The organism is Ruania suaedae, assembly GCF_021049265.1.
Classification (GTDB): domain Bacteria; phylum Actinomycetota; class Actinomycetes; order Actinomycetales; family Beutenbergiaceae; genus Ruania; species Ruania suaedae.
On the sequence record NZ_CP088018.1, the window covers coordinates 1876289 to 1932701 of the forward strand.

The window sequence follows — 56413 nt, forward strand, 5'->3', positions numbered from 1 at the left end:
CAGACCGGTCAGCAGGGGGTCGTGGGAGTCGTACCCGCCGATGCGCTGCAACGCGTCCTGCAGCACCGCCCGCTTCCAGGCGAGCTGGCCCGCTGGGCTCACGTGGGCCAGTTCCCCGCCACCGACGCCACCCGGGCCGGCCTCGGGCCAGACCGAGGGCACCCGGTCGTCGGCGGCCTCGAGGACCTCCACCGCATCGGCCCGCCAGTGGCCGCGCCTGCTGCTGTCGGTGACCAGGGCGCGTACGCGCTCGCCGGGGATCGCGTGCCGCACGAAGACGACTCGTCCCTCGGACCTCGCGAGGCAGTGCCCGCCGTGCACGGCCGGGCCCACGGTCAGCTCGATCAGCTCGCCGTCGTCGGTCATGGTCACTGCTCCCGTCCTGGTTCGTCGTGCACAGCGCTGCCGGCGCCGGGGCCGATCAGCTCGGCCGACCTCAGCTGCCAGGGCACCGACGCCATCACCACACCCGGCATGTGCAGCAGCCGGGCCTTGAGGCGCGCCGAGCTGCGATTGTGCAGGATGCGCTCCCACCACGATCCCACGACGTACTCGGGCACGTAGACCACCACGAGGTCGCGCGGGGACTCGCGCCGGATCGACTTCACGAACTCCAGCACCGGGCGGGTGACCTCCCGGTAGGGCGAGTCCAGCACCGTCAGGGGCAGCGGCACGCCCAGCGCGTCCCACTCCCGGCGCACCCGCGCGGTGTCCTCCCGGTCGACGGCCACCGAGATGGCCTGCAACGTCGAGGGCCGGGTGGCGCGCGCGTAGGCGAGGGCGCGCATCGCCGGCTTGTGCACCTGGGAGACCAGCACGACGGCGTGCACGCGTGAGGGCAGCGCCTTCGCCCTGCCCTCGTCGCCGAGCGTCAACTCGGCGGCCACGGCGTCGTAGTGGCGCCGGATCAAACCCATGAGCCCGAACAGTACGGCCATCAGGCCCACCGCGATCCAGGCACCGTGGGTCGCCTTGGTCACGACCACGACGGTCAGCACGACGGCGGTCAGCACGAACCCGGTGGCGTTCACGGCCCGCGCGCGCAGCATCTGCGCTCGCTCCTGCGCGGCGATGACGGTGCGCAGCCGGCGGTTCCAGTGCTTGACCATGCCCAGCTGGGCGATGGTGAAGGAGACGAAGACGCCGACGATGTACAGCTGGATGAGCTGGGTCACCTGGGCGTCGAAGAGCCAGATCAGGGCGATCGCCGCGACCGCGAGGCTGACGATGCCGTTGGTCAGCGCCAGCCGGTCGCCGCGGGTGTGCAGCTGGCGCGGCAGGAACCCGTCCTTGCCGAGCACCGAGGCGAGCTGCGGGAACCCGGTGAAGGCCGTGTTGGCGGCGATCACCAGGATCACCGCCGTGGCCGCCACGACGATCACGATCAGCCAGGGCACGGAGGCGAAGACCACCTCGGCGATCTGTCCGATGACCGGGGTCTGGACGAAGCCCTCGGGCACGGGTGCGCCGTCGATGCGCAGATCCCGGGCCGGGTCCTCGACCACCCGGACGCCTGTGGCGCGGGCCAGTCCCAGCACGCCCAGCAGCATCGTGGCTCCGATGAGGCCGAGCAACGCGAGCGTGACCGCCGCGTTGCGGGCCTTCGGACGCCGGAACAGGGGCACTCCGGTGCTGATGGCCTCCACGCCGGTCAGGGCGACGGCACCCGAGGAGAAGGCACGCAGGACCAGGAAGGCCCCGGCGATACCCAGCAGCCCCTGGTCGAGATTGTCCATGGGCACGACGTCGTAGTCGGCGCTGGCTGCGCGGCCGATCGACCCGGCCGCCCACTGGAGGCCGCCGACGACGGCCATCACGCCCATGGCGGCGAGGAACAGGTAGACGGGCACGGCGAAGCTGCGGCGTGAACCCTGGCCGCCCCGCACGTTCGCGAGCGCGACCAGCACCACCATCCCGGTCGCCACCCACTCCTCGTGGCCGCGCAGCTGGGGCCAGATCGTCGTCAGGTACTGCGCACTGGAGGACAGCGAGACGGCCACCGTCAGGACGTAGTCGACCAGCACGGCGGCCGCGACCGAGAGCCCGGCCTTCTTGCCGAGGTTGTCGGTCGCCACCTGGTAGTCGCCGCGGCCCGCCGGATAGGCCTTCACGAGGTGGCGGTAGGACGCGACGACCATGAGCATCACGCCGACGACGGCCAGGCCCACCCACGGCGAGATCACCGCCGCGGCCACACCCGCCAGCGAGAGGGTGAGGATGATCTCGTCCGGCGCGTAGGCCACGGAGGAGAGCGCATCCGCGGCGAACACCGGAAGGGCCTCGCGCTTGCGGAGTTGCACGTGGCCGATCCGGTCGCTGCGGACGGGTCGGCCGACCACCAGCCGTTTAGCGGCTTCGACGAAGTCTGGCACGCGGCCATGCTACGCGCGGACGGCCCCGGTGGGGCCCGGGCGACGGTGTAGCGTCTGCACCGTGCACTTCGTCATCATGGGCGCCGGTCGCGTCGGCACCACTCTGGCCGAGACGCTGGAGTCGCGCGGGCACTCGGTCTCGATCATCGATCAGAACCCGGACGCGTTCCGGCGTCTGCCCGAGTCCTTCGAGGGCCGGCGCGTGACCGGGATGGGGTTCGATCGCGAAGCACTCGCCCAGGCAGGGATCGAGGACGCCTACGCGTTCGCGGCCGTCTCCAGCGGTGACAACTCCAACATCATCGCCGCCCGGGTGGTCCGGGAGACGTTCGGGGTCGAGAACGTCGTCGCCCGGATCTACGACCCGGCGCGTGCGGAGATCTATCAGCGGCTCGGGATCACCACGGTGGCCACGGTCCGGTGGACCGCCGACCAGGTGCTGCGCCGGATGATGCCGGTGGGTGCCGCCCATGAGTTCCGTGACGCCTCCGGTGCGGTGACCATGTGCGAGCTCGACCTCAACCCCGGCTGGCTCGGGCAGCAGGTGCGCCAGGTGCAGGCCGCCACCGGCGCCCGGGTGGCGTTCCTGTCCCGCCTCGGCGAGGGCTACATCCCCTCCCCCGACGACGTCCTGCAGGAGCACGACGTCCTGCATGCCCTCGTCTACACCGAGAACCTGGATGAGGCCCAGCGCACCCTGAACCGCCCACCGCGGCCCGAGGAGGACTGATGCGCGTCATCATCGCCGGCGCCGGCAGCGTCGGGCGATCCATCGCCCGTGAGCTCATCGGTCACGAGCACGAGGTCACCCTGATCGACAAGAACCCGGCCGCGATGAAGATCTCCTCGGTCAGCGCCGCCGACTGGCTACTCGGTGACGCATGCGAGATCGCCAGCTTCGCCGGCGCCCACCCTGAGGCCAGCGACGTGGTCGTGGCGGCCACCGGGGACGACAAGGTGAACCTGGTGGTCTCGTTGCTGGCCAAGACCGAGTTCGGCGTGCCGCGGGTGGTGGCCCGGGTCAACAACCCGAAGAACGAGTGGATGTTCGACGAGGCGTGGGGCGTGGACGTCCTGGTCTCGACCCCGCGGATCATGACGGCCCTGGTGGAGGAGGCCGTCTCGGTCGGCGACCTCATCCGGATCTTCACCTTCCATCAGTCCGGCGCCAGCATGTACGAGATCACGCTCGCCCCCGGTGCGACCGTGGTCGGTGAGCGGGTGGCCGACATCACCTGGCCGGCCGGCTCCGTGCTCGCCGCGATCATCCGCGGTGACGAGCCCCTCCCGCCGAGTCCGGACGACACGCTCGAAGCCGGTGACGAGTTGCTGATCATCGCCAGCTCCGCCGAGAACGGTGAGCTCAGCGCGCTGCAGCAGCTGCTCGGGGACGGACCCACAGCCACGTGATCCACAGCACCAGCGCCCACATCGGCAGCCCCATCACCAGGCGCGCCGTTCCCAGCCACCCCGCCTCGGCCTGCAGGTAGAGCGGGACCTGGACCGCCAGCCGCGCCACGAAGGCCCCGAACCACAGCCAGGACGCCCGCGTGTACCGGCGACGCTGGGCGCGATCGGCGCGCCACGCCATGTCCTTGCCGGTCAGCAGCGCCACCAGCACCCCGACCACCGGCCAGCGCGCGAGGATCGAGACGAGCACGCCGACGGCGAAGACCGCGTTGACCAGCAGACCCCAGGCGAAGAAGTCGGACGCCTCACCCGAACGCCAGGCCCAGACGGCGCCGATCCCCACGCCCGCGAGTCCGCCGATCGCCTGGGTGACCGGCGTCCGGCCGATGAGCCGGGCCACCGTGGCCACGACCGCGACGGCGACCGAGGAGATCAGCGCCGGCGTCAGGTCGCGGGTGAGGACGAACACCACGACGAACACCAGACCCGGGGCGACGGACTCGACCAGGCCGCGCACGCCTCCGATGGACTCGGCGATGCTGAAGGTGTCGGACGTCAGCTGCCGCACGCCGCGTGCCGAGGCGTCCTCGGTGCTGTCGGTGTGGTCTGTGCTGTCTGTGCTGTCTGTGCTGTGCGTGCTGTCGGTGCTCTCCGGGCCGGCGGTCACGAGACTGCTCGCTGCGGCAGGATCCGGTAGCTCGGGTTGTAGATGGCCGGCCGGGGCTGGCCCGGGGCCGTCCGGCACAGCATCCCCTCCACCTTCAGGCGGCGACCGGGGTCGATCCCGGTGATGTCCCGCCGGCCGAGCCAGACCAGGTCCACACTGCCGGACCCGTCGTAGAGCTCGGCCACCAGTTCGGGAGCCTGACCGGACGGTGAGTACGTCACCGACCGCACCACGCCGGAAAGGGCGACACGCTGCCGGGCGCTGCAGCGCGCCACCGGTACGGTCCCCTGCCGCTCGGCCTCGTGTTGCTCCGCCCCGGCGTCCAGTTCCGACTGGGAGGCGAGAACGCTGCGGAGCCGGTCGCGCCAGGTCACCGGGTCTCCGTGATCTCGGGCCCGCGCGCCGGTACCTCGATACCGGCCGGCTGGTCCTGTGCCGCGGGGGTGCGCTGACCGGGCAGATGCAGCGGGAGCAGGTCGCGCGGAGGGCGCGGGTCCTCCCCGCGCACGACGACGACGTCCCCGAAGATCTCCTCCATCGTGCCCGCGGCCGTCGCGTCGATCGCCGCGCGGCCGGTGAGCACGCCGCGCAGGAACCAGCGAGGTCCGTCGACGCCCAGGAACCGCGCCGGGCGGTGGCCGCTCCGTCCGTCGGGCAGGCGGACGGGCAGGCGGGCGAGCAGCTCCGCACCGAACGGGCCCGGCCGCTCGTCCACCGAGCCGCCCTGCTTGCCGACCTGGGTCTCGAGCTCGGCCCGCAACGTGTCCCACAGGCCCGCGGTGCGGGGAGCGGCGAAGGGCTGGATCTGCAACGACGAGCCCTCCAGCGCGAGGTTGACCCCGACCACCCGCCGGGTCTTGCGGTCCAGCTCCATGCGGACCTGCATCCCGGCACGCTTGGGTACCCACAGCGAGCCCAGGTCGAGCCGCTGCCCACGGGAGCGAACCTCGGTGGAGTCCCAGGGACCGATCAGGCCCTCGGCCACCGCCTCGTCGGCCTGCTCGGTCTCGGGCGTCGCCGGCTCCTCGATCGGGGAGGCGTCCTCGGTCCCGGCGGCGCGTCGTCGACGCAACCATGCCATCAGTTCTGTCCTTCCATCGCGACGACGCCGCCGGTCGACCCCAGTCCCCCGGAGCCACGCTCGCTCGCAGGCAGCACCTCGACCTCGATCAGGTCGGCCACCGCCACCCGCTGGATCACCAGCTGCGCGATCCGATCGCCCCGATCGATCTCGACGGCCAGCGTCGGATCGGTGTTGTGCAGGATCACGGTGATCTCGCCGCGGTAGCCCGCATCGATCGTCCCCGGCGCGTTCAGGACCGTCAACCCGTGGCGCGCGGCCAGACCCGAGCGCGGGTGCACGAATGCGGCGTAGCCCGCCGGCAGCGCGAGCGCGATCCCGGTGGGCATCGCGTGGCGGCCCCCCGGGGGGATCTGCGCCGACTCGCGGGCCTGCAGATCCAGGCCCGCGTCGCCCGGCCGGGCGTAGCCCGGCGGCGTCAGCTCGGCGTCGAGCCGCTGCAGCAGCACCTCGACCGGCATGTCCTCGCTCGTCGTCACGGATCCCAGGCTACTGGCCGACGGCAGTGGTCGTGGTCGTGGCACCCTGGTCTGCATGGCTCCCTCTTTCACCGAGCGCGTCCTGCCCAATGCGGTGGGCTGGCTCCTCGCACCTGCGGCGGGTCTGCTCCTCGGGCTCGCCCTCGTCCCGCTGGACGCGGTGGTCGCGCTCGCCGCCGGCCTGGCCGCGACCGCCCTGACGGCGCTGGTGCTCGTCCTCGTCTCGCCCGTGGTGAGCGTTCACGACGGTGTCCTGGAGGTGGACCGGGCACGTCTCCCGGTGTCGCTGGTCGGGCAGGTCACGCCACTACGCGGCAGCGAACTCACCCGGGCCATGGGTCCGGACCTGGACGCTCGGGCGCACGTGCGCTACCGGGCCTGGGCGGGCTCCGCCGTCCGGATCGTCCTCGACGACCCTGCCGACCCGACGCCGTACTGGCTGGTCTCGACCCGGCGCCCGGCCGAACTCGCCAGGACGCTGGGCCACGCCCCGGCCGAGTAGGGCCGGCAGGGCGCTGCCATGCCCGGTCGCGGCGCGGCTGCGCCGTCTCAGGCGGCGCACTCCGAGCAGACCGGCTGACCGCTCTTCTCGTAGGCCAGCTGGCTGCGGTGATGCACGAGGAAGCACTCGGAGCAGGTGAACTCGTCGGCCTGACGGGGCAGGACGCGGACGGAGAGTTCCTCGCCGCTCAGGTCCGCGCCCGGGAGCTCGAACCCTTCCGCCGCTTCGGTCTCGTCCTCGTCGACCGCAGGTGAGTTCTTCTCCGAGCGCCGTGCCTTGAGCTCCTCGAGGGAGTCCTCGCTCATGTCCTCGTCGGTCTTGCGCGGTGCGTCGTAGTCGGTCGCCATGATGGGCAATCGCTCCGGTTTCTCTCGATCGGACTTCTGGCACGTACAACGTTCGGCGCGCCGACTTGTTCCCGTGGCGGGTGAATTGTGCACCATCGGCCGCCCGATTGCTACTCGCGGACCGCCTGCAGCCTCACCCCGGCTGCGCCGGTGCGCATCTCGAGCTCGGGCGCGAAACGATCCACCGCCACTCCGACCTCAATGCGGCGCATCCGCGCCACCACCTGGCACCCTCGAGGATGAGCTGGGTATCGGCTCGCAGCAGCCGCGCACGGAGGCGACATGATCGAGTTGGAACTGGTAGGGATCCATCAGGACGGCGAGCACCTCGTCCTCATGGGCCCGGACGGGGAGCGCTACCGCCTCGAGATCGACGACGCGCTCCGGGCGGCGGTCCGTCGGGACCGGCCGCAGCTGGAGCAGGTGCGCACCGAGGGTGTCGTACGCCCTCGCGAGATCCAGGTGATGATCCGCTCGGGATCGAGCGCCGAGGAGGTCGCCGCCGAGTATGCGATCCCGCTCGAGACGGTTCGGCGGTACGAGGGCCCGGTGCTCGCCGAGCGTCAGCACCTCAGCCAGCAGGCCCGCGGACTGACGATCACCCGCCAGCCCGGGGCGCCCGTGCTCGAGGACGTGGTGATCGACCGCCTCGCTGCCCGGGGGGTGAGCACGGACTCGGTGCAGTGGGACGCGCGCCGGATCGCCCACGAGCCCTGGGAGCTGGTGCTGCGCTTCGTGACCGGGGACCGGGAACGGGTCGCCACCTGGCAGGTCGAGCTGTCCGCGCGCACCCTGCTCGCGCTGGACGACGAGGCCCGGTGGTTGTCCGAGACCGAGTGGTCCGCCGGCCAGGGGTCACGACGGCACCTCTCGGCAGTGCGGGGCGCCCCCGTGTACGACCTCGAGAGCGACGAACCGCTGGACCTGACCGGGTCCCTGGCCGCTGTCGACGCCGGCCTGCCCACCGGGACCTCGGACGAGGACACCCCCGCCGCCGAGGCGGCCGACGGGTCGGAGGCCGACCTGACCGAGGCACTGCTGGAGCGGCTGGCCGCCGACCGCGGCGTGCGGCAGTCCCTCGAGGAGGACAACGATCCCGAGGGCGCCGAGCACGAGGTGCAGGAGCCGATGCTCTGGGAGGATCCACCACCCGCTCATCCGCCGGCGTCGCGGCCGCACGAGCGCCCGGATGCGACGATCCTGCCCGGCCCCCGCGGCAGTGAGCGGGAGGACCGGGACCCGGACGACGGCGACGACGAGGCCAGCGGCGAGTCGCGCCCCACCCAGGACGGGCCGCAGGAGCAGGTGTCCCAGGCACGCAGGTCCCGCCGCCGACGCACCAGCGTGCCCTCGTGGGACGAGATCGTGTTCGGCGCCAGGAACGAGTGAGACCGCTGCCGTCCGGGCGCTAGCCCTGGACCACGACCAGCGGCACCAGCGTCTCGGCATCGGTGACGCCGCCGTGCATGCCGACCAGTGCCAGCGATGCCGCGCTCTGGCTGCGTGAGTCCATGACGGCCTGGTTGCCCCGGGCCGCCACGACCACGTCACCGACGACCGGGGCGGCCGCCGGTGTGGTGGGCCCGATCATGCCCGAGTCGATCACCTCGGCACGGGTCAGGACCTGAGCCTGCTCGCCCAGCGCCGCACGGTAGCGCCCGGCGACGGCGTTGGCGCTGCCCGGTGCGCAGTAGAGGTGGACCGCCCGGGGCTCACCCGCCACCAGGTCGACATCGCGCGTCAGGTCCTCGCGCCCGGCGAGGTCGATCCGCTCGTGCGCAGCGACGTCGACCATGCCGTGATCCGCGGTCACCAGCAGCAGCGTCCCCGGCGGCAGCAGCCGCGCCAGCCGGTCCAGCTCGGCGTCGGTGACCGCGAGCAGCTCCTCCCAGCCCGGGGACTGCCATCCGTGCCGGTGCCCGTGCGAGTCGAGTTCTCCCCAGTACAGGTAGACGACGTCCACATCGGGGTCGCGGAGCTCGGCCACGGCGGTGTCCACCCGCTCGCGCAGGGACTCCGCGGCGGCGTACTCGCCGCCACGCCAGGCCGCGCGGGTCAGTCCGGAGTCGGCGAAGCGCCACGGGCCGACGCTGACCGCGGTGCGACCGGCCTGCTCGAGGTGCTCGAAGACGGTGGTCTCGGCCTGCCACTGCTCCGGTACGGCCGGCCCGTTCCAGGAGACGAGATTGACGACGGCGCGTGGCGCGGCGCGGACCGAGTAGCCGAGCATCCGGGTGCGTCCGCCCTCCCACCCGGTGCCCAGGTAGGTGACATTGGTCGCGGTCGTCGAGGGGAAGGTCGTGCGCACCGAGCCCACGCGGTCGGCGCCGGTCAGGAACGGCGCCGAGCCCGAGCGCTGGTCCAGGTTGTGCCCTCCGAGCCCGTCCACCAGGACCACGCACGCCTTGGTGGCGGCGGGAAGACCGAGCCGGGCGCGGGCCGACGACATCCGGGCCGCCGGCTCCGGCGGGAGGTCGAGCCCGAGGCTGCCCACGGCCCCGAGCAGGACGTCACCGAGACGCCCGCGCTCGCCCGCACTCACCCGCCGGCGGCGACCGTGGCGCCGGAGAGCGCGGTGGCGAAGGCGATCGCTGCCTCCATCGCATGCGGTCCCTCCGCCTGGGCGCTGATCCGCACCACCAGATCATCCGGCACCGACGTCCCCGTCAGCCCGTGGTCGGCCTCGCACTCGGGGTCGGGGCAGGTGGCCGGTTCCAGGTCGAGGCGTGAGACGGCGCCCCAGCTCAGGGCGATGGTCAGCTCCGATCCCCCGGCGCCCTGGCGGTACGCCGCCGGATCGTTCACCCCGTGGGTGAGGCCGACCGAGCGCACCTGCCGGAGCGGGATCGCCTCCGTGGTCGCGGCGGCGTTGACACTGCCGTCCGGCTGCTCGCCCGGGATGTCGTCGACGTGGGCGACCACGAGCCGCGTCGGCGTCAGGACGAGTGTGGTGATGTGTCGCCGCACCTCCGTGCGGTCGAACATGGTCTCCGGGTGCACGAGGAAGGAACGGACCTCCTCCCCCGCCAGGGCGACCTCCAGCACATCCGTGACCAGGGAGGGGTAGTAGCCCGCGCGCTGGATCTCACGGCGCAGGTCTCGCAGTCGGTCGGTACGCACGCTCACTCCCGTAGTCTCCCACTATCGCCCGTCACGGCAGCACCCGGCGGGCGACGTCCCCCCGGCGGGGCTGAGCCACGTCGACCTCCATCCCGAGCACGGCGGCGCCGGCGCCGGAGACCAGCACCGGGTACAGCTCGATGGCCGAGACCTCCGCCAGCTCGTCCTTGAGCACGGCGACCCGGGCGATGATGTCCTCGAGCGCCGCCACATCGACGGCCGGCAGACCCCGGTGGCCGAGGAGGCGAGGGGCAGCCCGGAGGGTCCGGACCATCTCGGTGATGTCACCATCGGTCAGCGGTGGCACGCGGAAGCTGACGTCGTCGAGCAGTTCGCTCGCATCGCCGGCCAACCCCAGGCTGATGATCGGGCCGTACAGCGGATCCTCCGCCGCCCGCACCACGCACGCCACCCCCGGGGGTGCCATCGCCTGCACCTCGAAGGCAGCCGATCGTCCCAGCAGGACCCGGACCTGTTCCTCGATCTGCCGGTACGCCTCGGTCAGATCCGCCGGCGTCAGCAGATCGAGACGGACCGTCCCCAGGTCCGAACGATGACGCAGCACCTCTTCGGTGGCCTTCAGCGCCACCGGCCAGCCGATCTCATCGGCCGCGCGCTGCGCCTGCTCGAGACTGTCCACCCGCACCTGGGGCCAGCTGGTGATGCCGTGGGTGTCCAGCAGCGTGCGCGCTGCCCCGGCGGGCAACCGCCTGGTCGTCCCCGCCGGCACCCCGCTCAGCTCGGACTGCACCAGCTGCTTCGCACCGCGACGATCGATTCCGCCGGGGTCGACGCGCGATCCACGGCCCTGCTCGTTCCACCGCTGGTAGCCGCGCGCCGCCGCCAGCGCGGCGACGGCCTGCTCGGTCGAGGGGAAGGTCGGCACCCGGACCGGCGCCGCCACCCCGTCCGGGCCGGCGGCCGGGTCCGGCGCTGCCTGGCCCGGCGGGCCGAGCAGGCCCCCGGTGCGGTACACCGTGGCGGCAACCGTCCGTCCGGACCGGGCTGCCAGCCGCCGGATCTGCTGGGTGATGGCCGCCCGGTCGTCCTCCAGCAGCGCCACGTACCCGATGACGGCGATGTCCCAGTCGGTGCGCGTCAGCGCATCGTCGATGCAGGACCGGTAGGCCGTGGCATCGGCGCCGGAGCTCAGCGCCACCGAGCCTGCTGCCTCGGTCAGTCCGTGGTGGCCGATCAGCTCGGACAGCGCAGCCGCCTGCGCGCCGCTGTTGGTGATCACCAGCACCCTGTCCCCCGCCGGTAGCGGCTGTTCGCTCAGCAGGGCCGCCAGGTCCAGCATCTCCGCGTCGGAGGAGGTCAGCAGCACCCCCGCCTGCCGGACGAGCTCGTCCAGCGCACGCCGCGGCGTCGTCGTGGTCGGCACGGCGTGACCGGGTGGTCGCAACTGGCCGGTCGCTCCCGCGATCATCGCCACCACGGGCCCCTGCTCGGAGAGGTGACGTGCCACCCGGGAGAACTTGCGCGGGTTGCCGATCGACTCCAGCCGCAGACACACCACGCCGGTGGTCGGTGAGGTGGTCCAGTACTGCATGGCGTCGTTGCCCGAGATGTCTACCCGGTGCCCGGCCGAGAGGAAGGAGGAGAGTCCGAGATCCCGGTCCGCCGCACCATCGAGGAGCTGCAGGCCCGCCGCCGCCGACTGGCAGAACACGCCCACACCACCGGCGCGGAGATCGCCCCGGCGCAGCGTCGCGTTGACGGCGCCGGACCCGGCGACGGTACGCACACCGAACGAGCGCGGGCCGACCAGGCGCATGCCGTGCTCGCGCAACCGCCGCACCAGGGTGCGCTGCGGAACCTTCCCACTGGCATGCCCCGCCTCGTAGCCACCGGTGTAGAGCACCACCGCGCGCACGCCGCGGGCGGCGAGTGCCGGGACGAGCTCGAGCACCTGCGGTGCGGGCGCGGCCACCAGCGCGAGGTCGGCGCGGACGCCGTCGGGAAGGTCCTCGACGCGTGGCGGGTGGCCCGGCAGACCGGCGATGCTGACGCGCCCCTCCCCGGCCCCCGCCAGGCCCTCCGCCAGCCGCGTGGCCATCGCGGTGCCCTCGGTCCCGGATCCGACCAGCAGGATGCCGTCGGGTCCGAGCACGGCGGCCATGCTCAGCGCCTCCGCGCGCCGTTCACGTTCGGCCAGCACTGCCAGGGAGCGGTCGGTGGGTCGGATGGTGAAGGAGACGCTGACCAGCCCGTCGTCGAGGTGCTGGTCGACGTCGTACCCGGCATCGGTGAAGACCCGCAGCATCCGGGTGTTCTGCGGCAGGACGTCCGCGACGAACCGGCGGATCCCGAGCTCGCGGCCGGCCGCGGCCAGGTGCTCCAGCAGCACCGATCCCAGACCCTTGCCCTGCACGGCGTCGGAGACGTTGAAGGCCACCTCGGCCGTGTCGTCCTCGATCCGGTCGAAGCGTCCGATCGCGACGAGCTCACCACCCGCGACGAGCACGAGCGCGACGCGCTCGTGATGGTCGACGTGGGTGAAGCGGTGCAGGTCCCGCGCCGGGATCCGCTCCAGCGGTGCGAAGAAGCGCAGGTAGACCGACTCCGGCGACTGCCGCGCGTGAAAGCGCTCGACGGCGTCGGCATCGCCCGGGGCGATCGGCCGGATCCGCATCGTGGTGCCGTCACGCAGCACCACGTCGGCCTCCCAGTGCTCCGGGTAGGGCGCCCCCTGCGCCATGTCGTCGCCGTCCGCCATACCCACGATCCTATTGCCCCGCCCGCCGGTGTGTGCGGGGCTCTGCTCGGCCCCGTTCGGGGGATGATGGAGGCATGGCACGTCACTCCGCACCCGGCTCGCAGCAGCATCCGGTGGATTCCACGATCATCGACACCGACGTCTCCGCCGAGATGCGTGGGTCGTTCCTGGAGTACGCGTACTCCGTCATCTACTCGCGGGCGTTGCCGGACGCCCGGGACGGTCTCAAGCCCGTCCAGCGCCGCATCCTGTTCCAGATGGCGCAGATGGGCCTGCGCCCGGACCGCGGCCACGTGAAGTCGGCCCGCGTCGTCGGCGACGTCATGGGCAAGCTGCACCCGCACGGGGACGGCGCCATCTACGACGCCCTCGTCCGGATGGCGCAGTCGTTCTCGCTGCGTCTGCCGATGGTCGACGGGCATGGCAACTTCGGTTCCCTCGACGACGGTCCGGCCGCGCCGCGCTACACCGAGGCCCGGCTGGCTCCCGCCGCGATAGCCATGACGGCGGATCTGGGCGAGGACGTCGTCGACTTCGTGCCCAACTACGACAACCAGCTCACCCAGCCGGAGGTCCTCCCGGCGGCGATCCCCAACCTGCTGGTCAATGGCGCCTCCGGCATCGCGGTGGGAATGGCGACGAACATGCCACCGCACAACCTGGTCGAGGTGGTCGCGGCGGCCCGGCATCTCATCGCCCACCCGGATGCGGACCTGGAGGCGCTGATGCGCTTCGTGCCCGGGCCCGACCTTCCCGGGGGCGGCAAGATCGTCGGTCTGGACGGGATCCGGGAGGCCTACGCCGGCGGGCGTGGTTCGTTCCGCACGCGGGCCACCGTCCGGGTCGAGAACGTCACCGCCCGCAAGAAGGGCATCGTGGTCACCGAGCTGCCCTACCAGGTCGGACCGGAGCGGGTGATCGAGAAGATCAAGGATGCGGTGCAGGCGAAGAAGCTGCAGGGCATCGCCGCGGTCAACGACCTCACCGACCGCACGAACGGCATGCGCCTGCTGATCGAGATCAAGAACGCCTTCAACCCCGAGGCCGTCCTGGCCCAGCTCTACCGGCTGACACCGCTGGAGGAGTCCTTCGGTATCAACAACGTCGCCCTGGTCGAGGGCCAACCACGCACGCTGGGCCTGCGCGAACTGCTGCAGGTCTACGTCGCCCACCGGCTCGAGGTCGTGCGCCGGCGCACCGAGCACCGCCTGGGCAAGCGCACCGAGCGGGCGCATCTGGTCGAGGGTCTCCTGGTGGCCATCGCCGACATCGACGAGGTGATCGCGGTCATCCGCAGCAGCGATGACGCCGAGTCCGCGCGGACCCGGCTGATGGGTGTCTTCGACCTGTCCGAAGCCCAGGCGGAGTACATCCTGGAGTTGCGGTTGCGCCGGCTCACGAAGTTCTCCCGGATCGAGCTGGAGGCCGAGCGGGACGAGCTCGCCCGGGAGATCGCCGAGCTGCGCGCCATCCTCGCCGACGAGGCGCTCCTGCGCGGGCTCGTCTCGGACGAGCTCGCCGAGGTGGCCGCTGCCCACGGCACGCCGCGCCGGACCGTTCTGCTCGAGTCCTCGGGAGCCACCGCGACGGCCGAGGCCGCACCGGCGCGGCGCGGCCGGGCGGCCGGCGACGTGCCGCTCGAGGTCGCCGACACCCCCTGCCGCGTGCTCCTCTCGGCGACCGGTCTGCTCGCCCGCACCGCCGACGACACCGACCCCGCCCGCACCGGCTCGCGTAGCGCGCACGACGCGCTGCACGCGTCCGTGAGCGGCACCGCGCGAGGAGAGGTCGGGGCGATCACCAACCGCGGCCGGATGCTCAGACTCCCGGTCATCGAGGTACCCGCACTGCCCCCGACCGACGCCGCACCGAGCCTGTCCGGTGGCGTGCCGGTGAGCGAGGTGCTCATGCTCGAACCCGGGGAGCGGGTGCTCGGCCTCGCGAGCCTGGCCGAGGGCGCACCGCCGATCGCCCTGGGCACGCGCTCCGGTCTGGTCAAGCGGGTCGCCGGGGACCACCCCCGTCGCGACAGCTGGGAGGTCATCGGCCTCAAGGACGGGGACGAGGTGGTGGGTGCGGCGTGCGCCGCCGAGGAGGACGAGCTGGTCTTCATCTCCTCCCACGCACAGCTGTTGCACTTTCCCGCCGCCCTCGTGCGCCCGCAGGGGCGGCCCGCCGGTGGGATGGCGGGTATCAGGCTGGCCGAGACGGACTCGGTGCTGGCCTTCACCGTGGTGCCGGCCGCGCGGGCGGAGAGCGCGGTGCTCGTGACCCTGGCCGGTAGCTCCGGCGCCCTGCCGGGCACGGTGCCCGGTTCGGCCAAGGTGACGCCCTTCACGCTCTACCCCGGCAAGGGGCGCGCGACGGGCGGGGTCCGTGCACACCGGTTCGTCCGCGGGGAGGACTCACTGCTGCTGGCCGCGGTCGGCCCCGATCCGGTCCGGGCGGTCGGGTCGGCCGGTCAGCCCGTCGAGCTCCCTGAGCTCGACGAGCGACGGGACGGCTCCGGGAGCGCGCTCGAGGCACCGGTGGCGGGACTGGGCTGAGGGGGCTGAGGGCCCGCTGCGGCCCCCCACCGGCGCAGCAGACCGGCGGCGAACAGCACCTGCGCAGCGATGTAGGTCGTCATCACGAGCAGATCGTGCGCGGGAGCCTCGTACCAGGAGGAGAACACCTCGAGCGCGATGAGCGTGTCGGAGACGAAGAACAGCACACCTCCGAGCCCCACGACCAGGTTCACCGTCGTGGCGAAGGTGGCCGCGGCCACGAGGACCACGCCGTACAACGCCACCAGCGGAAGCAGATCCGCAGCCCCCGTGACCGATGCCGCGAACAGGGCGACGAACCCGGCGAGGTAGCCCAGCACCACCCACCAGGACAGCCTCGCCCGCCGCAGCACCGAGAAGGTGACCAGGAAGCACGCCTGGGCCACGAGAAAAGCCGAGACCATCGCGACGAACCCCGCGTCACCGGCCAGCACGCGGGGAGCGGCATCCCCGATCCACGAGAACAGCAGTGCGCACGCGTACCCACGCAACGCCGGGCTGTGGTGCGGCAGGCCCGCACGGCTCCACACCGCTCCGGCGAGAGCCGGCACCAGCAGCACCTGTGACCCGTCGGCGAGCACCTCGGCACCGACGGCCTGTGCGAGCAGATGGACCGCGGCGACGAGCACGAAGGCCACATCCCAGGCCCGATGTCCCGACACTCCCTCACACCTCGATCGTGTAGGTCGTGGAGCCGCGGGTCGGCTCGAACCCGAGCCGGTCGAAGAGGCCGTGGGCGTGCTCCCGGGTGGCGTGGTCGACCCCGAGCGCCGCGTACTGCATCCCGGAGCCGGCGAACGCTTCCATCGCCCGGCACAGCAGCGAGGTCGCCACGCGCTGCCCGCGCCAGGGCGCACGCACGCCGAGCATGTCGATGTACCCCTCGCTCCACCCCAGGGTCGGCCAGTCCTGCTCGTACCGGCTGGCCAGCAGGTAGCCCGCGATCTGGGCGCGGTCGCTGGTGCGGTCCAGCACCAGGAAGCTCCAGCCGGGCACGAAGTAGGTGCGACCCTCCGCCCAGAGGGTGGGGCTCTGGGTGGCGGCGAGGTCACCGAACGCGTCGTTGTGGGCGATGCGCACCTGGTCGTCGAGCTCGGGCGACCACGGCTCGATCGCCAGCGGTCGTGCCAGCTCGATCCGCGGCACGCCGATGCTCAGGTCGCGCCTCATCTCGGTGTGGTAGCCGGCTTCGGTGAAGCCGTGCCGGCGGACGAGGTCCTCGGCGTGCCCCATGCCGTCCTCGACATGGACGACGATGCTGCCGGAGACGTGCCCGGAGTCGGCGAGCACGGCCCGCCCGCGGTCGATCTGCCAGGTCAGGATCGATGACCCGACCCCGCGATGGCGGTGAGCCGGATCGACACCCCCGTCCAGGAACACACGGGCCGGGCCGTCGGCGCCCGGCGGGATCCCGACCAGTCCGTAGCCGCACAGGTGACCGGCCTCGTCGAAGCCGGCCACCGAGTGACGTTCCACGTCCGACCACTGGGTGGCGAAGGTATCGGCGACCTCCTCGCGCGTGCTGCGATACGGCGGGTCGTCGTGCTCCTCGATGCGTTGCCACAATGCAAAGAGCTCGTCGGCGTCCGTCGAGGACATCGCTCGCCAGCTGAGGCCGTGCGCCACGCCGCCCGGTTCGACCCTCACGCGCCGGCCTCCGGTTCGCAGCGGTAGCGCACCGCGTGGCCGACCACGCTCATGCCGGCCACCTGCAACCCCTCCACGGTGGGGCGCAGGTCCGCGTCGACGTCTGTCCGGATGACCATCTCCCGGGAAGCGTAGGCGCCCGGCAGCAGCCGGAGCAACGCACCGAGTGTCGCCGGGTCGGCCTCGCCACCCGGAGCGGGCTCCACCGTCAGGACGTCCCCACCCTCCCCGGGAGGGGTCCGGGCGGCCCCCGGCGCCGAGGGCACCGCTCGCGCACGCAGCGTCGAGGCCTCCCACCACTCGAGGATCCCGGTGGCACGCGCGTGCAGCGTCAGGGCGGGCTCGCCTCCCGCCGGGGCCGGCGTGCCGCGAGTGAGCTGCGCGAGCGTGCCCTCCAGGATGTGCAGACGAGCCACCGGGGCGTAACCGGCCGCGGCACACAGACGCCGCCGGCCGATCAGCTGCTCGTCGACGACGATCTCGGTACGGGCCGCGCCCAGCCCGCGTGCGCGGGCGTCCTGCCAGCGCAGCAGGGCGCGGCCGATCCCCCGGCCCCGCCACGAGGGCTCGAGCTCGGCGGCCAGGTGCGCCACAGCGCCGGTGCGCCGGACCGTGGCCACGGCGCGCAGGACGCCACCGGGGTCGAACCCGGCGAGCGAGTCGGTCTCGAGGTCACACCCGCCGTCCGCGAGCAGGCGCGGACTCAGCTCAGCCGGCGCCGGGTGACAGCCGCGGTCGACCGCCAGTACCCGGGTGAGCAGCATCCGGACGCCGTCCTCGTCGGCTGTCTCCAGTGGCCGCCACCGCAGCCCCAGGTGCCGTCCGGGCACCGGGAGGTGCCCGGAACTCACGCGTCGATCCGATCCCTGTCCAACTCCCCCGCGCCGGCGATGATGAAGTCCTTGCGCGGCGCCACGTCGTTGCCCATCAGCAGGTCGAAGACGAGCTCGGCGTCCTCCACGTCCGCCATGGTGATCTTGCGCAGGGTGCGATGGGCGGGGTCCATCGTGGTCTCCGCCAGCTGATCCGCGTCCATCTCGCCCAGCCCCTTGTATCGCTGGATGGGCTCCTTGTACCGCCGACCGGAGCGCTCCAGGCGCGCGAGCAGCCGGCTCAGCTCCGCCTCGGCGTAGGTGTAGGAGACCTCACCCTTGCGCTTGCCCTGGGCGACCACCTCGACCCGGTGCAGCGGTGGCACCGCCGCGAAGACCCGCCCGGCCTCCACCAGCGGGCGCATGTACCGGAAGAACAGCGTCAGCAGCAGCGTCCGGATGTGTGCGCCGTCGACATCGGCGTCGGTCATCAGGACGACCTTGCCGTAACGCACCGCGTCCAGGTCGAACGAGCGACCCGACCCGGCACCGATCACCTGGATGATCGAGGCGCACTCGGCATTTTTGAGCATGTCCGCCAGTGAGGCCTTCTGGACGTTGAGAATCTTCCCCCGGATGGGCAGGAGGGCCTGGAAGTCCGACTGACGGGCGAGCTTGGCCGTGCCCAGGGCGCTGTCACCCTCGACGATGAAGAGCTCGGACCGCTCGACGTCGTCACTGCGGCAGTCGGCGAGCTTGGCCGGCAGGGTCGAGGTCTCGAGGGCGTTCTTGCGGCGCGAGATCTCCTTGTGGGTGCGGGCGGCGATCCGCGCCCGCATCTCCCCCACGACCTTCTCCAGCACCATCGCACTCTGCGCCTTCTCGGAGCGCTTGGCAGAGGTCAGCAGCGACGTGAGCTCGGTGTCGACGACCCGGGTGACGATGCTGCGCACCGGTGCGGTGCCGAGGACCTCCTTGGTCTGACCCTCGAACTGTGGTTCGGGCAGGCGCACCGTCACGACGGCGGTCAGTCCCGCCATCACGTCGTCCTTCTCGATACGTTCCTTCCCGCTCTTGCCGGTCATCTTCAGCCGGCGGGCATTGGCCTCGATCTGCTTGCGCACGCACTTGACCAGGCCCGCCTCGAATCCGGCCAGGTGGCTGCCACCCTTGGGGGTGGCGATGATGTTGACGAAGCTGCGGACCTCGGTCTCGTACCCGATCCCCCATCGCAGCGCCACCTCCACCTCGCAGGTGCGCTCCACGTCGACCGGGCGCAGGTGGCCCTGACCGTCGAGCTGTTGGACGGTCTCGGTGAAGGTGCCGGTGCCGGTGAGCCGCCAGGTGTCGGTGACGGCGCTGTCGGCCGCGAGGAAGTCGACGAAGTCGCTCACGCCACCGTCATGCCGGAAGACCTCCTCGACGGGCCCCTCCTCCCCGGGCGTCCCCGCGAGGCGGCGCTCGTCCCGGATCGTCAGCGTGAGGCCCGGAACCAGGAAGGAGGTCTGCCGGGCACGGGTGATCAGCTCGTCGTAGGAGAAGACGGCGGAGGTCGGGAAGATCTGCCGGTCCGCCCAGTAGCGCACCCGCGTGCCGGTCACCCCGCGCCGGACCTTGCCGACCCTGCGCAGCTCGGAATGGTCGGTGAAGGGCGCGAACGGTGACTCGGGGTCGGGTCCGGCCGCGTCGTCGAAGGTGCCCGGCTCCCCCCGGTGGAAGGACATCGCGTGGGTGAGACCGCCGCGGTCCACCTCGACGTCGAGCCGGGCCGAGAGCGCGTTCACCACGGACGCACCGACTCCGTGCAGCCCGCCGGAGGAAGCATAGGAGCCACCGCCGAACTTGCCACCGGCATGCAGCTTCGTGAAGACGACCTCGACACCGCTCAGACCCAGCGTGCTCACCTCGTCGACCGGGATACCGCGGCCGTTGTCACGCACCTCCACGGACCCGTCGGGATGGAGCACGATCGCGATGGCGTCGCCGTGCCCTTCGAGTGACTCGTCGACCGCGTTGTCGATGATCTCCCAGAGGCAGTGCATCAGTCCGCGCGAGTCGGTGGACCCGATGTACATGCCCGGGCGCTTGCGTACCGCCTCGAGCCCCTCGAGCACCGACAGGTGACGCGCGGTGTAGCTGGATTCCGTCGATGTCTTGGCCACGACTCCATGCTAGGTCCCGCTCGCACGTCCGTGCGGCACCGCCACCCCGGGCTGTGGATGCGCCCCGCCCTCGCCGGGGTGTTCCGCAGTGAGCGAACTGGCCGCCCGCACGGGACGAACGGGGGCGGTGAGATGGTTACATAGCGATGTGAGCACACTGACAGCCGACAACGCCCAAGACGCCCTGACCGCGGCCGACCGCTGCGACGCATGCGGTGCGCAGGCCTACGTGCGCGTGCTCCTGCCCGCTGGAGAGCTACTCTTCTGCGCCCACCACGCGCGCAAGCACTCCGAGAAGCTGGCCTCGGTCGCCACGCACATCCAGGACGAGTCCGACCGCCTCCACGAGTCCGACGAGAACCCGCAGGACTGAGGCGACGGGCTCGCCCACCGGGCCTCGTGCCGGGTGAGGCGAGCCCACCCTCACTGAGGCCAGGCTCGGCTTGGATGCGCCCGGACCCGGGCTCGTCCTAGAGTCCTCGCATGGCCACCACCGCACCTGCCGAGTCCCGTTACCACCAGCTGCTGCGCGAGCAGATCGGGCACGAGCTCGACGCGCACCTGCAGTACGTCGCGATCGCCGTCTGGTTCGACGGCCACGACCTCCCGCGCCTGGCCGCACACTACTACCGGCAGGCGATCGAGGAACGCAATCACGCGATGATGATCGTGCAGCACATGCTGGACCGCGATCTGCCGGTCGAGCTACCCGCGGGCTCGGCGGTGACGAACAGCTTCTCCGACGTCCGTGAGCCGATCGCGCTCGCTCTCGCGCAGGAGCGCCAGGTCACCGAGCAGATCGAGGCGATCTTCCAGGCCGCGCGCGCCGGGAACGACGTCATCGGCGAGCAGTTCATGCTCTGGTTCCTCAAGGAGCAGGTGGAGGAGGTCGCCTCCGCCAGCACCCTGCTGACCGTGGCCGAGCGCGCCGGCGAGAACCTCTTCGACCTGGAGAACTTCGTCGCCCGGGAGGCCATCGGGGACAGCGGCCAGTCCACGGACGCCCCGGAGGCCGCCGGCGGAGCCCTCTGACCCGCTGCCGGCGGTCCCGCCACCAGCACGCAGACGAGCCCAGCACCCCGCGCGGGGTGCTGGGCTCGTTCGTTGCGTGCCTGCGCTGAGCCTGGACCGGCCCAGCCGACCAGCTCAGTCGAGGTAGTCGCGCAGCACCTGGGAGCGGCTCGGGTGGCGCAGCTTCGACATCGTCTTGGACTCGATCTGACGGATCCGCTCACGGGTCACGCCGTAGACCTTGCCGATCTCGTCCAGCGTCTTGGGCTGGCCGTCCGTCAGGCCGAACCGCATCGAGACCACCCCCGCCTCGCGCTCGGACAGCGTGTCCAGCACCGAGTGCAACTGCTCCTGCAGCAGGGTGAAGCTCACGGCATCGGCGGGGACGACAGCCTCGGAGTCCTCGATGAGGTCGCCGAACTCGGAGTCACCGTCCTCGCCCAGCGGTGTGTGCAGCGAGATCGGCTCACGGCCGTACTTCTGCACCTCGACGACCTTCTCCGGAGTCATGTCGAGCTCCTTCGCGAGCTCCTCCGGGGTGGGTTCGCGACCGAGGTCCTGCAGCATCTGCCGCTGCACCCGCGCCAGCTTGTTGATGACCTCGACCATGTGCACCGGGATACGGATCGTGCGCGCCTGGTCGGCCATCGCGCGGGTGATCGCCTGGCGGATCCACCACGTCGCGTAGGTGGAGAACTTGTAGCCCTTGGTGTAGTCGAACTTCTCCACGGCGCGGATCAGCCCCAGGTTGCCCTCCTGGATCAGGTCCAGGAACAACATCCCGCGGCCGGTGTAGCGCTTGGCGAGGGAGACCACCAGGCGCAGGTTCGCCTCCAGCAGGTGGTTCTTGGCCCGCCGGCCGTCGCCGGCGATCCACTGCATCTCCCGGCGCAACTTCGGCGCCATCGCCTGAGCCTCGGTGCCGAGCTTCTCCTCGGCGAACAGACCGGCCTCGATGCGCTTGGCCAGCTCGACCTCCTGCTCGGCATTGAGGAGCGCGACCTTGCCGATCTGCTTGAGGTAGTCCTTGACGGGGTCGGCGGTCGCTCCGGCCGTGACGACCTGCTGAGCGGGTGCGTCGTCGTCGTCGGAGTCGGAGTAGACGAAGCCGCCTGCCTCTTCGGTCTCGGCGTTCGCGACGGCGGTCTCGGCCGCAGTGGCCGGGGCCTCCTCCGTGGCGGGCGCCTCGGTCTGGATACCGTCGGTGTCCGCCTCGACGGGCTGCGGGCCGGGCGCACTCTTCGCCCCGGCCGTGCCGCGCTTGGCAGCGGGCTTCTTGGCGGCGGGCTTCTTGGCGGCAGCCTTCTTCGCTGCCGGCTTCGCGGCGGCCTTCTTCGGGGCGGCGGTGCGGGTGCTGGTCTTCGGCGTGCTCGTGGCGGCCTCCTCGGTCGCTTCGGGGACGTCCTGCACCGTGGCGGTGGTCCGACGGCGGGAGGTGGCGTTGGCCACGGCACGAGCGGGTACGTCGGTGACGACGATCTTGGCGTTCTGCATGGCGCCCAGGACCTCCTTGAGACGGCGGGGCTTGACGTCGGCCTGCTCGCACGCCTCCCGGAACTCCGTCGCGCTCACCGAACCTCGCTCGAGCCCCGTTCTGAACGCCTCCCGCAGAGCAGAATGCTCGAATTCACGGGGCAGCACGACAGCGGAACGAGGCGACGGCACAGAGGACCTTTCGGCGGGGGGACGGGCGCGGGACGGCGAACTGAACGTCGCGGCGTCCTACAATTATAACTGCCCGAGATGGATGCGCCCGCTGTGCAGGTCTGCTACGGGCGTGGCGACTCCCACCTCAACGCCGAGGAGGGGCCGCTTGTTCCGCCCGGTCGGACCGGACAGGCGACGTCAGCCCCGGTCAACCGTGCAGGCGCCGAACCGGCTCCGATCGCGGCGCCCCCGATGTGGCCGGCGTCAGCGGGACTCCTCGCCCCGCGCGGGCTTGACGGCCAGGACCGGGCACGAGGCATCGAGGAGGATGCGTTGCGCGTTGGAACCCAGAATGAGCTTGCCCAGCGGCGAACGGCGCCGCAGCCCGATCACGATGGCGCTGGCACCACGGTCGTCGGCGGCCGACATGAGGGCCTCGGCGACGTCCTCACCGAGCGGGACGGTGCTGACCTCGGCGGTGTGGCCCGCCACGGTCGCCTGCGCCTCACCCGCGGCTGCGTCCAGATCGTTCTGCTCGGAGCCGCGAGGGGCGTGCACGAGCACGAGCAGGCCCTCCTGCCGGCGCGCTGCTTCCTCGAGCCCTGCGGCGAGCGCTGCGCGCCCCTCCGCTGTTGCGATGAATCCGACCACGATCACGACGCGCTCCTCCCGTTGGTCACGGGGCCGACCCTAGCGCGTCGGAGCACGTGCAGCAGAAGTTCGGGTCCTAGTCCAGCAGCTCCTGGTCCCGTCCGTACGGGTGCTGCGGCGGCGCCGCCGCCCGTACCCAGCCCGGCGCGACCCCAGCGGCCAGAATCGTGCGCAGGAGGTGGGCGAGCGAGTAGTCGGCGTCCAGCGCACACGCGCGGTCGAGCAGCTGCCCGGCACTGGCGCCGTCCCCGGACCACCAGGCCAGCCACGAGGCCGTGGCCAGCGGAGCGACGCGCCAGCGGCGGGTGGCGTGCGAGGCCAGGCACATCAGCGCCTGGCGAGCGGGACGCTGGTGCTCCTCCACCGGCTGCACATCGCCGACGAACAGCTCGGCCAGGACACCGTCGCGTTCGCCGGGGTCGAGGACGCGCCCGGCCGCCGCGGCGAGCATCACGCCGTCGCGCACCCACGTGTCGCTCAGGCCGGCGAGCACCTCGCCCAGCAGCGCCGGCTCCGGCGGCGGCTCCGCCGCGGATCCGCTCGCTGCCCGCTGGACGAGCACCGTCCACCGCTCCAGGCACCCGGTGCGCCAGGCCTGGAGGCCCTCCCGGTCACGCGTCTGCTCCCGGCGGCGCCAGTGCCGCACCGCAGCAGCGCTGGCGGCGCGGCGCCCGTCGGCGACGAGGTCGGCCTGCGCGGTGAGGTCGCGACGGTCTTCGACATAGCTGCGGCCCTGGTAGACCAGCGAGGCCGTCGTCGCGGAATGCGCCAGCGCCGACGCCGCGCGGCCGTGCTCCGGGCAGCACCCGGGCCGCGCGCACTCGAGACAGCGAAAGGCCTTCCGCGACATGAGCCAGGTGGCGCACGGGTCGCTCCAGGGGCGGGTCAGCCACCACTCGAGCACCCGCCCGGCGGGCCGCATCAGCGCCAGGGTCTGCTCCCACGGTTCCTCGCTGACGATGACGCACAGGACCTGTGTCGCCCTCTCCGCGCACAGGTGGGCCTCGACGTTGCGGCGCACCTCCGCCAGGCCCAGGTCACGCAGATCGAAGCGGGCGAGGAGGCCGAGGCGGATCTGGTCGTCATCGTGGTGGACGGCGATCAGGACCACCGACTCCTCGGGCCGGAAGCCGAGACCGTAGGGCAGCCAGGAGAGCACGTCCACCGGATCTGCGAGGTCGAGCGGTATCGCCGGGCCCGGGGGCTGCGGCATCGCGGCGGTGGTCTGGTCGTCGTCGTGTGCAGGCATGGCCCCATCAGATCGGGCGGGCACGCCGCACCGATCGCCGGCGGCCGGGGGCTGTGGACGGGAGGTCGTCGGCCGGCTCGTGTGGAGACCGTCGTGGCCGGCGGATGCTGCGGCGTGAGCCGCGCACGTAGGCTGGGGCGGTGACGACCGAACAGCCGAACGAGGGCTCAGTGCAGGGCCGCCTGGAGTCGATGCGCACCGCCGTCTCCGCACGGGTGCTGGCCAGTTTCGACGAGGTGATGCGCCAGCACGCGTCGATCGGCGCCGAGATCGAGCCGTTCGGGACGGTGGCCGGATCGTTGCTTCCCGGCGGCAAACGCCTGCGTGCAGGTTTCGCCCTCGCCGGCTGGACCGCGTTCGGCGGCGATGAGGGCGACCCTGCCGGTATCGCGGCGGGCGCCGGCGTGGAGCTCTTCCAGATGGCGGCCCTCGTGCATGACGACGTCATCGACGACTCGCTCACCCGGCGCGGCGTGGCTGCCGCACATCAGCAGCTCGCCGAGCTCCATCGGGCCTCCGGCTTCACCGGGAACGCCACCCGGTTCGGAGCCTCGGGGGCGATCCTGCTGGGCGACCTGCTGCTCGTGGCGGCCGTCCGGGAACTGAACCGCGCCGTCGCCGGCTTGGACACCGGGGCACGCGCACGCGCCGACCACCTCGTGACGGACATGATGGCGGGGGTCACCCTCGGTCAGTACCTCGACATCCATGCCCAGGCCGCACCGTGGACCGATGAACCGGCGGTCATGCTCGACCGGGCCGAGCGGGTGCTGCGGGCCAAGGCGGCCCGGTACAGCGTCGAGCAGCCCCTGTGCCTGGGTGCGGCGATGGCCGGTGCGGACGCCTCCGGGCTGGAGCGGTGCGCCGCGATCGGGCTTCCGATCGGTGAGGCGTTCCAGCTACGTGACGACCTGCTCGGGGTCTTCGGGGACGAGGCCGTGACCGGCAAGCCCGCCGCGGATGATCTGCGTGAGGGCAAGCGGACCGTGCTCGTGGCCATCGCGCTCGAGCGGGCACCGGCCGCGCACGCCCAACGGCTGCGCTCCTGGCTCGGCGATCCCGCGCTCACCGCCGATCAGGTGGAGCAGCTGCGCGAGCTCATCCGGGCCACTGGCGCGGTGGAGGCGGTCGAGGCGATGATCGGCCGGCGCACCGAGGCGGGCCTGGCCGCCCTCGAGGACGCGGCGATCGAGCCCGAAGCGGCAGCGTTGCTGCACGCGCTTGCCGCCGCTGCGGTGAGCCGCTCGGCCTGAGCCTGCAACGTCACCCTCGCCCGGGACCACGCCGGGCAGCCGCGCCGGGCCTCAGAACGCCAGCGGCTGGGCTGCTCGCCGCACGGCGTGGATGCGTCCCGCGCGCAACGCCTCGATCGGGGGTTCGCCGAGCTCGTCGTTCGGCGAGTACAGCCACGTCATGCACTCCTCGTCGCTCATCCCCGCGTCACCGAGCTGGACGAGTGTGCCCCGCAGCGACGCCAGCGGCTGAGCGCCGCCGTCGTCGACGCGGGTGAGCAGACCGGCCGGGATCGCCCAGGCCTCGTTGTCCCCGCGGCGCACTGCCAGCAGCCGGCGCTCGGCCAGCATCGTGCGGACGTCCCGCAGCCGCACGCCGAGCGCCTCAGCCACCTCCGGGATGCTCAGCCAGTCCGACGCGTGCGCAGTCTCATCGATCACGCCCTGCAGCCTACGCGTCCACCAGGGTTGTCGACTCGCTCACCAACCACTACTGTCACATCAGCCACACCATTCCCATACACCTCAGTACACGCATGCGTCACGTCAGACACGCCGGCACCATGCCGGAGACCGCTCGGGGGAGCCATCCATGACACGCACCACCACCCGCCGCTCCACACGCCGCCCGTCGGCGTTCGCGACTCTCGGCGCACTGGGCGCGGCCACGGCCGTGGGGCTCGGCGCGACCGCAGTGCCCGCCGCTGCGGCGCCGCAGCCCGCGCCGTCACCGGTGCGCGGCGAGATCCTGCGCTCCGTCGCACCGCAGCTCGCTCCAGTCACGGCGCACACGCCGGCCCGGCGCGCCGAGACGCTCTACACGGTGCGCGCGGGTGACACCGTCAGCCATCTCGCGCTGCGGTACGGCACCTCGGTGCGGGCGATCGTCGACGCCAACGACCTCGGGCGCCGCGCCATCATCCGGATCGGCCAGACGCTGCGCATCCCCGGATCCAGCAGCTCCGGCTCGAGCAGTTCGGGGTCGAACAGTTCCGGCTCCGGCAGCTCCAGCTCGGGCAGTTCGAGCTCGAGCAGCGCCAAGACCCACCGCGTGGTCGCCGGTGACACCGTCTCGGCCCTCGCCGCCCGCCACGGCACCACCGTGCGCGCCATCATCAGCGCCAACGGCCTCAACTCCAACGCCCTGATCCGCATCGGCCAGACCCTGCGCATCCCCGGATCCAGCAGCTCCGGCTCGAGCTCGGGCTCCGGCTCCAGCAGCTCCGGCTCGAGCTCGAGCTCGAACAACTCCGGATCCAGCAGCTCCAGCTCCGGCAACTCGAGCTCCAGCAGCGCCAAGACCCACCGCGTGGTCGCCGGTGACACCGTCTCGGCCCTCGCCGCCCGCCACGGCACCACCGTGCGCGCCATCATCAGCGCCAACGGCCTCAACTCCAACGCCCTGATCCGCATCGGCCAGACCCTGCGCATCCCCGGATCCAGCAGCTCGGGCTCGAGCAGTTCGGGGTCGAGCAACTCCGGCTCGAGCTCGAACAACTCCGGCTCGAACAACTCCGGCTCCTCGAGCGGTTCCCAGTCGAGCGTCGTCCACCGCGTCATCAGCGGCGACACGGTCTCGAGCATCGCCACCCAGTACGGCTCCTCCGTCAGCGCGATCATGGAGGCGAACAACCTGGCGTCCGCGGGTGTGATCCGGGTCGGTCAGCGCCTGCAGGTGCCCTCGGGTCTGGTCTCGAACACGTTCCTGCACTACACCTACGGTTCCGATGTCACGGCCGCCGCCAACGCGAACAAGCGCACGCTGCTGGCGACCTCGGTGCCCAGCCGCGAGCAGATGCAGCAGATGATCCGCTCCACCGCCACCCGGATGGGTGTCGACCCGGCACTCGCGCTCGCCGTCGCCTACCAGGAGTCGGGCTTCAACATGCGCGCGGTCTCGCCCGCGAATGCGATCGGCGTCATGCAGGTCATCCCCACCTCGGGCGAGTGGGCCTCCACCCTCGTCGGCCGGCAGCTCAACCTGCTCGACCCGCAGGACAACGTCACCGCGGGCGTGGCCATCCTGCGCACCCTGCACCGCATGACCGACGACGAGCGCGAAGCCATCGGTGGCTACTACCAGGGCCTCGGCTCGGTCCAGCGCAACGGCCTCTACGACGACACCCGGCGGTACGTGGCCAACATCCAGACGCTGATGACACGCTACTCCTGAGCCCGAGGTTCGGCGCCGGCCGACCATAGACTCAGGTCATGGCCACCACCGTCGCCGACCCGCTGATCGGCCGCCTGGTCGACAGCCGGTACGAGATCACCGCGCGCGTCGCGCGCGGTGGCATGGCCACGGTTTATCGTGCCCTCGACCGCCGGCTCGACCGGGTGGTGGCGCTGAAGGTGATGCACGCTCACCTGGCGGAGGGGACGGACGTCGCCGCCCGTTTCCGCCGCGAGGCGCGCGCGGCGGCACGGCTGGCCCACCCAGGCGTGGTCGGGGTCTACGACCAGGGCAGTGCAGACGAGCTGAACTACCTGACCATGGAGTTCGTGGACGGGACGAACCTGCGCAGCGTGCTGCGCCGCAGCGGCGCACTGCCCGTCGGTGAGGCCCTGCGCTACGCCGAGCACGTGCTCAGCGCTCTCGCCGCCGCCCACCACGCGGGTCTGGTGCACCGGGACGTCAAACCCGAGAACATCCTCGTCGCGCGCACCGGCGAGGTGAAGGTCGCCGACTTCGGGCTGGCCCGTGCGGTCACCGAGGCCACCGCCGCCTCGACGGGCAGTCTGCTGGGCACGGTCGCCTACCTCTCCCCCGAGATCGTCACCTCGGGCAAGGCGGACGCCCGGGCCGATGTCTACGCCGTCGGCGCGATGCTGTACGAGATGCTCTCCGGCAGGCAGCCCTTCCTCGGGGAGACCCCGATCCAGGTCGCCTACCAGCACGTGCACGACGACGTCCCCGACCCGTCCGACTCGGTGCCCTGGTTGCCGGTGGCCGTGGACGACCTGGTGCACGCCCTGACGGCGCGGGACCCGGACCGGCGGCCGGACGACGCCGGAGCGGCGCTGGGTCTCCTGCGCCGCACGCGTGCCGAGCTCGACCCCCATCAGCTCCGGCTCCGGGCCGATGTCCACGGCGTCGACACCGAGGACCAGACGCCGTCGGTGACCGCGACGGTCCCCGCCACCGACGCGGTGGCCGGCGAGGACGGGAGCGGCGACGACGGGCACGAGGCTGACGAGCACACGGCCGCGATGGGACGGACAGGAACCGTCTCGCTCCCGATCGGTGCGGTCTCTCCCGCCCGCGAACCCGGTCCGGCCCGCCGGCGGGTGCGCCGCCGCCGTGGCCTGGTGCTCACCCTCGTGCTGCTGCTCCTCCTCGGAGCCGGGGGGGCCGGCGCGTGGTGGTTCGTGACCATCGGGCCCGGCGCCTACTCCCCCGTGCCGCCCGTCGAGGGTCTGACCGAGGCGGACGCGCTCGGGCAGCTGGAGACGGCGGGCTTCGCTCCCCGCACGACGGTGGCGTTCTCGGACGAGGTGCCCGAGGGGCGGGTGATCGAGACCGACCCGGCCGCGGGCGCCGAGCTCATCCGCGACGGTGAGATCTCCGTGGTGGTCTCCCGTGGAGTGGAGATGCTCGCCGTGCCTGAGCTGGTCGGTGCGCAGGAGGAGGACGCCGTCAGCGCCCTCGAGGACGCCGGCCTGCCCGTGGCCGACCCTGTCGAGCGCACCTACTCCCAGGAGGTGGAGGAGGGCGTCGTCATCTCCTCCGATCCAGAGCGCGGTGAGGTGGTGCCGCACGACACGCCGATCCGGATCACCGTCTCCCAGGGTCCGGAGCCGATCACGCTGCCGAACGTGGTGGGGGCGACCGAGGAGACGGCGATCACGGAGCTGGAGGAGGCGGGCGCCGCCGCCCAGATCGACGCCCGGGTCCACGACGACGAGGTCCCGGAGGGGCACGTCCTCGCACAGGACCCCGGTGCGGGCGACGGCCTGCGCGGCGACCTGGTCATGCTCACGCTCTCACTCGGCCCCGAGCTCGTCGAGGTCCCCGATGTCTTCGCCCAGCAGTACTCCGAGGCCGCAGCGGCACTGGAGGAGCTCGGGTTCGTGGTGGAGCGGGAGAACTTCGTCGGCGGTGTCTTCGGCACGGTGCGTTCGCAGTCGGTCGAGGCGGGCTCCATGGAGCCTCGGGGCACCGTGATCGTCCTGACGGTGGTGTGAGGCGGAGCCGGGAGTTCACGCTCAGTTGTTGGGCTCGCCCGGTCGGGCGCCCTCCTCCTGATAGGCGTAGCGCTCCTGCCGCCAGGCATCACCGTGGCGGTGGTAGCCCCGCTGCTCCCAGAAGCCCAGCTCGGGCGACCCGTCCGCGAGGTAGTTCCAGCCGCGCAGCCACTTCGGCCCCTTCCAGGTGTACAGGTGCGGCACGATGAGCCTCATCGGCGCCCCGCGCTCGTGCGCCAGCGGCTCCCCGTCGAGATGGGTGGCGAGCAACGTCCGCGGCGAGAGCAGGTCATCCACCTCCAGGTTCGCTGCGTATCCGAACTCGGCGAACACCAGCACCTGGTGCACATCCGGGGCCGGCGGCGCGAGCTCGAGGACGTCGGACGCCCGGGGCCCGGACCACCGCTGGTCGAGGGCCGACCAGCGGGTGGCACAGTGCATGTCCGCGACGACCTCGTGCACCTCGAGGCCGGCCAGGTCCGTCCACTGGAAGGCATGCTCCACGCCGTCGGCCGTGGCCCCTCCCACGGTGAACGCCCAGCGCTCGGGTCGCACCCGCGGGACCGGGCCGTAGTGCATCAGTTCGGGCTCGGACCGCCAGTGCTGCCCGGGAGGCAGCACGCGGTCGAGCGGCGCATCCGATCCGTCCGTGCGCCCCACCGCCTCAGGCCCCCCGGAGCATCTCCGCGACCAGGAACGCCATCTCCAGGGACTGCTGGTGGTTCAGGCGCGGGTCCACGAGGGTCTCGTAGCGGCGGGTCAGGGCGTGATCGTCGATCTCCTCGCTGCCGCCGAGCACCTCGGTCACGTCGGAGCCGGTGAGCTCGACGTGCAGGCCTCCCGGAACGGTGCCGAGCCCGCGATGGACCTCGAAGAACCCCCGGACCTCGTCGATGACGTCGGAGAAGCGGCGGGTCTTGTACCCGCTGGCGCTGGTGATCCCGTTGCCGTGCATGGGGTCACACACCCAGGTCACCGGGCGCCCGTCCCGTTGCACACCCTCGACCAGTTCCGGCAGCGCGTCGCGGATCCTGGACGCACCCATCCGGGTGATGAAGGTCAGCCGACCGGCCTCACCGTCGGGGTTGAGCCGGTCCATCAGGGCGAGGGCGTCCTCGACCGTGCTGGTCGGGCCGAGCTTGACACCCACGGGATTGCGCACCCGGGCGAAGAAGTCCACGTGCGCGCCGTCGAGCTGGCGGGTGCGTTCACCGATCCACAGGAAGTGCGCGGAGCAGTCGTAGGGCGCTCCGGTGCGGGAGTCGATCCGCGTCAGCGGTCGCTCGTAGTCCAGCAGCAACCCCTCGTGACTGGAGAAGAACTCCACCGTGCGCAGCGCGTCGAAGTCGGCCCCGGCGGCACCCATGAACCGGATGGCCCGGTCGATCTCGGCGGCGAACGCGTCGTACTGGGCATAGGCCGGGTTCTCCATGAACCCGCGGTTCCACTCGTGCACACGCCGTAGGTCGGCGAATCCGCCCTGGGTGAAGGCGCGGATGAGGTTCAGCGTGGTGGCGGAGTTGTGGTACGCGTCCAGCAAGCGCTGCGGGTCCGGTTCACGGGAGTCGGCCGAGAAGTCGTACCCGTTGATGATGTCGCCGCGATAGGCGGGCAGAGTGATCCCGTCCCGGGTCTCGGTGTCGGAGCTGCGCGGCTTGGCGTACTGGCCCGCCATCCGCCCCATCTTGATGATGGGCATGCTCGCGCCGTAGGTCAGCACGACGGCCATCTGCAGGATCGTCTTGATCTTGTCGCGGATGTTGTCCGCGGTCAGCTCGCTGAACGTCTCGGCACAGTCGCCACCCTGCAGGAGGAAGGCCTCCCCGCGGGAGGCCTCCGCCAGCAGCTCCCGCAGCCGGTCCGCCTCGCCCGCGAACACCAGCGGCGGGGAGGACTCGAGTCTGCCGGTGGCGCGACGCAGTGCGTCCCGGTCGGGCCAGCGGGGCTGCTGACGAGCCGGGAGCTCGCGCCACTGCTCGAGACCGGACAGGACCGCGGGATCATGAAGGACGCTCACGCGCCCAGGATACGTGCGTGAGCGTCCACCCCGAACCGCGCGGGTCAGTGCTCCTGCGGCGTGGCCGGGACGAGCGGCTGGCCGATCCCCGCGAGCAGCTCGGCGAACCAGCCGGCCGAGACGTCGAACGCCTTCCCGCCCGCGATGCGCGGGAAGGCGATGGCGGTCAGCTCGTCGCCGTTCTCCTCGTCGTGGCCGATCACACCCGACCGGCCCGCCAGCGCCGTGTCGACCGCGAGATCGGTCATGGAACGGATCAGTGCCAGATCGTCCTCGTTGGCCGGGGCCGACCTCGAGAAGTACCCGGACTTCTGGACCATCACCTTCTCGGCTCCGATGAGGTCGGCGAACTGCTTCGCGAACCACGCGCCGGGGTTGATCGTGTCGAGCATGACGTGCCCGAAGGGGTCGCGCTTGACCTCCTCGCCGGCTGCCTCCAGCTCGGCGACGATCTCGGGCACGCCGGCCCCCTCGGAGAGGAAGATGTTGACGTTGCCGACCTCGTCCATGATCGTGCGCAGCCGGGCGGCCTCGGACTGCAGGTCGACCGCCAGCTCCGGCAGCAGGACCGCGTGGATGTCCCACCGCTCCTTGGTCAGACCGAGCGCGGGGTTCCAGGTCTGCTCGCTCCACCACTCGCGGTAGTCGCGGGCGGCCGCCGCGGTGAGCCAACCGCAGTGGCGACCCATGACCTCGTGCACGATCAGCATGCGGGGGTTCGAGCGGTGCTCACCGATGATGTTCTGCGCGAACCGCGAAGCCTGCTGCGCGGCCGTGGTGGCACCCAGCGACTGGCGGATGGGGACGATGTCGTTGTCGATCGTCTTGGGCAGACCCACCACGGTGAGGTGGTGGCCGTTCTCCTCCAGGTAGGCCGCGAGGTCGGCCGCCGTGGTGTTGGTGTCGTCACCGCCGATCGTGTGCAGGACGTCGACGCCGTCGGTGCGCAGACGCTCCGCGGCCACCTTCAGCGGGTCCTCACCCTCGGCCACCAGCCCACGCTTGACCAGGTCCGCGGCATTGGTGAGCTTGACGCGGCTGTTGCCGATGGGCGAGCCACCGAACCGGTCGAGGACGTCGATCGCCTCCCGGGCCGCACCGTCGACGACGAGGTAGTTCCCCGTCAGCAGTCCGTGGTAGCCGTACTGATAGGCGATGATCTCGACGTCGGGGAGAACATCGCCGTAGCGACGCACCAGGCCGGCCACCGCTGCGGACAGGCAGGGCGCGAATCCGCCTGCGGTGAGCAGCGCGATCCGGCGGATCGGGGCGTTCTGGGACATTCTCGGCCTTTCGACTGGGGTGCAGGTGCGGGCCGCCTGCGGCGCGGGCCCGTGCCTTCATGCTACTGACCACCGGCCCTGCGGAGGCGCACCACCCGGCGCCGTAGAGTGGAGGGCATGCCCGATCCCGAGGACCGCGACCCCGCAGGCCCGCGGCCGGAGCCCTCCGACCGCGAGGTCGAGGAGCGCTGGGCGGAGCTGACCTCCCGGCTCCAGGGTCTGGGAGCCGGCAGCAGTGCCGGGCAGGACGAGGACGACGCCGATACCGATGCCGCTGCCTCGACGGGGCCCCGGGACTACGCGATCGCCGAGGAGCCCGAGGAAGCCGGCTTCGTTCCCCCGGACCCGCCGGCGCTCAGCGGGTCCGATCCGCTGCCCACCCTGGCCTGGCTCGCCGCGCTCGGCGGCCCGGTCGCGACGGTGATCTTCCTGATCGTGTGGCCGGGCGCGCCCTCCTGGATCTACCTGGCAGCTATCCTGACCTCGGTCGTGGGCTGGCTGGTGCTGCTGTGGCGCATGCCGCGCTCGCGCGACGACGACGCCGACGACGGAGCCGTTGTCTGACCCACCCCCACCACCCGCACCGGTAAGGTGTGGGCACTCGTCACGTCCCTGTCGAAGGAGCCAGCCATGAATGAGGTCGACGTCCCCCTGAAGGTCACCACCCCGGACGAGCTGTCGATCCCGGATCTGCTGGTGGACTGGGCGTCGCAGGACCCCGATCGGGTGCTGCTCGAGCTTCCCGACGGCGACGGCTGGTCGCCGGTGACCGCGCGCCGCCTGCACGAGCAGGTGACCGGGGTGGCCCGCGGGCTCATCGCCGGAGGCGTCCAGGCCGGGGACCGGGTGGCGATCATGTCCAAGACCCGGGCCGAGTGGACCATCGCCGACCTGGCCATCTGGTACGCCGGCGGTGTCACGGTGCCGATCTACGAGACCTCCTCCGCGGAGCAGGCCGCCTGGATCCTCTCCGACTCCAAGGCTCGCCGGGTGTTCGCCGAGACCGCCGAGCTCGCCACTCTCGCCCGCGAGGCCGCGGCGGACGCGGGTCTGGAGGAGGTCTGGGTCTTCGACGACGGCGCCCTCGACCGGCTCACCGAGGCGGGTGCGCAGGTGCCGGAGGAGGCTGTCCGCGAACGCTACGACGCGCTGCGCCTCACCGACCTGGCCACGATCATCTACACCTCGGGCACGACCGGCCCACCCAAGGGCGTCGAGCTCACCCACGGCAACTTCGTCGAGCTCACCCGCAACGCGGTCGCCGCCCTGGGCAAGGACATCCTGCACGACGACGCCCGCACGCTGCTGTTCATGCCGCTCGCGCACGTGTTCGCTCGCTTCGTCTCCATCCTCACCATCTGCGCGGGCGTCCCGATCGGGCACGTGGGCGACCCCACGACGCTGCTCACCCACATCGCGACCTTCCGCCCCACCTTCATCCTCTCGGTGCCGCGCGTGTTCGAGAAGGTCTACAACTCCTCGGAGCAGAAGGCCGCGGCCGGTGGCAAGGTGAAGATCTTCCAGTGGGCGGCGGAGGTCTCGACCGCCTACTCCCGCTCCCTCGATGACGGCGGCCCCGGGCTGGTGCTGCGCGCGAAGTACGCCCTCGCCGACAAGCTGGTGCTGCACAAGATCCGCGCCGCCCTCGGCGGGCAGGTCGAGTACGCGATCTCCGGCGGCGCGCCGCTGGGCGACCGGCTCGGCCACTTCTTCCGGGGTGTGGGCGTGCGGGTGCTGGAGGGCTACGGCCTCACCGAGACCACCGCCCCGGTGACGGTCAATGTGCCCGACCGCTCGAAGATCGGCACGGTCGGGCCCGCGCTGCCGGGGATCAGCCTGCGCATCGCCGAGGACGGCGAGATCCTCGCGAAGGGGATCGCGGTCTTCGAGCACTACCACGACAACCCCGAGGAGACCGCTGCGGCGATCACCGACGGGTGGTTCCACACCGGCGACCTCGGCGAGATCGATGAGGACGGCTACCTGCGCATCACCGGCAGGAAGAAGGAGATCATCGTCACCGCCGGCGGGAAGAACGTGATCCCCTCCCAGCTGGAGGACAAGATCCGTGCTCACGCCCTGATCAGCCAGTGCGTCGTGATCGGTGACCAGCGCCCGTTCATCGCAGCGCTGCTCACCCTCGACGCCGACATGCTCGCCACGTGGCTCTCCAACCAGGGGCTGCCCGAGATGAGCGTGCAGGAGGCGGCCGAGCACCCACAGGTCCAGGAGGCGCTGCAGGGGGCGATCGACCGGGCGAACGCCTCGGTCTCGCGGGCGGAGTCGGTCCGTCGATTCGAGGTGCTCGGCGAGGACTTCACGGTGGCGGACTACCTGACCCCGAAGATGAGCGTGAAGCGCTCGCTGGTGCTGGACAACTACAGCGAGACGATCGAGGCCCTGTACGCCAAGGCTGCCGCGGAGCGCGCACAGACCTGACGGGGTGTCACCGGTGGCGATGTCACCGGTGACACGTAGCGTGCGCGGTGATGATCGAGAACCTGCTCCGACCCGCCCCCGGCCGGCGGTTGCTGCGCGAGGACGAGGCGCCACGCGGCGCTCCCGTCCAGCTCGGCCTGGACGAGATCGGCACGCCCCTGGTCGATGCGACCTTCGTGGTCGTGGACCTGGAGACGACCGGTGGTTCGCCGCGCGAGAGTGCCATCACCGAGATCGGCGCCGTCAAGGTGCGCGGGGGCGAGGTGATCGGTGAGTTCCAGACCCTGGTCAATCCGGGCACCGGGATCCCGCCGACGATCACGGTCCTGACCGGGATCACCAACGCGATGGTGCTCACGGCCCCACCGATCACCGAGGTGCTCCCGGCCTTTCTCGACTTCTCCCATGGCGCGATCTTGGTGGCGCACAACGCCCGGTTCGACGTGGGGTTCCTGCGCGCCGCGTGCGAGCGGATGGACCTGGCGTGGCCGCGCCCCCAGGTCGTGGACACCGTGGCGCTCGCACGCCGGGTGGTGACCAGGGACGAGGCGCCCAACCACAAGCTCGCCAGCCTCGCGCGGTTGTTCGGCTCCGCCACCGCCCCGGATCACCGCGCGCTCACCGACGCCCGGGCGACGGTCGATGTGCTGCACGCGCTGCTCAGTCGGATGGCCGGCCTCGGCGTGACCCACGTGGAGGACCTCGTCACCGCGGCCGACCCCGTCCCCGCGGCGCGGCGTCGGAAGTCGACTCTCGCGGACGGTCTCCCGACGGGCCCGGGCGTCTACCAGTTCCTCGGGCCGAGTGGCGACATCCTCTACGTCGGAACGGCGGTCAACCTGCGCCGTCGCGTCCGCAGCTACTTCACGGCGGCCGAGAAGCGCCGGCGGATCAGCGAGATGGTCGACCTCGCCACGGCGGTGCGACCGGTGCCCTGCGCGACCGAGCTCGAGGCCGCTGTGCGCGAGCTGCGCGCGATCGCCGAGCACCGGCCCCCCTACAACCGCCGTTCCCGTGCTCCCGAGCGTCAGCCGTGGGTGCGCCTCACCGACGAGGCCTACCCCCGGCTGTCCGTCGTGCGCCACGTGCCCGAAGCCGCTGCGGGCCGGGCGATCGGGCCCTTCAGTTCGCGCGACCAGGCCGAGCTCGCCGTCGCCGCACTGGTGGCAGCCACCGGGCTGCGCACCTGTCGCCAGCGACTCCCCCGCACGCCCCGCCCCTCCGCGTCGGCCTGCGTTCTCGCCGAGATGGGCTCGTGCGTCGCGCCGTGCGTGCAGCACACCGGCGGGGAGTACGACGAGCGGGTGCAACGAGCGCTGGCCGCGCTGGGAGGGGACGCGAGCGATGTGGTGGCGGCTGCTCGCGCGAGTATCACCCGGCTCTCGCGCCAGCAGCGCTACGAGGAGGCCGGCCGGCGCCGCGACGAGCTGCTGGCGTACCTACGTGGGGCCTCCCGCACCGAGCGGCACGCGCCGCTGCGACGGGCTCCCCAGATCATCGCCGCCTGTCGCCGCCCCGACGGTGGCTGGGAGCTGCTGCTCGTGCGGTACGGCCGGTTCGCCGGCACCGCGGTGAGCTCGCGGGGTGCGCCCGTGATGAGCGTGGTGGAGGCCCTGGCAGCCAGTGGCGAGCAGGTGGAGGCGCCGGCCGGCCTCCCGGGGGCTGCCACCGCCGAGGAGACCGAGCTGATCCTGCGCTGGCTGGAGCGACCGGGGTGCCGGCTGGTCGAGGCGACCCTCGAGGCGCCGGACGAGGCGGCCGAGGGCAGCGGCGAGGCCGGGTGGTGCCTGCCGCTGACGGGTGCGAGCGCGGCGCTCCCCCGGCTGCACGAGCTGCTCTCGCGTCAGACCGAGCACGAGGTGCTCGGGCCCGACCCGCAGGAGTCGGTGGCCCGCCTCGCCGCGGCGATGGGGAGGCGCACCTCAGGCGTCACCGGCGCGGCATGATGGAGACATACGCGGCGTCCCAGCCACCGACGGCGCGCCGCCCAGATCAGGACACCGAACCGAGGAGACGCACATGATCACGGCGATCGTCCACATCGACGTCGAGGCCGACCGTATCCCGGAGGTCGCCGGCGCGGTCGCCGACCTTCCCGGCGTCACCGAGGCCTACTCCACCACCGGCGATGTCGACATCATCGCCATCGTCCGGGTCGATCAGCACGACATGCTCGCCGACGTCATCGCGGACCGGATCTCGAAGGTGACCGGGGTGGTCCGGACCCGGACGTTCATCGCCTTCCAGGCCTACTCCCAGCACGACCTGGAAGCGGCGTTCGCCCTGGGCCTGGACGACTGAGGACAGCCTCCCGCGCACGCCCGGGTCTCAGCGATCCGGGCTCAGTCGTCGTGGCTGGCCTGCACCCAGCCGGCGAGCGCACGCGCGGCGGCGCCCTCGTCGATCGAACGCCGAGCGGCCTCGATCCCAGCCGCGAACCGCTCCAGCAGCGAGCCCTCGCCCATGCCGGGCGACCCGCCGTGCGCAACGAGACCCGCCGCGGCATTGAGCAGCACGGCGTCCCGCACCGCCCCGGGTGCGCCGGCGAGGAGGTCCCGGGCGACCTGGGCATTGACCGCGGCGTCCCCGCCGCGCAGATCCGCCAGCGTGGCACGGGCCATGCCGAACTCGCGCGTCGCGTCGATGACGTGCTCGCGGACCTCGCAGCCGGCGGCCTCCCAGACCCGGGCGGGCGCCGTCGTGGCGAGCTCGTCCAGGCCGTCCTCACTGCGGAAGACCAGAGCGCTGGTGCCGCGCTGCGCGAGGACGCCCGCCATGATCGGTGCCATCCGCAGATCACCGACCCCGATCGCACCCGCGCGCGGACGCGCGGGGTTGGTCAGCGGCCCGAGCACGTTGAACGCCGTCGCCACGCCGAGTCCGCTCCGCGCGGCGGCGGCGTGGCGGAAGCCGGGGTGGAAGACCCGGGCGAACAGGAAGGTGATCCCCGCGCGGGCGGCCACTCGCTCGACGGCCCGCGGGTCGAGGTCCAACCGCACGCCGAGCGCCTCGAGCACGTCGGCGGAGCCGGAGGACGAGGACGCCGCACGATTGCCGTGCTTGACCACCCGGACCCCCGCACCGGCCACCACCAGCGCCGCCATCGTGGAGATGTTGACGCTCCGGTGCCGGTCTCCGCCGGTACCGACGATGTCGACGGCGTCGTCGTCGATCGATACGGGCAGGGCGTGACGCAACATCGCCTCCGCGAGTCCGGTGACCTCGGCCACCGTCTCCCCCTTGGCGCGCAGGGCCACCAGGAGGCCACCGAGCGCGACGGGTTCGCTCGCCCCGGACATCACCTGATCCATCACCCAGGACGTCTCCGCCGCGCTCAGGTCCTCCCCGGCGATCACGGAGGTGATCAGGTCCGGCCAGGTCGGCCCCGGCGCGGGGACCCTCATCGGCGGCGGACCAGATCGGCCATGGTCTCCTGCAGCGTGATCGGATCCAGCGGCATCGAGACCACGGCATCGGCTTCCGACCACGACGCCAGCCAGGCGTCCTGGGCGCGGGCGATCAGCAGCAGCACCGGTGGGCACCGGTAGATCTCGGTCTTGAGCGAACGGCACAGGCCCATCCCACCGAACTTCGCCGACTCGCCGTCGAGCACGAGCAGGTCGTAGCTGCCGTGCTCGACGTAGTCCACGACGGCGTCCGGTGTGGCGGCCTCGTGCCACCGGATCCGTGGGGTGTCGATCGAGGCGCGGCGGCCCACGCCGGTGAGCACCTGCTCGCGGGTGGTGACGTCGTCGCTGTACAGCAGCACCGACACCGTCTCCTCGGCCCCGGGGGCCTTCGCATCCTGCTGCGCGGCGGTCATCATGATCCTTCCGTCGCGGGGCGCTGGGCCCGCACCGTCGTGGTCCGTGCTCATCCTAGCCACCCTGCCACCCGGCACGGTGACGCGAGCGAGACGACGGCCAACGCCGGTTCGTCATCTCCTCGCCGGCGCGACGCGCCCGTAGATCACGTTTGGCCCACAATTTCGCCGGTCGGTGCCGATACCCCGGCGCGCGGTCCCCACCACGCCCCGAATCGGGCCATAATGACAAGGTGTCGTCTGCAACCACCACCCCGCACCTGGCGGTGAACCGTCCCAACCTGACTCAGGTGGGCACCATCGTCTGGCTCTCCTCCGAGCTGATGTTCTTCGCCGGGCTGTTCGCGATGTACTTCACCCACCGGTCGGTCGCCGGCCCCGAGGTGTGGAACGAGGGCTACGAGTTCCTCAACATCACCTTCTCCGGCATCAACACCGTGATCCTGGTGCTGAGTTCGGTCACGTGCCAGCTCGGCGTCTGGGCAGCGGAACGATTCCAGGCGGTGCGCACCGGCCGTGTGTGGCAGATCACCCGCTGGGGGATGCAGGAGTGGTTCATCCTCACCTACCTGATGGGGGCGACGTTCATCGCCGGTCAGGTCTTCGAGTACGCCGAGCTGGCTCACGCCGGTCTGACGCTGCAGAACTCCACCTACGGGTCCGTCTTCTACCTGGCCACCGGGTTCCACGGTCTCCACGTGGTCGGCGGACTCATCGCGTTCCTGTTCGTGCTGCTGCGCTCCTTCGCCGCCCATCGGTTCGGCGAGCACGAGGCCACGACCGCGCTCGTGGTCTCCTATTACTGGCACTTCGTCGATGCCGTCTGGATCGTGCTGTTCGGCGTGATCTACCTGCTCCCGATGCTCTGACGCGACCGTCAGAGGCGTCCATCCGTTCCCCCACCCGATTCGAGGATTCGTAGAAGTGAAGGCTTTAGCGGCGAGGCGACGGCACCGGTTGGCGCCGGTCATCCTGATGACGCTTGCGCTCCTGCTCACCGGCGCCGTGTACGCGGCGTTCGCTCCGAGCGCGGCCCAGGCCGAGACCGCCAGCCCCGACGATCTGACCCAGGGCGAACGTCTGTTCATCACGAACTGCTCGACCTGCCATGGCCTCGAGGCCGAGGGCACGCCCGAGGCGCCCTCGCTGATCGGCGTCGGGGCCGCATCGGTGCACTTCCAGATCGTCACCGGCCGGATGCCGATGGACGCGAACTCGCCGCAGGCCGAGGCCAAGCCGCCGCAGCTCACCGAGGAGCAGGCACGTCAGGTCTCCGCCTACATCGCCGCCATGGGTCCCGGGCCGTCGATCCCGTCCGCGGAGCAGGTCGACCCTGCCCTCGGTGATGCCGCCGTCGGTGGTGCGCTCTTCCGCACCAACTGCGCGATGTGCCACAACGCGGTCGGCGCCGGAGGCGCCCTGACCGAGGGCAAGTACGCCCCGGCGCTGTACGAGTCCACGCCCACGGAGATCTACGAGGCGATGCTCACCGGTCCGCAGTCGATGCCGGTGTTCAACGACGCCACGCTCACCGAGCAGGACAAGCGCGACATCATCACCTTCCTCGTCGAGCAGCGCGAGCCCAACCCGGGCGGCCTCAGCCTCGGCTCGATCGGGCCGGTCTCCGAGGGTGTGTGGGTGTTCGTCGTCGGGATGGGTGTGCTGATCGGCGCCGCGGTGTGGATCGGAGCGAGGTCGTCATGAGTACTGGGAACAGTGGGAACGCTGAGAACACAGAGCTGACCACGCGGGACGGCGAGCTGGTCTCGTTCGAGAACCCTGGTCTGGGTCCGCACCGCCCTCGGCTCGGCGACGAGGACCCGAAGGCCGCCAAGCGCTCCGAGCGTCAGGTCGTCGGCCTCTTCGTCGTCTCGATCCTCGCCACGATCGGTGGCGTGGTGGGCTACTTCGCCTTCCCGGTGGCCGAGGCGGACGCGGACAACGTCCGGCTCTCCACCCTGGTCCTCGGTCTCGGTCTGGGGCTGGGCATGCTCGGGATCGGCACGGCCGCCGTGCACTGGGCGAAGAGCCTCATGAACGACCACGAGAAGATCGAGGAGCGGCACGAGCAGCGTGGCGACGATGCCACCCGTGAACGCGCCGTCGAGATGCTGCAGGAGGGTGCCGACGATTCCGGCATCGCTCGCCGCCCCGTGCTCAAGGGAGCCTTCGGCGCGGCGCTGGCACTCGCGCCGCTGACCTTCGTGGTCCCGCTGGTCGGGAACCTGGGTGCGGACTGGAACGTCTCGAAGTTCCGGCACACCGCCTGGGCCGGGACCCCGGACGGCGGCCCGCGCTATCTCGCGACCGACCCGACCGACCGCCGGATCAAGGCCTCCGACATCACTCGCGGCAGCATGGTCCACGTCATGCCGCACCGACTGCCGGAGGAGGAGCACTACCTCGAGGAGAAGGCCAAGGCGGTCGTCATCCTGATGCGGGTCGATCCCTCCATCCTGAAAGAGCCCGAGGAACGACGAGGCTGGTCCTATGAGGGCATCGTCGCGTACTCGAAGGTCTGCACCCACGTCGGATGCCCCGTCGCGCTCTACGAGCAGCAGACCCATCACGTCCTGTGCCCGTGCCACCAGTCCACCTTCGACATCACCGACCAGGCGAAGGTGGTCTTCGGACCGGCGAAGCGACCCCTCCCCCAGCTGCCGATCGCAGTGGACGACGAGGGCTACCTCTACGCGCAGCAGGACTTCGACGAGCCGGTCGGCCCGAGCTACTGGGAGCGAGAGAGATGAGCACCCGTACGCAGGTACCGCAGCAGCGCAAGACGTCGCCGGCCGTGGCCGGCGGGGCGGACTTCCTGGACACCCGTGTGGGTGCCTCGAAGCTGGTGAAGGAGTTCGCCCGCAAGGTCTTCCCGGACCACTGGTCGTTCCTCCTGGGCGAGATCGCCCTGTTCAGCTTCGTGGTGCTGATCCTCAGCGGAGTCTTCCTCACCGCCTTCTTCGTGCCGAGCATGGCCGAGACGCACTACCCCGAGGACGCGCTGCCCGTCAGCATGCAGGGGTTGGAGATGACCGAGGCGTTCGCCTCGACGGTGCACATGTCCTTCCACGTGCCCGGCGGACTGCTGATGCGCCAGATCCACCACTGGGCAGCGCTGATGTTCGTCGGCGCCATGGTCGTGCACATGATGCGCGTGTTCTTCACCGGTGCCTTCCGGCGCCCGCGTGAGCTGAACTGGTTGGTCGGCTTCACGCTCCTCATCCTCGGCCTGGCCGCCGGCTTCACCGGCTACTCGCTGCCCGATGACGTGCTCTCGGGCAACGGCCTGCGGATCGCCGACGGCGTGCTCCGGGCGATCCCGCTCATCGGCAGCTACGGCAGCTACGCGCTGTTCGGCGGGGAGTTCCCCGGTACCGACATCATCCCGCGCCTGTTCACCGCGCACATCCTGCTCGTGCCGGGGTTGATCCTCGCGCTGATCGCCGTGCACCTGTTCCTCATCGTCTGGCACAAGCACACCCAGTTCCCGGGCCCGGGACGCACCGACCGGAACGTGGTCGGCTACCCCCTGTTCCCCGTCTACACCGCCAAGGCCGGTGGCTTCTTCTTCATCGTCTTCGGCGTGCTGGCGGTGATGGGTGCCACGATGAGCATCAACAACGTCTGGAACTACGGCCCCTACGATCCGTCGATCGTCGGCGCGGGCGCCCAGCCCGACTGGTACATGCTGTTCCTGGAGGGATCGCTGCGCCTGATGCCCGGCGAGACCGAGTGGGTGATCGGCGGCTACACGCTCTCCATGAACGTGCTGGTCCCCGGGGTGGTGGTGCCCGGCATCCTGTTCACCGTGCTGGCGCTGTTCCCGTTCATCGAGAACTTCGCCACCAAGGACACCGGCGAGCACCATGTGCTCGACCGGCCCCGCAACGCCCCGGTCCGCACGGCCGCCGGTGTCTCGATCCTCAGCGCCTTCTTCGTGCTGGTCGCTGCCGGGTCCAACGACATCATGGCCACCCACTTCCACCTGTCGCTGAACGCGATCACCTGGGCGTTCCGGGTGCTGATCTTCGTGCTCCCGGTGGTCTCGTTCGTCGTCACCAAGCGCATCTGCCTGAGCCTGCAACGCAAGGATCGCGAGCTGGTGCTGCACGGGCACGAGACGGGACGCGTGGTGCGGTTCGCCTCGGGTGAGTACATCGAGGTTCACCGCCCCCTGGATGACTACGAGCGCTGGGTGCTGGTCGCCCACGAACCCCGACGCCCGCTCGAGATCGCTCCCGAGGAGGACGCCTCCGGTGTGCGCCGGCCCACCTACAGCAGGGATCGGCTGCGTCAGCGGGTCTCGCGCTTCTTCTACGAGGACCGGATCGAGCCGGTGACGCCGTCCGAGTTGTCCGCCGCACACTCCCACGGCGAGCACGACGAGGTCGAGGCCAGTCCCGCCCGCGAGACGATCGGAGCATCCTCGCGCTGATCGGGTTACGGTGGGATCGTGGGGGTCGCCGCCCGGTGACCGCCCGCCCGTACCCGGGCCGGTCGGCCAGGGTACGGCTGACAGGAACACTGTCACGACACCACGATCGCCACGTCTCTAACAGGAGGACCCCGATGGCTGAGTACACGCTTCCTGACCTGCCCTACGACTATTCGGCACTCGAGCCGCACATCTCCGGCAAGATCATGGAGCTGCACCACGACAAGCACCACGCGACCTATGTCGCGGGGGCGAACACGGCCCTGGAGAAGCTCGAGGAGGCGCGCGCAGCTGACGACCTCGGCACGGTGAACTTGCTCGAGAAGAACCTGGCGTTCAACCTGGGTGGCCACATCAACCACACCATCTTCTGGAACAACCTCTCCCCCGACGGAGGCGGCGAGCCGGATGGTGAACTCGCGGCGGCGATCACGGAGTTCTTCGGGTCGTTCTCCGCCTTCCAGAGCCACTTCGCCGCGAATGCCGCGGGGATCCAGGGTTCGGGCTGGTCGGTGCTCGGATGGGACAGCCTCGGTGAGCGGCTGGCCATCTTCCAGCTCTTCGACCAGCAGGCCAACGTCCCGGTCTCGATCACTCCCCTGCTCATGCTGGACATGTGGGAGCACGCGTTCTACCTCGACTACCTGAACGTCAAGGCCGAGTACATCAAGGCGTTCTGGAACATCGCGAACTGGCAGGACGTGGCAGCACGCCTGGCGAAGGCCCGGTCGACCTCGACCGTCTGAGTCGCGCCCAGGGCACGTCCCGACGACGCACGGCCCGTACCTGCCGTGAGGCAGATACGGGCCGTGCGTCGTCGTGGGGTGCTGCTCGATCCGGGCGCCCGGGCCACCGACCCGGCGCCCGGCAGCAGCCGCGCACAGCAGCGGGGCCGGAGCGCACACGGCGTGTGTGCTCCGGCCCCGCTGCGTCGTCTGTGCAGGTGCCTCAGTGGGCGTGGTGGTTGCGACTGAACTCCAGCACGTGCCCGACCAATCCGATGACGGAGACCGCGACACCGATACCGAACAGCCACCACCCGACCGCCGCGCCGAGGAAGACCAGCGAGACCGCCACTCCGAGCACGAAGGGCCACCAGCTCCACGGTGAGAAGGTGCCGTACTCCCCTGCAGCCTCGGCTACGTCGGCCATCGGATCGTCCTCCGGCCGCGGGTCGATCCGGCGGCTGAGGGTCATCAGGTAGAACCCGACCATCCCCCACAGCCCGACCACCAGCGCCAGCGCTGTCGATCCGACCGGCTCCCAGCTCGACCAGAAGCCGTAGAGCAGGAACAGCGGGACGAAGAACCCGACCAGTCCGAGGAAGAACAGCGCCTCGATCCGCATCGGCTTGTACGGCTCGGTACGGGGGCCGTGCGTCTCCTCGCTCATCGGCGCTCTCCATCCTTGTCATCACCACTGCGGTCCTGGGCGACCTCGGCCTCACCGCGCCGGTCGGCGTCACCGTAGACCTTGTCCAGCAGATCCGGATCGGGATTGGCGTAGTCCATGGCCGCGACCTCGGGGTGGTGCAGGTCGAAGGCCGGGCGCTCGGAACGGATCCGGGGCAGGGTCACGAAGTTGTGCCGGGGCGGCGGGCAGGAGGTGGCCCACTCGAGCGAGTTGCTGAAGCCCCAGGGGTCATCCACCTCGACCTTCTTCCCCGTCCGCCACGTCTTGTACACGTTCCACAGGAACGGCAGGGTCGACAGCGCCAGCACCACCGAGGAGATGGTGGACAGCTGGTTCATCCACACGAAGTCCGGCTCGGGGAGGTAGTCCGGGACACGACGCTGCATGCCCATCACGCCCAGCCAGTGCTGGATCAGGAACGTGCCGTGGAAGCCGAAGAACAGCAACCAGAAGTGGACCTTGCCCCAACGGTCGTCGAGCATCGTGCCGGTGAACTTGGGCCACCAGAAGTAGAAGCCGGCGAACATCGCGAAGACCACGGTCCCGAAGACCACGTAGTGGAAGTGGGCGACCACGAAGTAGGTGTCGGTGACGTGGAAGTCCAGCGGCGGGCTCGCGAGGATGATGCCGGTCAGCCCGCCGAACAGGAAGGTGACCAGGAAGCCGATGCACCACAGCATCGGTGACTCGAAGGTGAGCTTGCCGCGCCACATCGTGCCGATCCAGTTGAAGAACTTCACCCCGGTCGGGACCGCGATCAGCATCGTCATCACCGAGAAGAACGGCAGCAGCACCTGGCCGGTGGAGTACATGTGGTGCGCCCACACGGTCACCGACAGCCCGGCGATGGCGATGGTGGCGAAGACCAGACCCATGTAGCCGAAGATCGGCTTGCGCGAGAAGACCGGGATGATCTCGGAGACGATGCCGAAGAACGGCAGCGCGATGATGTAGACCTCGGGGTGGCCGAAGAACCAGAACAGGTGTTGCCAGAGCATCGCCCCGCCGTTCTCGGCGGCGAAGATCTGCGACCCCAGGATCCGGTCGGCGCCGAGACCGAACAGTGCGGCCGCGAGGATCGGGAAGGCCATCAGCGCCAGGATCGAGGTGAGCAGGATGTTCCAGGTGAAGATGGGCATCCGGAACATGGTCATGCCCGGCATCCGCATGCACAGGATCGTGGTGATGAAGTTGACGGACCCGAAGATGGTGCCGAACCCGGTCATCGCCAGGCCCATCACCCACAGGTCACCACCGAGCCCGGCGGTGTAGGTCGCATTCGACAGCGGTGTGTAGGCGAACCATCCGAAGCTCGCGGCGCCACGCGGGGTGAGAAAGCCGGCACTGGCGATGATCCCGCCGAACAGGAACAGCCAGTACGCGAACATGTTCAGCCGCGGGAAGGCGACGTCCGGAGCGCCGATCTGTAGCGGCACCAGGATGTTGCCGAAGCCGACGAACAGCGGCGTTGCGAACAGCAGCAGCATGATCGTGCCGTGCATGGTGAACAACTGGTTGTACTGCTCACCGCTGGCCACGATCTGGATCCCGGGCTCGAAGAGCTCGGCGCGGATGATCAGGGCGAGCAGTCCGCCGAAGCAGAAGAAGATGAAGGAGGTGATCAGGTACAGGTACCCGATGGTCTTGTGGTCGGTGGTGGTCATCCACGCCACGACCGTCCGGCCCAGGCTGCGGCGTCCCTCCCGCAGGCCCGGGACCGCCTCGGTGTCGCCGACCGTGCCCTGCACGTCGTCCTGGATGGCCATCAGTTCTCCGATCCCTCGTCCTCGGTGCCGCCGATCGGGCTGGACACGTCGGCCGCGTTCTGCCGGTCGTACTCCGGCCCGAGGTCGCCGGTCTGGCCGGCCTCGCGGAGCGTCGCCATCTGCGCCTGGTACTCCTCGGCGGAGACGACCGCGACGTTGAAGTACATGTACCCGTGGTACTCCCCGCAGAGCTCGGCACACTTGCCCACGTAGGTGCCCTCCTCGTTCGGCGTCAGCATGAAGCTGTTCACCTCACCGGGGATGGTGTCCATCTTGTAGAGGAAGGCCGGGACCCAGAACGAGTGCGCGACGTCCCGGCTGCGCAGGGTGAACTCGACCGTCTCGCCCACCGGCAGATACAGCGTCGGGAAGTCGGCCGTCGCATCCATGGTGCCGTCGAGCTGGGCCTGGATCCCCGTGTCCCAGACGTCCTCGTCGGTGTAGACGAAGTCCCACGTCCACTGCCGGCCGTAGACGTCGATGTGCACATCGGCCTCGGTCTCGGGGTTGGTGATCTCCTCCTGCAGCGTGGCGGTGTAGTAGAAGAGCACGCCCACCATCACCAGCGGTACGAAGGTGTAGAGCAGCTCCAGCGGCAGGTGGTACCGCAGCTGCACCGGGAGCCTGTCGTCCCCCTTGCGCTTGCGGTAGGCGATCACGCACCAGATGATCAGGCCCCACGTGATGACCCCGACGATCAGGGCCGCGATCCACGAGCCGTTCCACAGGGTGACGACGTTGTCGCTGTGCTCGGTGATCCCCGGTGTCCCGGGCAGCCACCCCCTCGAGACCTGTTCCGCAGAGCACCCGGCGAGAGCGAGCGCAGAGACGAGCCCGAGCGCCCCGAGGCCGACCGCGCGGCGCCTCGTGGTCCGGGAAGAGGGCGTTGGCACGATCCTCAAGCCTTCCGACGTCATGATCCTGATCTACCGGCCACCGTCACGGTGCTGACCACTGACGCGGACACAGGCGTGCTGCGGTCTGCCGGCACCGCTCACTCTATCCTGAGATCGGCGACGGGAGCGCACCCGGCACGCCCTGGGGAGCCGGCCCGGACCGGCCGCCCACGCCCGCGAACGCCTGGTGTCAGCGTGCCGCGAGCACGTCCACGACGTGTGCGTAGGCGGGGCCCTGTTCGCTCGCCGGGGTCAGGACCAGCACCCGCGAACCGACCGGGACCTCCACCAGGGCGTCGACGATCGAGCCGGAGCCCACGAACCCGGCATAGGGCCCGTCGCCGCCGGTCCCCTCGAGCGGCCAGCTGCTCCCGGCCGCGGTGCCGTCCCAGGCCGTGGTGGCGTAGCCGATGGCCACCGACTGCCCGGTGGCCACGGCCTCGCCGGAGCCCTCGGCGATCACGATCGAGTCCAGCTCCTGCGGTTCGGCGGCGTCCTCGGGCACGGTGACCGATGCCGGCTCACCCAGCCCTCCGGCGATCTCCACGGGCAGATCGGCGGCCGGGGTGACCTCGGCAGCGTCGGCCTCCCCGGTGGCGCCACGACCGAACGCGTCGACGACGTCGACGACGAAGACGATGGTGTCCTCGGCCCCGATCCCGGCGTTGGGGTTACCGCCCTGCGGGCCGTACCCCAGGTCATTGGGGATGCTCAGCAGCAGCCGGGAGCCGACGGGGTGCCCGGGTATCCCCTGCGTCCACCCCTGGACGACGCTGTTCAGGGAGAACATCGACGGCTCCCCGCGGCTGTAGGAGTCGTCGAACGTCTCCTGCTCGCCCCAGACGATGCCGGCGTAGTGCGCCACCACGACGGCGCCCTCCTCCACCTGCTCACCGTCGCCCTCGGAGAGCACCTCGACCTGCAACCCCTCGGGGGGTTCGGTGTCGTCGAAGCCGAACGCCGGCGCGTCGCCGAACTCGCCGTCCACCTCGGGCAGGGCCACGTCCTCGGCGGCCGTGCTCGGTGCCGCATCCGTCTCCGGCGCGGGGCTCGGGCCCTCGTCCGCCTCGGCGCAGGCCGTCAGGGCAAGGCCGGCGGCGAGCAGGAGTGCCAGGGAGCGGGCAGGGCGGAGCGTCACAGGTGTCTCGTCTCGGTCGGAGGAGGTGGGAGGCGGGCGCGCGCTCGAGGAGCGATCACACACGCCGACGGCCGCGCGGCACTCGCGGGGAGGCTACGCGGCCGTCGTGGCTCGGGTGGAAGGTGGCGTCAGTGGAAGGAGTCGCCGCAGGCGCAGGAGCCACCGGCGTTCGGGTTGTCGATCGTGAAGCCCTGCTTCTCGATGGTGTCGGCGAAGTCGATCGTCGCACCGGCGAGGTAGGGCACGCTCATCTTGTCAACGATGACCTCGACGCCGTCGAAGTCACGAACCGCATCGCCGTCGAGGTAACGCTCGTCGAAGTAGAGCTGGTAGATCAGGCCCGAGCAACCGCCGGGCTGGACGGCCACACGCAGGCGCAGGTCGTCGCGACCCTCCTGCTCGAGGAGCGTCTTCACCTTGGTCGCAGCGATGTCGGTCAGGGCGACCTCGTGCTCGAGCGCTTCCGTGGTGGGCGTGGTCTGCGTCATCTGTCTCTCCGAAGGTCGTGCGCGCCGGTCTCCCGGCCTGCTAGCGGGAGCAACACCCGCCGTGCTCCCGGTATTCCCCGGCTCGTCCGGCGGGCCGGGGTCGCGAGGGCACCTACTGGGCGGCTTCCTGCCCGTCCAGGGTACGTCACGGAGCCCAGGTGCGCCGGATCCGCTCGGCCCGTCTCACCATGTCGTCCCACGGGTCCGCAGCGGCGGGCGGGTCCTGGTGCGCCAGACCTGGCGTGCGCGGGTCCCGGACGGGGTAGGTCGCGCTGACGCCGACCCGGGCGCCGTCACGCCGGCTCACCTGCACGTCCTGCCCGACGGCGACCACCGGCACCCCGTGCGCCATCGCGGCCCGCCCGACCGCGGCCACCACGCCGGTGTGCATGGCCGTGCCGTCCAGGGTGGTGCAGCCCGTGAGCACGAGATCGACCTCCCCGGACAGCTCGACCACCCCGGTCTCGGCCGCCACCACCTCCGCCCCGGGCAGCAGCCGGGCGCCGAGCACGGCGAGCGCGAAGGCGGAACCACCGCCTGCGCCGGTGCCCTGATCGCGGGTGGGGCGAACCACCGGGCGTGGTCGGCTCCGCAGCTGCAGGCCCGAGCCGGCGCCTGCGGGGCCCCCGCCCTCATCGGCTGCCGCGAGGATGCGCTCGGCGATCTCGCCCACCGCTCGTTCCGCCTCCTGCGCCTGGGCCGGGGAGATACCGGGACGGCTCGACAACGCGGCGCCGGCCCCGTGCAGGCCGAGCAACGGCAGATCGGTGGCCGCGGCGACATCGAGCTGCACGTCGCCCAGTCGCTCGCGCAGTCGCGGGAGCGAGGCGAGGGCGTCGTCGAACCCCAGCAGCTCGGCTAGGCGTCGCAGGAACCCGAGGCCACCGTCGTGGACCGCGGTCGGGCCCAGTCCGATCACGATCCGGGACGCGCCGGTCTGCAGCGCGGCCATCACCAGGTCGGCCACCGGCGCGGTCGTCCCCGTCCGGAGCAGCACACCGGCGTCGCTGCCCACGGAACCGCCGCCCAGGGCCACGCTGGTCTCCGCGAAAGCCGTACCGCCCGAGCGCCCGGGCACGTGCAGGAGCGCGGCCGGCACCCGGCCCGGATCGCCGCCCGGGATGTCCACCGGTCGCACGAGCACCGGGACGAGCTCGCCGCCGCGGGCGCTGCGCACCGACTCCACGAGCTCCTCGTCGCCGTCGCTCATCGGGCGCTCGAGCACCTCGTGGCCGGCGGCCACCCACGCACCGGCCAGCGCGCGGGTGGCCTCCACCGCGGACAGGGCGGGGCCGATGGCCCCGACAGAGATCAGCACACGCACAGGGCCAGTGTGCCACCGCGGTCGGGGCCCACCGGCGCCTCGACTAGGCTGGTCGATGTGTTCGGACGGAAGAGGAACGAGGACCTGGCGCCCATCGTCGAGGACGAGGCGCCCGCGGGCAAGGGACGGCCGACCCCCCGACGGCGTGAAGCCGAGGCGCGGAACAAGCGGCCGCTGGTCCCGACCGACCGCAAGGCCGCCCGGCGCGAACAGCGGGCCAAGTACGCCCAGGCCCGGGAGCGCATGAACGAGGCGATGGTCACCGGTGACGACCAGCACATGCCCGCCCAGCACCGTGGCCCGGTGCGGCGCTACCTGCGCGACTACGTCGACGCCCGGTGGAACCTGGGCGAGCTGTTCCTGCCCATCGCCGCCCTCATCGTGGCGATCATGCTCGGTGCCAGCTTTCTGCCCGGCCTCACCGAGGTGGCACTGATCGCCTTCTACTCGCTGTACATCATCGTCTTCGTCGCCCTCACCGACGCCATCGTCCTGGCCTTCCGGCTGCGGCGGAAGGCCCGCATCAAGTTCGGCCCCGAACGGGTGGGCCGCGGGGTGATCCTGTACGTGATCATGCGCGCCTTCCAGCTACGCCGCACGCGGCTGCCCAAGCCGCAGAACGTCCGTGGAGCCTTCCCGGTCTGAGCGCCGGCTCGGCAGCGCCTCAGCCCGCGACCCGTAGGATCGCGGTATGCACTTCCGACACCTCGGCCGCTCCGGCCTGAAGATCAGCGAGATCACCTACGGCAACTGGATCACCCACGGCTCCCAGGTGGAGAACGACACGGCGACCGCGTGCGTGCGCGCGGCGCTGGACGCGGGGATCACCTCCTTCGACACCGCGGACGTCTACGCCAACACCAAGGCCGAGGAGGTCCTGGGCGCGGCGCTGGCGGGCGAACGCCGCGAGAGCGTGGAGATCTTCACGAAGGTCTACTTCCCGACCGGCCCGATGGGACCGAACGACACCGGCCTGTCCCGCAAGCACATCATGGAGTCGATCAACGGCTCGCTGCGCCGGCTGGGCACCGACTACGTCGACCTCTATCAGGCGCACCGGTACGACTACGCCACGCCGCTGGAAGAGACGATGCAGGCGTTCGCCGACATCGTCCGGGCCGGCAAGGCCCACTACATCGGGGTCAGCGAGTGGACCGCCGACCAGCTGCGCGCCGGCCACGCCCTGGCCCGGGAGCTGGGGATCCACCTGGTCTCCAGTCAACCGCAGTACTCGATGGTCTGGCGGGTGATCGAGGACGAGGTCGTGCCCACCTCGGCCGAGCTCGGTGTCTCCCAGATCGTCTGGTCGCCGATCGCCCAGGGCGTGCTGACCGGCAAGTACCTGCCCGGTCAGGATGCCCCGGAGGGATCGCGCGCCGCCGATGCCAAGGGCGGCGCGAAGATGATCGAGGGGATGCTGAATCGCGAGAACCTGCTGCAGCGGGTCCAGGACCTGCGCCCGGTGGCCGAGGAGCTCGACCTGACGATGGCCCAGCTCGCCGTCGCGTGGGTGCTCCAGAACGACAACGTCGCCGCGGCCCTGATCGGCGCCTCCCGTCCCGAGCAGGTCGCCGAGAACGTGGCGGCTGCAGGCGTGCGGATCCCGGGCGAGCTCATGCAGCGCATCGACGAGATCCTCGGCGACAGTGTGGTGCGCGACCCGGCGCAGACGGAGAAGTCCTCCCCCAAGGAACGTCTCTGCTGAGAGCCCCCTCGGCCGGCGCGGCGCTCAGCCGCGCCGGCCGCGGTTGATCCGCCCGGGCCAGGCCGGGCCGGCGTAGATGAACGCCGAGTACGCCTGCACCAGGGTGGCGCCGGCGCGCAGATAGGCCTCGACGTCGGCCGCGTCCGAGATCCCGCCGACACCGATGACGACGGGCCCGGGCCCGAGCACGCGGCGCACCAGGCGCACGACCTCCAGCCCCCGGGGGCGCAGCGGCGGCCCCGACAGGCCCCCGGGGCCGTGCGCGTGATCGATCGTGGTGTTGACGGCCACCACACCGGCCAGCTCGAGCTCGCCGGCGAGGCGGGCGACGGCCTCGACGTCGGCGTCGGCCAGGTCGGGAGCGATCTTGACCAGGACCGGCACCTCGCGGGCGGCGGCCGCGGTCGCCGCGTCCCGGACGGCGCTGAGGATGGGACGCAGGGCGTCGGTCTGCTGCAGGTCGCGCAGGCCCGGGGTGTTGGGCGAGGAGACGTTCACGACGAGGTAGTCCGCATAGGGCGCCAGCGCCCGTGCGCTGGCGGTGTAGTCCTCGACGGCCGCCGCCGCCGGCGTGATCTTCGACTTGCCGATGTTGACGCCGAGGACCATCCGCCGGCCGTGCGGGCTGCGGCGCAGCCGCGCCAGCCTGCGGGCCGCGGCGTCGGCGCCGGCATTGTTGAACCCCATCCGGTTCACCAGGGCCCGCTCCGGCAGCAGCCGGAACAGCCGCGGCGGGGGGTTGCCCGGCTGCGGCAGCGCCGTCACGGTCCCGACCTCCACGAACGCGAAGCCGAGGGCGTCCAGGCCCGCTGCCATCGTCGCATCCTTGTCGAAACCGGCCGCCGCGCCCAGGACGCCGTGCAGCTCGCGGCCGAAGACGCTCCGCACGGGAGCTGTGGCCGTGCGTCCCAGCACCGCGCGCACCGTCTCCCGCAGCGGCGCGAGGGACCCGGTCGCGCGGATCAGCGCACCCGCGAGGCGGTGGGCCGCCTCGGGCTCGATCCGGGTGAAGACCTGGGAGAACAGCATGCTGTACGGGCTGACCACGCCCACACCCTAGCGCTCAGCCGTGCGCGATCCTCGCCGGCGAGGATCGCCACATCCAGAACAGGCCGAGCAGCGGCAGCACCGCGGGCACGTACCCGTACCCGGCGCCGAAGTGCGACCACACGCTGGCATGGGGGAACAGATCGGGCTGGGCGAGGCTGAGCGCCCCGACGGTGAGGACGCCCACGAGTTCGAAGGTGACCGTCACCCAGGCCACCCGACGCATCCGGCGCCCGTTGTGCGCCATCGCCACGGTCGCCGCGAGGTAGACCACCGCGGCCACCGCCGAGAGCACGTAGGCCAGCGGAGCCTCCGAGGCGTCCCGGATCAGCTGGACGGCCGCCCTGGCCGTCGCGGAGACCGCGAACACGCCGTAGACGAAGATCAGCACCCGCCCCGCACCGTAGGCGGGCCTACGGGTGTCCTCGGCACTTCCCGCCTCACTCCCGGACTCTCTGCCGGCCCCGCCTGTGCTCATCCGCCCCCTCCCGACACCCAGATCTGATGGACGCGCAGCTGGAGCACCATCATCGTCACGCAGGCGGCGACGAGCACCACCGAACTCCACCTCGACCTCTCGGCCACCGCGACCACCGCCGCCGCCGGGAGCAGCAGCGCCGTCGTCACCAGATAGCCCCACAGCAGCACGCCGTCGACCACGTGGCCGCGAGCGGTGAGCACCGCGGCGACCACCATCTGAACCACGATCCCCAGCTCGAGCACGGCACCGGCCAGCAGCTGGCGCAGGATCACCGCCTGGTCACGCACCGCTCGCACCACGCCCCAGATCGCGAGCAGCAGGGCTGCACCGACGAGCACGGCGATGACGATGGACACGGGTGCACAGTAGTGCGTCGCCCGCGGTGAGTGGCAGTCACGACCGTTGGACGGACCGGTGGGCGGCTCGCATACGATGCATGACGTGACCGATCTGACACTGACCAGCAAGAGCCCGCAACGACTGACCACCGACGTGCTCGTCGTCGGTGTCGCGGAGGAGTCGGGCAAGCCCGTGATCGAAGCAGCCGCCTCCTTCAGCCGTGCCACGCGGGCGGCGATCGAGCGCGCGATCACCCTGCTCGGCGTCACGGGGCGTGCGGGTGAAGTGACGAAGATCCCCGCCGGGGCCGAGCTCAAGGCCGAGCTGCTGGTCCTGACGGGCACGGGGGCGCCCGCTCCGTCGGCTCACGTGGGCCGTGAACGGTTGCGGCGCGCCGCCGGTTCCGCTCTCGCGGCGCTGAGCGGGCCGGCGCGCGTGAGCCTCGCCCTCCCCATCGGCGATGCCGCGGACCTGCAGGCGGTCGCGGAGGGGGCCCTGCTGGGCAGCTACCGGGCCGTGCCGGCCCAGGACGCGCAGGCGGCCGCCGAGGAGATCGAGATCCTCACCACCGCCGCCGGCACCTCCGGCAAGGCTGGCCGGGCCGCGCTGGACCGGGCCCGGACCGTCGCCGAGGCGGTGCACGGCACCCGCGATCTGGTCAACCTCTCCCCCAACGTGCTCTATCCCGAGTCGTTTGCCGCGCGTGCCCGTGACCTCGTCAAGGGCACCAAGGTCAAGGTCAGCGTGCTGGAGGAGAAGGCGCTCGCCGAGGGTGGCTACGGCGGTCTGATCGGCGTCGGGCAGGGTTCGGCCCGCGGGCCTCGCCTGGTGCGGCTGGAGTACCGCCCGCCCCGTGCCCGCCGCCACATCGCGCTGGTGGGCAAGGGCATCACGTTCGACTCCGGCGGGTTGTCCCTGAAGCCGGCCGCGGGCATGGAGAAGATGAAGAACGACATGGCGGGGGCCGCAGCCGTGCTGCACACCGTCGTCGCCGCGGCGCGCCTAGGCCTGCCGGTGGCGGTCACCGGGTGGCTCGCGCTCGCGGAGAACATGCCCTCCGGGTCCGCACAGCGGCCCTCTGACGTCATCACCATCCGCGGCGGGACCACCGTCGAGGTGCTCAACACCGACGCCGAGGGGCGCCTGGTGATGGCCGATGCCCTGGTCGCCGCGACGGAGGAGAAGCCGGACACGGTCATCGACATCGCCACCCTGACCGGTGCCCAGATGGTTGCCCTCGGCAACCAGGTCAGCGCCGTGATGGGGACCGACGACGTGCGCGAGCTCGTCGTCGAGGCGGCCGGGCAGGCGGGCGAGCAGTTCTGGCCGATGCCGTTGCCGGACGAGCTGCGCGCCTCGATGAACACCCCGATGGCGGACATCGCCAACATGGGCGAGCGCTACGGCGGGATGCTCGTCGCGGGCCTGTTCCTGCGCGAGTTCGTCGGCGACACCCCGTGGGCCCACCTCGACATCGCCGGTCCCGCCTTCAACGACTCCACCCCTCGCCACTACGTACCCAAGGGCGGCACCGGCGTCGGGGTGCGGACCCTGCTGGAGTTGCTCGCCGCTGCCGGCGCGTGAGCAACCCCACCCCCGCCCTGCGCCGCCTGCAGTTGGGAGGCGGCGCCGTCAGTGCCAAGATGGACGTGCACGCCGCCCCGGCCAGGGTGGTCGCGCCGGCGAGGAGGAGGGTGAGGTGACCACAGCGCAGCAGCCGTGGGACGTCGTCGTCCTGGGGGGCGGCAGCGGTGGGTACGCCGCGGCACTGCGCGGTGCCCAGCTCGGTCTGCGCGTCGCCCTCGTCGAGCGCGACGAGGTGGGAGGCACCTGCCTGCACCGTGGCTGCATCCCGACCAAGGCCTGGCTGCACGCCGCCGAGGTCGCCGATCAGGCGCGCGACGCCGCCCGGATCGGCGTGCGGGTCACGGTCGAGGGAATCGACGGCGGCGCGGTACGCGACTACTCCGACGGGATCGT

Annotated in this window: 55 protein-coding genes (2 of these 55 cut by a window edge); 23 read left to right on the forward strand and 32 right to left on the reverse strand. The window is 71.3% G+C overall.

Annotated features, from left to right (window positions below; genetic code table 11):
• Both LQF12_RS08685 and LQF12_RS08690 read right to left on the reverse strand, forming a co-directional pair.
• Nucleotides 1-366 carry the 5' end (the start) of a class I SAM-dependent RNA methyltransferase gene (locus LQF12_RS08685; protein ID WP_231052546.1) on the reverse strand. Its footprint begins 876 nt before the window's first position, so the window shows 366 of its 1242 coding nt (coding positions 1-366); it begins with the start codon at nucleotides 364-366; its stop codon lies beyond the left edge, outside the window.
• A 2-nt stretch (nucleotides 367-368) separates the two neighbouring features.
• Complete coding sequence (locus LQF12_RS08690; RefSeq protein WP_231052547.1) at nucleotides 369-2372, reverse strand: APC family permease; 2004 nt, start codon at nucleotides 2370-2372, stop codon at nucleotides 369-371.
• A 76-nt stretch (nucleotides 2373-2448) separates the two neighbouring features.
• Between LQF12_RS08690 and LQF12_RS08695 the strand changes: the two genes are divergently transcribed.
• Nucleotides 2449-3102, forward strand: coding sequence for a potassium channel family protein (locus tag LQF12_RS08695; protein ID WP_231055568.1), 654 nt, complete (start codon nucleotides 2449-2451; stop codon nucleotides 3100-3102).
• The gene (locus LQF12_RS08700) at nucleotides 3102-3782 is read left to right on the forward strand and encodes a potassium channel family protein (RefSeq protein ID WP_231052548.1); all 681 of its coding nucleotides are present in this window, start codon (nucleotides 3102-3104) and stop codon (nucleotides 3780-3782) included. The genes LQF12_RS08695 and LQF12_RS08700 overlap by 1 nt, the downstream gene beginning before the upstream one ends.
• On the opposite strand, the gene LQF12_RS08705 is transcribed toward LQF12_RS08700, so the two are convergent.
• From LQF12_RS08705 to dut, 4 genes are read right to left on the reverse strand one after another with little or no spacing between them, the layout of a single operon-like run.
• Complete coding sequence (locus LQF12_RS08705) at nucleotides 3736-4449, reverse strand: DUF3159 domain-containing protein (protein ID WP_231052549.1); 714 nt, start codon at nucleotides 4447-4449, stop codon at nucleotides 3736-3738. The two genes, LQF12_RS08700 and LQF12_RS08705, sit on opposite strands and share 47 nt — an antisense overlap.
• On the reverse strand, nucleotides 4446-4823 hold the full coding sequence (locus LQF12_RS08710; RefSeq protein WP_231052550.1) for an OB-fold nucleic acid binding domain-containing protein: 378 nt from the start codon (nucleotides 4821-4823) through the stop codon (nucleotides 4446-4448). Before LQF12_RS08710 ends, LQF12_RS08705 begins: the two co-directional genes overlap by 4 nt.
• Entirely contained in the window at nucleotides 4820-5530 is a 711-nt protein-coding gene (locus LQF12_RS08715; protein ID WP_231052551.1) for a DUF3710 domain-containing protein, read from the reverse strand. The genes LQF12_RS08710 and LQF12_RS08715 overlap by 4 nt, the downstream gene beginning before the upstream one ends.
• The gene (gene dut, locus LQF12_RS08720) at nucleotides 5530-5991 is read right to left on the reverse strand and encodes a dUTP diphosphatase (protein WP_231055569.1); all 462 of its coding nucleotides are present in this window, start codon (nucleotides 5989-5991) and stop codon (nucleotides 5530-5532) included. The genes LQF12_RS08715 and dut overlap by 1 nt, the downstream gene beginning before the upstream one ends.
• Nucleotides 5992-6064: 73 nt before the next feature.
• Here dut and LQF12_RS08725 point away from each other — a divergent pair, with 73 nt between their 5' ends.
• The gene (locus LQF12_RS08725; protein WP_231052552.1) at nucleotides 6065-6511 is read left to right on the forward strand and encodes a DUF3093 domain-containing protein; all 447 of its coding nucleotides are present in this window, start codon (nucleotides 6065-6067) and stop codon (nucleotides 6509-6511) included.
• A 47-nt stretch (nucleotides 6512-6558) separates the two neighbouring features.
• Here the strand turns inward: LQF12_RS08725 and LQF12_RS08730 are convergent, their stop codons facing one another.
• The gene (locus tag LQF12_RS08730; RefSeq protein WP_231052553.1) at nucleotides 6559-6858 is read right to left on the reverse strand and encodes a DUF4193 domain-containing protein; all 300 of its coding nucleotides are present in this window, start codon (nucleotides 6856-6858) and stop codon (nucleotides 6559-6561) included.
• Nucleotides 6859-7140: 282 nt separating this feature from the next.
• Here LQF12_RS08730 and sepH point away from each other — a divergent pair, with 282 nt between their 5' ends.
• Nucleotides 7141-8247 (forward strand): septation protein SepH, encoded by a 1107-nt coding sequence (gene sepH, locus LQF12_RS08735; RefSeq protein ID WP_231052554.1) that lies wholly within the window; start codon nucleotides 7141-7143, stop codon nucleotides 8245-8247.
• A gap of 19 nt (nucleotides 8248-8266) precedes the next feature.
• Here the strand turns inward: sepH and LQF12_RS08740 are convergent, their stop codons facing one another.
• From LQF12_RS08740 to LQF12_RS08750, 3 genes are read right to left on the reverse strand one after another with little or no spacing between them, the layout of a single operon-like run.
• Nucleotides 8267-9400 carry an alkaline phosphatase family protein gene (locus LQF12_RS08740; RefSeq protein WP_231052555.1) on the reverse strand — a complete coding sequence of 378 codons (1134 nt, stop codon included), beginning with the start codon at nucleotides 9398-9400 and terminating at the stop codon, nucleotides 8267-8269.
• Nucleotides 9397-9984, reverse strand: coding sequence for a DUF5998 family protein (locus LQF12_RS08745; RefSeq protein ID WP_231052556.1), 588 nt, complete (start codon nucleotides 9982-9984; stop codon nucleotides 9397-9399). Before LQF12_RS08745 ends, LQF12_RS08740 begins: the two co-directional genes overlap by 4 nt.
• A 25-nt stretch (nucleotides 9985-10009) precedes the next feature.
• A complete protein-coding gene (locus LQF12_RS08750; protein WP_231052557.1) occupies nucleotides 10010-12697 on the reverse strand; it encodes a GNAT family N-acetyltransferase in 2688 nt (895 codons plus the stop codon).
• 74 nt (nucleotides 12698-12771) lie between these two features.
• Here LQF12_RS08750 and LQF12_RS08755 point away from each other — a divergent pair, with 74 nt between their 5' ends.
• A complete protein-coding gene (locus LQF12_RS08755; RefSeq protein WP_231052558.1) occupies nucleotides 12772-15243 on the forward strand; it encodes a DNA gyrase/topoisomerase IV subunit A in 2472 nt (823 codons plus the stop codon).
• On the opposite strand, the gene LQF12_RS08760 is transcribed toward LQF12_RS08755, so the two are convergent.
• Genes LQF12_RS08760 through LQF12_RS08775 form a run of 4 tightly spaced genes read right to left on the reverse strand, consistent with a single transcriptional unit; the run spans nucleotide 15159 to nucleotide 19864 of the window.
• Complete coding sequence (locus LQF12_RS08760) at nucleotides 15159-15905, reverse strand: lysoplasmalogenase (protein WP_231052559.1); 747 nt, start codon at nucleotides 15903-15905, stop codon at nucleotides 15159-15161. The two genes, LQF12_RS08755 and LQF12_RS08760, sit on opposite strands and share 85 nt — an antisense overlap.
• A gap of 4 nt (nucleotides 15906-15909) precedes the next feature.
• The gene (locus LQF12_RS08765; RefSeq protein ID WP_231052560.1) at nucleotides 15910-16890 is read right to left on the reverse strand and encodes a GNAT family N-acetyltransferase; all 981 of its coding nucleotides are present in this window, start codon (nucleotides 16888-16890) and stop codon (nucleotides 15910-15912) included.
• Nucleotides 16887-17741: a GNAT family N-acetyltransferase gene (locus tag LQF12_RS08770; protein ID WP_231052561.1), complete on the reverse strand. Its 855-nt coding sequence runs from the start codon at nucleotides 17739-17741 to the stop codon at nucleotides 16887-16889. The genes LQF12_RS08765 and LQF12_RS08770 overlap by 4 nt, the downstream gene beginning before the upstream one ends.
• Nucleotides 17738-19864: a DNA gyrase/topoisomerase IV subunit B gene (locus LQF12_RS08775; RefSeq protein WP_231052562.1), complete on the reverse strand. Its 2127-nt coding sequence runs from the start codon at nucleotides 19862-19864 to the stop codon at nucleotides 17738-17740. The genes LQF12_RS08770 and LQF12_RS08775 overlap by 4 nt, the downstream gene beginning before the upstream one ends.
• A 148-nt stretch (nucleotides 19865-20012) precedes the next feature.
• Here LQF12_RS08775 and LQF12_RS08780 point away from each other — a divergent pair, with 148 nt between their 5' ends.
• Both LQF12_RS08780 and LQF12_RS08785 read left to right on the forward strand, forming a co-directional pair.
• On the forward strand, nucleotides 20013-20237 hold the full coding sequence (locus tag LQF12_RS08780; protein ID WP_231052563.1) for a DUF7455 domain-containing protein: 225 nt from the start codon (nucleotides 20013-20015) through the stop codon (nucleotides 20235-20237).
• Between the two features lie 110 nt (nucleotides 20238-20347).
• Entirely contained in the window at nucleotides 20348-20896 is a 549-nt protein-coding gene (locus LQF12_RS08785; protein ID WP_231052564.1) for a ferritin, read from the forward strand.
• A gap of 114 nt (nucleotides 20897-21010) precedes the next feature.
• Here LQF12_RS08785 and LQF12_RS08790 read toward each other — a convergent pair whose 3' ends face one another.
• The 3 genes from LQF12_RS08790 to LQF12_RS08800 form a co-directional block, all read right to left on the reverse strand.
• Nucleotides 21011-22540 carry an RNA polymerase sigma factor gene (locus tag LQF12_RS08790; RefSeq protein WP_231052565.1) on the reverse strand — a complete coding sequence of 510 codons (1530 nt, stop codon included), beginning with the start codon at nucleotides 22538-22540 and terminating at the stop codon, nucleotides 21011-21013.
• 246 nt (nucleotides 22541-22786) lie between these two features.
• Nucleotides 22787-23179 carry a universal stress protein gene (locus LQF12_RS08795; RefSeq protein ID WP_231052566.1) on the reverse strand — a complete coding sequence of 131 codons (393 nt, stop codon included), beginning with the start codon at nucleotides 23177-23179 and terminating at the stop codon, nucleotides 22787-22789.
• Nucleotides 23180-23249: 70 nt separating this feature from the next.
• Nucleotides 23250-24422: a DUF4192 domain-containing protein gene (locus LQF12_RS08800; protein WP_231052567.1), complete on the reverse strand. Its 1173-nt coding sequence runs from the start codon at nucleotides 24420-24422 to the stop codon at nucleotides 23250-23252.
• A gap of 140 nt (nucleotides 24423-24562) precedes the next feature.
• Between LQF12_RS08800 and LQF12_RS08805 the strand changes: the two genes are divergently transcribed.
• Nucleotides 24563-25675, forward strand: coding sequence for a polyprenyl synthetase family protein (locus tag LQF12_RS08805; protein ID WP_231052568.1), 1113 nt, complete (start codon nucleotides 24563-24565; stop codon nucleotides 25673-25675).
• A gap of 51 nt (nucleotides 25676-25726) precedes the next feature.
• Here the strand turns inward: LQF12_RS08805 and LQF12_RS08810 are convergent, their stop codons facing one another.
• A complete protein-coding gene (locus tag LQF12_RS08810; protein ID WP_231052569.1) occupies nucleotides 25727-26095 on the reverse strand; it encodes an Rv2175c family DNA-binding protein in 369 nt (122 codons plus the stop codon).
• Between the two features lie 151 nt (nucleotides 26096-26246).
• Between LQF12_RS08810 and LQF12_RS08815 the strand changes: the two genes are divergently transcribed.
• Both LQF12_RS08815 and pknB read left to right on the forward strand, forming a co-directional pair.
• Nucleotides 26247-27827, forward strand: a complete 1581-nt coding sequence (locus LQF12_RS08815) for a LysM peptidoglycan-binding domain-containing protein (protein ID WP_231052570.1) — start codon at nucleotides 26247-26249, stop codon at nucleotides 27825-27827.
• Between the two features lie 38 nt (nucleotides 27828-27865).
• The gene (pknB, locus tag LQF12_RS08820) at nucleotides 27866-29839 is read left to right on the forward strand and encodes a Stk1 family PASTA domain-containing Ser/Thr kinase (protein WP_231052571.1); all 1974 of its coding nucleotides are present in this window, start codon (nucleotides 27866-27868) and stop codon (nucleotides 29837-29839) included.
• A gap of 21 nt (nucleotides 29840-29860) precedes the next feature.
• Here the strand turns inward: pknB and LQF12_RS08825 are convergent, their stop codons facing one another.
• From LQF12_RS08825 to LQF12_RS08835, 3 genes are read right to left on the reverse strand one after another with little or no spacing between them, the layout of a single operon-like run.
• Nucleotides 29861-30499, reverse strand: a complete 639-nt coding sequence (locus LQF12_RS08825; protein ID WP_231052572.1) for a molybdopterin-dependent oxidoreductase — start codon at nucleotides 30497-30499, stop codon at nucleotides 29861-29863.
• A gap of 4 nt (nucleotides 30500-30503) precedes the next feature.
• Entirely contained in the window at nucleotides 30504-31856 is a 1353-nt protein-coding gene (locus LQF12_RS08830; RefSeq protein ID WP_231052573.1) for a class II 3-deoxy-7-phosphoheptulonate synthase, read from the reverse strand.
• 44 nt (nucleotides 31857-31900) lie between these two features.
• Nucleotides 31901-33139 carry a pyrophosphate--fructose-6-phosphate 1-phosphotransferase gene (locus LQF12_RS08835; RefSeq protein WP_231052574.1) on the reverse strand — a complete coding sequence of 413 codons (1239 nt, stop codon included), beginning with the start codon at nucleotides 33137-33139 and terminating at the stop codon, nucleotides 31901-31903.
• Between the two features lie 117 nt (nucleotides 33140-33256).
• On the opposite strand from LQF12_RS08835, the gene LQF12_RS08840 reads away from it, so the two are divergent.
• From LQF12_RS08840 to LQF12_RS08855, 4 genes are all read left to right on the forward strand, one after another.
• Complete coding sequence (locus LQF12_RS08840; RefSeq protein ID WP_231052575.1) at nucleotides 33257-33703, forward strand: hypothetical protein; 447 nt, start codon at nucleotides 33257-33259, stop codon at nucleotides 33701-33703.
• A 66-nt stretch (nucleotides 33704-33769) separates the two neighbouring features.
• Nucleotides 33770-35578, forward strand: a complete 1809-nt coding sequence (locus LQF12_RS08845) for an AMP-dependent synthetase/ligase (RefSeq protein ID WP_231052576.1) — start codon at nucleotides 33770-33772, stop codon at nucleotides 35576-35578.
• 50 nt (nucleotides 35579-35628) lie between these two features.
• Nucleotides 35629-37524 (forward strand): DEDD exonuclease domain-containing protein, encoded by a 1896-nt coding sequence (locus LQF12_RS08850; protein ID WP_231052577.1) that lies wholly within the window; start codon nucleotides 35629-35631, stop codon nucleotides 37522-37524.
• A gap of 73 nt (nucleotides 37525-37597) precedes the next feature.
• A complete protein-coding gene (locus LQF12_RS08855) occupies nucleotides 37598-37879 on the forward strand; it encodes an Lrp/AsnC family transcriptional regulator (RefSeq protein ID WP_231052578.1) in 282 nt (93 codons plus the stop codon).
• A gap of 41 nt (nucleotides 37880-37920) precedes the next feature.
• On the opposite strand, the gene trpD is transcribed toward LQF12_RS08855, so the two are convergent.
• Together trpD and LQF12_RS08865 are read right to left on the reverse strand one after the other, a co-directional pair.
• Nucleotides 37921-38982, reverse strand: coding sequence for an anthranilate phosphoribosyltransferase (gene trpD, locus LQF12_RS08860; RefSeq protein ID WP_231052579.1), 1062 nt, complete (start codon nucleotides 38980-38982; stop codon nucleotides 37921-37923).
• Nucleotides 38979-39404, reverse strand: a complete 426-nt coding sequence (locus LQF12_RS08865; RefSeq protein WP_354004666.1) for a response regulator transcription factor — start codon at nucleotides 39402-39404, stop codon at nucleotides 38979-38981. The genes trpD and LQF12_RS08865 overlap by 4 nt, the downstream gene beginning before the upstream one ends.
• A gap of 230 nt (nucleotides 39405-39634) precedes the next feature.
• On the opposite strand from LQF12_RS08865, the gene ctaE reads away from it, so the two are divergent.
• The 5 genes from ctaE to LQF12_RS08890 all read left to right on the forward strand — a co-directional run bounded on the left by ctaE (nucleotide 39635) and on the right by LQF12_RS08890 (nucleotide 44582).
• The gene (gene ctaE / locus LQF12_RS08870) at nucleotides 39635-40270 is read left to right on the forward strand and encodes an aa3-type cytochrome oxidase subunit III (protein ID WP_231052580.1); all 636 of its coding nucleotides are present in this window, start codon (nucleotides 39635-39637) and stop codon (nucleotides 40268-40270) included.
• Nucleotides 40271-40325: 55 nt separating this feature from the next.
• Nucleotides 40326-41105, forward strand: a complete 780-nt coding sequence (gene qcrC / locus LQF12_RS08875; protein ID WP_231052581.1) for a cytochrome bc1 complex diheme cytochrome c subunit — start codon at nucleotides 40326-40328, stop codon at nucleotides 41103-41105.
• On the forward strand, nucleotides 41102-42151 hold the full coding sequence (qcrA, locus tag LQF12_RS08880; RefSeq protein WP_231052582.1) for a cytochrome bc1 complex Rieske iron-sulfur subunit: 1050 nt from the start codon (nucleotides 41102-41104) through the stop codon (nucleotides 42149-42151). The genes qcrC and qcrA overlap by 4 nt, the downstream gene beginning before the upstream one ends.
• Nucleotides 42148-43836, forward strand: coding sequence for a cytochrome bc1 complex cytochrome b subunit (gene qcrB, locus LQF12_RS08885; protein ID WP_231052583.1), 1689 nt, complete (start codon nucleotides 42148-42150; stop codon nucleotides 43834-43836). Before qcrA ends, qcrB begins: the two co-directional genes overlap by 4 nt.
• Before the next feature lie 134 nt (nucleotides 43837-43970).
• Complete coding sequence (locus LQF12_RS08890) at nucleotides 43971-44582, forward strand: superoxide dismutase (RefSeq protein WP_231052584.1); 612 nt, start codon at nucleotides 43971-43973, stop codon at nucleotides 44580-44582.
• A gap of 202 nt (nucleotides 44583-44784) precedes the next feature.
• Here the strand turns inward: LQF12_RS08890 and LQF12_RS08895 are convergent, their stop codons facing one another.
• The 6 genes from LQF12_RS08895 to LQF12_RS08920 form a co-directional block, all read right to left on the reverse strand.
• A complete protein-coding gene (locus LQF12_RS08895) occupies nucleotides 44785-45228 on the reverse strand; it encodes a cytochrome c oxidase subunit 4 (protein WP_354004667.1) in 444 nt (147 codons plus the stop codon).
• Complete coding sequence (ctaD, locus tag LQF12_RS08900) at nucleotides 45225-47015, reverse strand: aa3-type cytochrome oxidase subunit I (protein ID WP_231052585.1); 1791 nt, start codon at nucleotides 47013-47015, stop codon at nucleotides 45225-45227. The genes LQF12_RS08895 and ctaD overlap by 4 nt, the downstream gene beginning before the upstream one ends.
• Nucleotides 47015-47908, reverse strand: coding sequence for an aa3-type cytochrome oxidase subunit II (gene ctaC / locus LQF12_RS08905; protein WP_231052586.1), 894 nt, complete (start codon nucleotides 47906-47908; stop codon nucleotides 47015-47017). Before ctaC ends, ctaD begins: the two co-directional genes overlap by 1 nt.
• A 193-nt stretch (nucleotides 47909-48101) precedes the next feature.
• Entirely contained in the window at nucleotides 48102-49049 is a 948-nt protein-coding gene (locus LQF12_RS08910) for an FKBP-type peptidyl-prolyl cis-trans isomerase (protein ID WP_231052587.1), read from the reverse strand.
• A 128-nt stretch (nucleotides 49050-49177) separates the two neighbouring features.
• A complete protein-coding gene (gene erpA, locus LQF12_RS08915) occupies nucleotides 49178-49537 on the reverse strand; it encodes an iron-sulfur cluster insertion protein ErpA (protein ID WP_231052588.1) in 360 nt (119 codons plus the stop codon).
• Nucleotides 49538-49682: 145 nt separating this feature from the next.
• A complete protein-coding gene (locus LQF12_RS08920; RefSeq protein ID WP_231052589.1) occupies nucleotides 49683-50861 on the reverse strand; it encodes a glycerate kinase in 1179 nt (392 codons plus the stop codon).
• A 57-nt stretch (nucleotides 50862-50918) separates the two neighbouring features.
• Between LQF12_RS08920 and LQF12_RS08925 the strand changes: the two genes are divergently transcribed.
• Nucleotides 50919-51506 (forward strand): DUF3043 domain-containing protein, encoded by a 588-nt coding sequence (locus LQF12_RS08925; RefSeq protein WP_231052590.1) that lies wholly within the window; start codon nucleotides 50919-50921, stop codon nucleotides 51504-51506.
• 46 nt (nucleotides 51507-51552) lie between these two features.
• Nucleotides 51553-52566 carry an aldo/keto reductase family protein gene (locus LQF12_RS08930; protein WP_231052591.1) on the forward strand — a complete coding sequence of 338 codons (1014 nt, stop codon included), beginning with the start codon at nucleotides 51553-51555 and terminating at the stop codon, nucleotides 52564-52566.
• Nucleotides 52567-52590: 24 nt separating this feature from the next.
• Here LQF12_RS08930 and LQF12_RS08935 read toward each other — a convergent pair whose 3' ends face one another.
• Genes LQF12_RS08935 through LQF12_RS08945 form a run of 3 tightly spaced genes read right to left on the reverse strand, consistent with a single transcriptional unit; the run spans nucleotide 52591 to nucleotide 54450 of the window.
• Complete coding sequence (locus LQF12_RS08935) at nucleotides 52591-53613, reverse strand: quinone-dependent dihydroorotate dehydrogenase (RefSeq protein ID WP_231052592.1); 1023 nt, start codon at nucleotides 53611-53613, stop codon at nucleotides 52591-52593.
• 16 nt (nucleotides 53614-53629) lie between these two features.
• On the reverse strand, nucleotides 53630-54091 hold the full coding sequence (locus tag LQF12_RS08940) for a hypothetical protein (protein WP_231052593.1): 462 nt from the start codon (nucleotides 54089-54091) through the stop codon (nucleotides 53630-53632).
• Nucleotides 54088-54450, reverse strand: coding sequence for a hypothetical protein (locus tag LQF12_RS08945; protein WP_231052594.1), 363 nt, complete (start codon nucleotides 54448-54450; stop codon nucleotides 54088-54090). The genes LQF12_RS08940 and LQF12_RS08945 overlap by 4 nt, the downstream gene beginning before the upstream one ends.
• A gap of 76 nt (nucleotides 54451-54526) precedes the next feature.
• Here LQF12_RS08945 and LQF12_RS08950 point away from each other — a divergent pair, with 76 nt between their 5' ends.
• Nucleotides 54527-56017 (forward strand): leucyl aminopeptidase, encoded by a 1491-nt coding sequence (locus tag LQF12_RS08950; protein WP_231052595.1) that lies wholly within the window; start codon nucleotides 54527-54529, stop codon nucleotides 56015-56017.
• A 115-nt stretch (nucleotides 56018-56132) separates the two neighbouring features.
• Nucleotides 56133-56413: the 5' portion of a dihydrolipoyl dehydrogenase gene (gene lpdA, locus LQF12_RS08955; RefSeq protein ID WP_231052596.1), read on the forward strand. The gene runs 1114 nt beyond the window's last position; the window shows 281 of its 1395 coding nt (coding positions 1-281); it begins with the start codon at nucleotides 56133-56135; the stop codon falls past the right edge of the window.

Excerpts from the sequence above, each read along its gene's own strand:
- sepH (WP_231052554.1), top strand. The coding sequence starts at position 7,141 with ATGATCGAGTTGGAACTGGTAGGGATCCATCAGGACGGCGAGCACCTC.
- LQF12_RS08940 (WP_231052593.1), bottom strand. The coding sequence starts at position 54,091 with ATGAGCACAGGCGGGGCCGGCAGAGAGTCCGGGAGTGAGGCGGGAAGT.
- erpA (WP_231052588.1), bottom strand. The coding sequence starts at position 49,537 with ATGACGCAGACCACGCCCACCACGGAAGCGCTCGAGCACGAGGTCGCC.
- pknB (WP_231052571.1), top strand. The coding sequence starts at position 27,866 with ATGGCCACCACCGTCGCCGACCCGCTGATCGGCCGCCTGGTCGACAGC.
- LQF12_RS08865 (WP_354004666.1), bottom strand. The coding sequence starts at position 39,404 with ATGATGACCGCCGCGCAGCAGGATGCGAAGGCCCCCGGGGCCGAGGAG.
- LQF12_RS08785 (WP_231052564.1), top strand. The coding sequence starts at position 20,348 with ATGGCCACCACCGCACCTGCCGAGTCCCGTTACCACCAGCTGCTGCGC.
- LQF12_RS08850 (WP_231052577.1), top strand. The coding sequence starts at position 35,629 with ATGATCGAGAACCTGCTCCGACCCGCCCCCGGCCGGCGGTTGCTGCGC.
- qcrB (WP_231052583.1), top strand. The coding sequence starts at position 42,148 with ATGAGCACCCGTACGCAGGTACCGCAGCAGCGCAAGACGTCGCCGGCC.
- LQF12_RS08895 (WP_354004667.1), bottom strand. The coding sequence starts at position 45,228 with ATGAGCGAGGAGACGCACGGCCCCCGTACCGAGCCGTACAAGCCGATG.
- LQF12_RS08855 (WP_231052578.1), top strand. The coding sequence starts at position 37,598 with ATGATCACGGCGATCGTCCACATCGACGTCGAGGCCGACCGTATCCCG.
- LQF12_RS08755 (WP_231052558.1), top strand. The coding sequence starts at position 12,772 with ATGGCACGTCACTCCGCACCCGGCTCGCAGCAGCATCCGGTGGATTCC.
- LQF12_RS08930 (WP_231052591.1), top strand. The coding sequence starts at position 51,553 with ATGCACTTCCGACACCTCGGCCGCTCCGGCCTGAAGATCAGCGAGATC.
- LQF12_RS08750 (WP_231052557.1), bottom strand. The coding sequence starts at position 12,697 with ATGGCGGACGGCGACGACATGGCGCAGGGGGCGCCCTACCCGGAGCAC.
- LQF12_RS08730 (WP_231052553.1), bottom strand. The coding sequence starts at position 6,858 with ATGGCGACCGACTACGACGCACCGCGCAAGACCGACGAGGACATGAGC.
- trpD (WP_231052579.1), bottom strand. The coding sequence starts at position 38,982 with ATGAGGGTCCCCGCGCCGGGGCCGACCTGGCCGGACCTGATCACCTCC.
- qcrA (WP_231052582.1), top strand. The coding sequence starts at position 41,102 with ATGAGTACTGGGAACAGTGGGAACGCTGAGAACACAGAGCTGACCACG.
- LQF12_RS08840 (WP_231052575.1), top strand. The coding sequence starts at position 33,257 with ATGCCCGATCCCGAGGACCGCGACCCCGCAGGCCCGCGGCCGGAGCCC.
- LQF12_RS08950 (WP_231052595.1), top strand. The coding sequence starts at position 54,527 with ATGCATGACGTGACCGATCTGACACTGACCAGCAAGAGCCCGCAACGA.
- LQF12_RS08845 (WP_231052576.1), top strand. The coding sequence starts at position 33,770 with ATGAATGAGGTCGACGTCCCCCTGAAGGTCACCACCCCGGACGAGCTG.
- LQF12_RS08725 (WP_231052552.1), top strand. The coding sequence starts at position 6,065 with ATGGCTCCCTCTTTCACCGAGCGCGTCCTGCCCAATGCGGTGGGCTGG.
- LQF12_RS08695 (WP_231055568.1), top strand. The coding sequence starts at position 2,449 with ATGGGCGCCGGTCGCGTCGGCACCACTCTGGCCGAGACGCTGGAGTCG.
- LQF12_RS08715 (WP_231052551.1), bottom strand. The coding sequence starts at position 5,530 with ATGGCATGGTTGCGTCGACGACGCGCCGCCGGGACCGAGGACGCCTCC.
- LQF12_RS08835 (WP_231052574.1), bottom strand. The coding sequence starts at position 33,139 with ATGTCCCAGAACGCCCCGATCCGCCGGATCGCGCTGCTCACCGCAGGC.
- ctaD (WP_231052585.1), bottom strand. The coding sequence starts at position 47,015 with ATGGCCATCCAGGACGACGTGCAGGGCACGGTCGGCGACACCGAGGCG.
- LQF12_RS08815 (WP_231052570.1), top strand. The coding sequence starts at position 26,247 with ATGACACGCACCACCACCCGCCGCTCCACACGCCGCCCGTCGGCGTTC.
- LQF12_RS08700 (WP_231052548.1), top strand. The coding sequence starts at position 3,102 with ATGCGCGTCATCATCGCCGGCGCCGGCAGCGTCGGGCGATCCATCGCC.
- dut (WP_231055569.1), bottom strand. The coding sequence starts at position 5,991 with ATGCCGGTCGAGGTGCTGCTGCAGCGGCTCGACGCCGAGCTGACGCCG.
- LQF12_RS08890 (WP_231052584.1), top strand. The coding sequence starts at position 43,971 with ATGGCTGAGTACACGCTTCCTGACCTGCCCTACGACTATTCGGCACTC.
- LQF12_RS08800 (WP_231052567.1), bottom strand. The coding sequence starts at position 24,422 with ATGCCTGCACACGACGACGACCAGACCACCGCCGCGATGCCGCAGCCC.